The sequence below is a fragment of the Halomonas sp. HG01 genome (genome assembly GCF_000968715.2).
Lineage (GTDB): Bacteria > Pseudomonadota > Gammaproteobacteria > Pseudomonadales > Halomonadaceae > Halomonas > Halomonas halophila.
Window position 1 is genome coordinate 1,512,050 of the sequence record NZ_CP022134.1, and the last position, 57,130, is coordinate 1,569,179.

At 66.6% G+C, this 57,130-nt stretch carries 48 protein-coding genes and 4 tRNA genes (2 of these 52 cut by a window edge); 35 read left to right on the top strand and 17 right to left on the bottom strand.

Annotation, left to right across the window (positions count from 1 at the left end):
- The 5 genes from cysN to UN84_RS07185 all read left to right on the top strand — a co-directional run.
- On the top strand, window positions 1-453 hold the 3' end of the coding sequence (cysN, locus tag UN84_RS07165; RefSeq protein WP_046078577.1) for a sulfate adenylyltransferase subunit CysN. It extends 1,479 nt beyond the left edge of the window; only the last 453 of its 1,932 coding nucleotides appear in the window; the start codon falls outside the window, past its left edge; the stop codon is at window positions 451-453.
- Between the two features lie 103 nt (window positions 454-556).
- On the top strand, window positions 557-1,723 hold the full coding sequence (locus tag UN84_RS07170; protein WP_046078578.1) for a nucleotide sugar dehydrogenase: 1,167 nt from the start codon (window positions 557-559) through the stop codon (window positions 1,721-1,723).
- A 59-nt stretch (window positions 1,724-1,782) separates the two neighbouring features.
- Complete coding sequence (locus UN84_RS07175) at window positions 1,783-3,768, top strand: nucleoside-diphosphate sugar epimerase/dehydratase (protein WP_046078579.1); 1,986 nt, start codon at window positions 1,783-1,785, stop codon at window positions 3,766-3,768.
- Between the two features lie 2,052 nt (window positions 3,769-5,820).
- Window positions 5,821-6,786, top strand: a complete 966-nt coding sequence (locus UN84_RS07180) for an O-antigen ligase family protein (protein ID WP_237022379.1) — start codon at window positions 5,821-5,823, stop codon at window positions 6,784-6,786.
- Window positions 6,783-7,937 (top strand): glycosyltransferase, encoded by a 1,155-nt coding sequence (locus tag UN84_RS07185; protein WP_046078580.1) that lies wholly within the window; start codon window positions 6,783-6,785, stop codon window positions 7,935-7,937. Before UN84_RS07180 ends, UN84_RS07185 begins: the two co-directional genes overlap by 4 nt.
- Window positions 7,938-8,075: 138 nt before the next feature.
- On the opposite strand, the gene tnpC is transcribed toward UN84_RS07185, so the two are convergent.
- The 5 genes from tnpC to UN84_RS07210 all read right to left on the bottom strand — a co-directional run bounded on the left by tnpC (window position 8,076) and on the right by UN84_RS07210 (window position 13,023).
- Window positions 8,076-9,626, bottom strand: coding sequence for an IS66 family transposase (tnpC, locus tag UN84_RS07190; protein ID WP_107182554.1), 1,551 nt, complete (start codon window positions 9,624-9,626; stop codon window positions 8,076-8,078).
- 80 nt (window positions 9,627-9,706) lie between these two features.
- Window positions 9,707-10,042, bottom strand: a complete 336-nt coding sequence (tnpB, locus tag UN84_RS07195) for an IS66 family insertion sequence element accessory protein TnpB (RefSeq protein ID WP_046078581.1) — start codon at window positions 10,040-10,042, stop codon at window positions 9,707-9,709.
- Entirely contained in the window at window positions 10,039-10,407 is a 369-nt protein-coding gene (gene tnpA, locus UN84_RS07200; RefSeq protein ID WP_046078582.1) for an IS66-like element accessory protein TnpA, read from the bottom strand. The genes tnpB and tnpA overlap by 4 nt, the downstream gene beginning before the upstream one ends.
- A 167-nt stretch (window positions 10,408-10,574) precedes the next feature.
- Window positions 10,575-11,870: a PIG-L deacetylase family protein gene (locus UN84_RS07205; RefSeq protein WP_052719314.1), complete on the bottom strand. Its 1,296-nt coding sequence runs from the start codon at window positions 11,868-11,870 to the stop codon at window positions 10,575-10,577.
- Window positions 11,854-13,023, bottom strand: a complete 1,170-nt coding sequence (locus UN84_RS07210) for a glycosyltransferase (RefSeq protein ID WP_046078583.1) — start codon at window positions 13,021-13,023, stop codon at window positions 11,854-11,856. Before UN84_RS07210 ends, UN84_RS07205 begins: the two co-directional genes overlap by 17 nt.
- A 515-nt stretch (window positions 13,024-13,538) precedes the next feature.
- Here UN84_RS07210 and UN84_RS07215 point away from each other — a divergent pair.
- Complete coding sequence (locus UN84_RS07215) at window positions 13,539-14,360, top strand: hypothetical protein (protein ID WP_237022380.1); 822 nt, start codon at window positions 13,539-13,541, stop codon at window positions 14,358-14,360.
- A 29-nt stretch (window positions 14,361-14,389) separates the two neighbouring features.
- Here the strand turns inward: UN84_RS07215 and UN84_RS07220 are convergent, their stop codons facing one another.
- Window positions 14,390-15,100, bottom strand: a complete 711-nt coding sequence (locus UN84_RS07220; protein ID WP_046078585.1) for a lipopolysaccharide kinase InaA family protein — start codon at window positions 15,098-15,100, stop codon at window positions 14,390-14,392.
- Window positions 15,097-16,164, bottom strand: a complete 1,068-nt coding sequence (locus tag UN84_RS07225) for a glycosyltransferase (RefSeq protein WP_046078774.1) — start codon at window positions 16,162-16,164, stop codon at window positions 15,097-15,099. The genes UN84_RS07220 and UN84_RS07225 overlap by 4 nt, the downstream gene beginning before the upstream one ends.
- Before the next feature lie 213 nt (window positions 16,165-16,377).
- Here UN84_RS07225 and UN84_RS07230 point away from each other — a divergent pair, with 213 nt between their 5' ends.
- Window positions 16,378-17,379, top strand: coding sequence for an NAD-dependent epimerase (locus tag UN84_RS07230; protein ID WP_046078586.1), 1,002 nt, complete (start codon window positions 16,378-16,380; stop codon window positions 17,377-17,379).
- Between the two features lie 142 nt (window positions 17,380-17,521).
- Window positions 17,522-18,430 (top strand): hypothetical protein, encoded by a 909-nt coding sequence (locus UN84_RS07235; protein WP_152662844.1) that lies wholly within the window; start codon window positions 17,522-17,524, stop codon window positions 18,428-18,430.
- Window positions 18,431-18,478: 48 nt separating this feature from the next.
- On the opposite strand, the gene UN84_RS07240 is transcribed toward UN84_RS07235, so the two are convergent.
- Entirely contained in the window at window positions 18,479-18,940 is a 462-nt protein-coding gene (locus tag UN84_RS07240) for a DUF3592 domain-containing protein (protein ID WP_046078588.1), read from the bottom strand.
- Window positions 18,941-18,953: 13 nt separating this feature from the next.
- On the opposite strand from UN84_RS07240, the gene UN84_RS07245 reads away from it, so the two are divergent.
- Both UN84_RS07245 and UN84_RS07250 read left to right on the top strand, forming a co-directional pair.
- Window positions 18,954-19,409 carry a tellurite resistance TerB family protein gene (locus tag UN84_RS07245; protein ID WP_046078589.1) on the top strand — a complete coding sequence of 152 codons (456 nt, stop codon included), beginning with the start codon at window positions 18,954-18,956 and terminating at the stop codon, window positions 19,407-19,409.
- A 69-nt stretch (window positions 19,410-19,478) separates the two neighbouring features.
- Window positions 19,479-20,732, top strand: a complete 1,254-nt coding sequence (locus UN84_RS07250) for an NAD(P)/FAD-dependent oxidoreductase (RefSeq protein WP_046078590.1) — start codon at window positions 19,479-19,481, stop codon at window positions 20,730-20,732.
- 24 nt (window positions 20,733-20,756) lie between these two features.
- Here UN84_RS07250 and UN84_RS07255 read toward each other — a convergent pair whose 3' ends face one another.
- Window positions 20,757-21,179: a hypothetical protein gene (locus UN84_RS07255; RefSeq protein WP_035593445.1), complete on the bottom strand. Its 423-nt coding sequence runs from the start codon at window positions 21,177-21,179 to the stop codon at window positions 20,757-20,759.
- A gap of 350 nt (window positions 21,180-21,529) precedes the next feature.
- Here UN84_RS07255 and pyrC point away from each other — a divergent pair, with 350 nt between their 5' ends.
- On the top strand, window positions 21,530-22,567 hold the full coding sequence (pyrC, locus tag UN84_RS07260; RefSeq protein WP_046078591.1) for a dihydroorotase: 1,038 nt from the start codon (window positions 21,530-21,532) through the stop codon (window positions 22,565-22,567).
- Window positions 22,568-22,664: 97 nt separating this feature from the next.
- Here the strand turns inward: pyrC and UN84_RS07265 are convergent, their stop codons facing one another.
- The 4 genes from UN84_RS07265 to folD form a co-directional block, all read right to left on the bottom strand.
- Window positions 22,665-23,606 carry an alpha/beta hydrolase gene (locus tag UN84_RS07265; protein ID WP_046078592.1) on the bottom strand — a complete coding sequence of 314 codons (942 nt, stop codon included), beginning with the start codon at window positions 23,604-23,606 and terminating at the stop codon, window positions 22,665-22,667.
- 3 nt (window positions 23,607-23,609) lie between these two features.
- Window positions 23,610-24,344, bottom strand: a complete 735-nt coding sequence (gene mtnN, locus UN84_RS07270; RefSeq protein WP_046078593.1) for a 5'-methylthioadenosine/S-adenosylhomocysteine nucleosidase — start codon at window positions 24,342-24,344, stop codon at window positions 23,610-23,612.
- A 42-nt stretch (window positions 24,345-24,386) separates the two neighbouring features.
- A complete protein-coding gene (locus UN84_RS07275; protein WP_046078594.1) occupies window positions 24,387-24,860 on the bottom strand; it encodes an S-ribosylhomocysteine lyase in 474 nt (157 codons plus the stop codon).
- Window positions 24,861-25,004: 144 nt separating this feature from the next.
- Window positions 25,005-25,865, bottom strand: coding sequence for a bifunctional methylenetetrahydrofolate dehydrogenase/methenyltetrahydrofolate cyclohydrolase FolD (gene folD / locus UN84_RS07280; protein WP_035593433.1), 861 nt, complete (start codon window positions 25,863-25,865; stop codon window positions 25,005-25,007).
- Window positions 25,866-26,128: 263 nt separating this feature from the next.
- Between folD and UN84_RS07285 the strand changes: the two genes are divergently transcribed.
- The 11 genes from UN84_RS07285 (at window position 26,129) to UN84_RS07335 (ending at window position 36,742) form a co-directional block, all read left to right on the top strand.
- Window positions 26,129-26,205 (top strand) — tRNA-Pro (locus tag UN84_RS07285).
- A 68-nt stretch (window positions 26,206-26,273) separates the two neighbouring features.
- Window positions 26,274-26,350 (top strand) — tRNA-Arg (locus UN84_RS07290).
- 50 nt (window positions 26,351-26,400) lie between these two features.
- A tRNA-His gene (locus UN84_RS07295) sits at window positions 26,401-26,475 on the top strand.
- 23 nt (window positions 26,476-26,498) lie between these two features.
- Window positions 26,499-26,573, top strand: a tRNA-His gene (locus tag UN84_RS07300).
- 306 nt (window positions 26,574-26,879) lie between these two features.
- Entirely contained in the window at window positions 26,880-28,235 is a 1,356-nt protein-coding gene (tig, locus tag UN84_RS07305) for a trigger factor (protein WP_046078595.1), read from the top strand.
- A 235-nt stretch (window positions 28,236-28,470) separates the two neighbouring features.
- Complete coding sequence (gene clpP, locus UN84_RS07310; RefSeq protein ID WP_016855021.1) at window positions 28,471-29,091, top strand: ATP-dependent Clp endopeptidase proteolytic subunit ClpP; 621 nt, start codon at window positions 28,471-28,473, stop codon at window positions 29,089-29,091.
- Between the two features lie 76 nt (window positions 29,092-29,167).
- Complete coding sequence (gene clpX, locus UN84_RS07315; RefSeq protein ID WP_035593428.1) at window positions 29,168-30,445, top strand: ATP-dependent Clp protease ATP-binding subunit ClpX; 1,278 nt, start codon at window positions 29,168-29,170, stop codon at window positions 30,443-30,445.
- A gap of 164 nt (window positions 30,446-30,609) precedes the next feature.
- Entirely contained in the window at window positions 30,610-33,018 is a 2,409-nt protein-coding gene (gene lon / locus UN84_RS07320) for an endopeptidase La (RefSeq protein ID WP_035593426.1), read from the top strand.
- 177 nt (window positions 33,019-33,195) lie between these two features.
- Window positions 33,196-33,468, top strand: coding sequence for an HU family DNA-binding protein (locus UN84_RS07325; RefSeq protein ID WP_016855018.1), 273 nt, complete (start codon window positions 33,196-33,198; stop codon window positions 33,466-33,468).
- Between the two features lie 178 nt (window positions 33,469-33,646).
- Window positions 33,647-35,467: a SurA N-terminal domain-containing protein gene (locus tag UN84_RS07330; protein ID WP_046078596.1), complete on the top strand. Its 1,821-nt coding sequence runs from the start codon at window positions 33,647-33,649 to the stop codon at window positions 35,465-35,467.
- Between the two features lie 243 nt (window positions 35,468-35,710).
- Window positions 35,711-36,742, top strand: a complete 1,032-nt coding sequence (locus UN84_RS07335) for a CobW family GTP-binding protein (protein WP_046078597.1) — start codon at window positions 35,711-35,713, stop codon at window positions 36,740-36,742.
- A gap of 113 nt (window positions 36,743-36,855) precedes the next feature.
- Here the strand turns inward: UN84_RS07335 and UN84_RS07340 are convergent, their stop codons facing one another.
- Both UN84_RS07340 and UN84_RS07345 read right to left on the bottom strand, forming a co-directional pair.
- The gene (locus tag UN84_RS07340; protein WP_046078598.1) at window positions 36,856-37,620 is read right to left on the bottom strand and encodes a UDP-2,3-diacylglucosamine diphosphatase; all 765 of its coding nucleotides are present in this window, start codon (window positions 37,618-37,620) and stop codon (window positions 36,856-36,858) included.
- A 77-nt stretch (window positions 37,621-37,697) separates the two neighbouring features.
- Window positions 37,698-38,204, bottom strand: a complete 507-nt coding sequence (locus UN84_RS07345; RefSeq protein ID WP_046078599.1) for a peptidylprolyl isomerase — start codon at window positions 38,202-38,204, stop codon at window positions 37,698-37,700.
- 152 nt (window positions 38,205-38,356) lie between these two features.
- On the opposite strand from UN84_RS07345, the gene UN84_RS07350 reads away from it, so the two are divergent.
- The 4 genes from UN84_RS07350 (at window position 38,357) to hepT (ending at window position 42,333) form a co-directional block, all read left to right on the top strand.
- A complete protein-coding gene (locus UN84_RS07350) occupies window positions 38,357-40,036 on the top strand; it encodes a glutamine--tRNA ligase/YqeY domain fusion protein (protein ID WP_046078600.1) in 1,680 nt (559 codons plus the stop codon).
- 1 nt (window position 40,037) lies between these two features.
- Entirely contained in the window at window positions 40,038-41,447 is a 1,410-nt protein-coding gene (gene cysS / locus UN84_RS07355) for a cysteine--tRNA ligase (RefSeq protein ID WP_046078601.1), read from the top strand.
- A 75-nt stretch (window positions 41,448-41,522) separates the two neighbouring features.
- A complete protein-coding gene (mntA, locus tag UN84_RS07360; RefSeq protein ID WP_046078602.1) occupies window positions 41,523-41,933 on the top strand; it encodes a type VII toxin-antitoxin system MntA family adenylyltransferase antitoxin in 411 nt (136 codons plus the stop codon).
- Window positions 41,923-42,333: a type VII toxin-antitoxin system HepT family RNase toxin gene (gene hepT / locus UN84_RS07365; protein ID WP_046078603.1), complete on the top strand. Its 411-nt coding sequence runs from the start codon at window positions 41,923-41,925 to the stop codon at window positions 42,331-42,333. The genes mntA and hepT overlap by 11 nt, the downstream gene beginning before the upstream one ends.
- Window positions 42,334-42,399: 66 nt before the next feature.
- On the opposite strand, the gene UN84_RS07370 is transcribed toward hepT, so the two are convergent.
- Both UN84_RS07370 and UN84_RS07375 read right to left on the bottom strand, forming a co-directional pair.
- On the bottom strand, window positions 42,400-42,618 hold the full coding sequence (locus tag UN84_RS07370) for a hypothetical protein (RefSeq protein ID WP_046078604.1): 219 nt from the start codon (window positions 42,616-42,618) through the stop codon (window positions 42,400-42,402).
- 472 nt (window positions 42,619-43,090) lie between these two features.
- On the bottom strand, window positions 43,091-44,047 hold the full coding sequence (locus tag UN84_RS07375) for a DUF1853 family protein (RefSeq protein WP_046078605.1): 957 nt from the start codon (window positions 44,045-44,047) through the stop codon (window positions 43,091-43,093).
- Between the two features lie 96 nt (window positions 44,048-44,143).
- Here UN84_RS07375 and osmF point away from each other — a divergent pair, with 96 nt between their 5' ends.
- From osmF to UN84_RS07420, 9 genes are all read left to right on the top strand, one after another.
- Complete coding sequence (gene osmF, locus UN84_RS07380; protein WP_046078606.1) at window positions 44,144-45,070, top strand: glycine betaine ABC transporter substrate-binding protein OsmF; 927 nt, start codon at window positions 44,144-44,146, stop codon at window positions 45,068-45,070.
- Entirely contained in the window at window positions 45,067-46,260 is a 1,194-nt protein-coding gene (locus UN84_RS07385; RefSeq protein WP_173834979.1) for an ABC transporter permease, read from the top strand. The genes osmF and UN84_RS07385 overlap by 4 nt, the downstream gene beginning before the upstream one ends.
- Window positions 46,257-47,201, top strand: coding sequence for an ABC transporter ATP-binding protein (locus tag UN84_RS07390; protein ID WP_046078609.1), 945 nt, complete (start codon window positions 46,257-46,259; stop codon window positions 47,199-47,201). The genes UN84_RS07385 and UN84_RS07390 overlap by 4 nt, the downstream gene beginning before the upstream one ends.
- Window positions 47,194-47,946 (top strand): ABC transporter permease, encoded by a 753-nt coding sequence (locus UN84_RS07395; protein WP_046078610.1) that lies wholly within the window; start codon window positions 47,194-47,196, stop codon window positions 47,944-47,946. The genes UN84_RS07390 and UN84_RS07395 overlap by 8 nt, the downstream gene beginning before the upstream one ends.
- A 158-nt stretch (window positions 47,947-48,104) precedes the next feature.
- On the top strand, window positions 48,105-49,310 hold the full coding sequence (locus UN84_RS07400; protein ID WP_046078611.1) for a thiamine pyrophosphate-dependent dehydrogenase E1 component subunit alpha: 1,206 nt from the start codon (window positions 48,105-48,107) through the stop codon (window positions 49,308-49,310).
- 1 nt (window position 49,311) lies between these two features.
- The gene (locus tag UN84_RS07405) at window positions 49,312-50,289 is read left to right on the top strand and encodes an alpha-ketoacid dehydrogenase subunit beta (RefSeq protein WP_046078612.1); all 978 of its coding nucleotides are present in this window, start codon (window positions 49,312-49,314) and stop codon (window positions 50,287-50,289) included.
- Between the two features lie 22 nt (window positions 50,290-50,311).
- Window positions 50,312-51,631, top strand: a complete 1,320-nt coding sequence (locus UN84_RS07410; RefSeq protein WP_173834980.1) for a 2-oxo acid dehydrogenase subunit E2 — start codon at window positions 50,312-50,314, stop codon at window positions 51,629-51,631.
- A gap of 20 nt (window positions 51,632-51,651) precedes the next feature.
- On the top strand, window positions 51,652-53,493 hold the full coding sequence (locus UN84_RS07415; protein ID WP_046078613.1) for a protein kinase domain-containing protein: 1,842 nt from the start codon (window positions 51,652-51,654) through the stop codon (window positions 53,491-53,493).
- A 403-nt stretch (window positions 53,494-53,896) separates the two neighbouring features.
- On the top strand, window positions 53,897-57,130 hold the 5' portion of the coding sequence (locus UN84_RS07420; RefSeq protein WP_173834981.1) for an ATP-binding protein. The gene runs 447 nt beyond the window's last position; only the first 3,234 of its 3,681 coding nucleotides appear in the window; its start codon is at window positions 53,897-53,899; its stop codon lies beyond the right edge, outside the window.

Consider the following 57,130-nt stretch of genomic DNA (forward strand, 5'->3'; position numbering starts at 1 on the left):
AACGCCCTGGAAGTGGAGCTGAACCGTCGTGGCTACCACACCATGCTGCTGGACGGTGATAACATCCGCCATGGTCTGTGCAAGGACCTGGGAATGGGGGAAGCCGACCGCACCGAGAACATTCGCCGGGTGGGCGAGGTGGCGCGGTTGTTCGCCGAGGCGGGCATCATCGTGATCACCGCCTTCATCTCGCCGTTCCGCGCCGACCGCGATGCGGCCAGGGCGTTGTTCGACGAGGGCGACTTCATCGAAGTGCACGTGGACACGCCGCTGGACATCTGCGAACAGCGCGATCCCAAGGGGCTGTACCAGAAGGCCCGAGAGGGCAGAATCGCCGACTTCACGGGTATCAGCAGCCCCTACGAAGCGCCCCCCCAGGCCGAGGTGACGTTGAAGGGCGCGGAACACGGCCAGCAGGAACTGCTGGCCCAGCTGATCAAGCGGGTGATCTAAGACGCTCAGGCGGCGGCTGCGGAACGCCCGCGGCTGGTTCGACAAGGATCCCGCGGTGGCCGCTTGGGCGGCCCCCGCGGGTCAGTTTCTGACAGGTGAATGCATGAAGATTGCCATTGCCGGCACCGGCTATGTGGGCCTCTCCAATGCCATGCTGCTGGCCCAGCACAATCAGGTCGTGGCGCTGGACATCGTGGCCGAGAAGGTGGCGCAGCTCAACGACCGGGTCTCGCCCATCGAGGACGCCGAGATCAGCGACTTCCTGGCCAACCGGGCGCTCGACTTCACGGCCACCCTGGACAAGGAAGCCGCCTACCGCGACGCCGACTTCGTGGTGATCGCCACGCCCACCGATTACGACCCCGAGACGAACTATTTCAATACCTCGACCGTCGAGGCGGTGATCCAGGACGTGATGGCCATCAACCCCGCGGCGGTGATGGTCATCAAGTCCACTGTGCCGGTGGGCTACACCGCCGAGGCCTGCCAACACTTCGGTACCGAGAATCTGCTGTTCTCGCCGGAGTTCCTGCGAGAGGGCAAGGCGCTCTACGATAACCTCCACCCGTCGCGGATCATCGTCGGCGAGCGCTCCGAGCGCGCCGAGACCTTCGCCGGGCTGCTCGAACAGGGCGCAGTCAAGAGTGATGTGCCGGTGCTGTACACCAACAGCACCGAGGCCGAGGCCATCAAGCTGTTCGCCAATACCTATCTGGCCATGCGCGTGGCCTACTTCAACGAGCTTGACACCTACGCCGAGACCCATGGCCTGGACAGCCGCCAGATCATCGAGGGGGTAGGGCTGGACCCGCGCATCGGCAGCCATTACCACAACCCTTCCTTCGGCTACGGCGGCTACTGCCTGCCCAAGGACACCAAGCAGCTGCTGGCCAACTACCAGGATGTGCCCAACAACCTGATCCAGGCCATCGTCGATGCCAACACCACCCGCAAGGACTTCATCGCCGAGCAGGTGTTGGCACGCAGGCCGAAGGTGGTGGGGGTGTATCGCCTGATCATGAAGGCCGGGTCGGACAACTTCCGCGCCAGTGCCATGCAAGGCGTCATGAAGCGACTCAAGGCCAAGGGCATCGAGGTGGTGGTCTATGAGCCGGTGCTGGAGGAGGATACCTTCTACGGCTCGCGGGTGATGCGCGACCTGGACGCCTTCAAGCAGGAAGCGGAGCTGATCCTCAGCAATCGCATGGTCGCCGAGCTGGAGGACGTGGCCCAGAAGGTCTATACCCGCGACCTGTTCGGCAGTGATTGAGCCCGAGCCATGAGCGCTGCGTCATTGACCCCGGGGCCACGCAATACAAGGACGAGATGATGATTCATACACGCATGCACCGCTCGATCGCTGAACTCAGCCGTTCGCACAAGCGCCTGCTGATGGTGGCGGCCGACCTGGTGGCGCTGCCGCTGGCACTGTGGTCGGCCTATGCGCTGCGGCTGGCCGAGTGGTGGCCGGCGCAGTATATGGAGCCCTATTGGTGGATGTTCCTGGTCGTGCCGGTGCTGGGCGTGTTCGTGTTCGCCCGGCTGGGGCTGTACCGGGCGGTGGTGCGCTTCATGGGCCCCCAGGCGCTGTGGGCGGTGATCAAGGGTGCGGTGCTGCTGGCGCTGATGATGTGGGCGGCGGCCTACTTCTTCCAGTGGCAGGGCTTCCCGCGTTCGGTGCCGGTGAACTTCGCCCTGGTGACCCTGGTGTACGTGGGCGGTACCCGGCTGCTGGTGCGCAGCTACTATCACTGGCTGAACCGCCATTTCGCCGAGAAGGAGCCGGTGGCCATCTATGGTGCCGGCGGGGCGGGGGCGCAGCTGGCGCTGGCGCTCTCCAGCGGGCGTGAGTTCATCGTCACGGCCTTCCTGGACGATGCGCCCGCGCTGTGGGGCAGCACCATCAAGGGGGTCAAGGTGATGGACCCGGACGCCATCGCCGGGCTCGTCGAGCATCATGGCCTCAAGCGGGTGCTGCTGGCGATGCCCAACGCCACCAAGGCCGAGCGCAAGCAGGCCCTGGACAAGCTGACGGACCTGCCGGTGCACGTGCAGACGGTGCCCTCCATGCCCGAGATCGTCTCCGGCGAGGCCAGCCTGGACCAGCTGCGTGAGGTGGAGCTGGAGGACCTGCTGGGGCGCGACCCGGTGCCGCCCGACGAGGCCCTGGTGGACGCCAGCATCCGCGGCAAGGTGGTGATGGTGACCGGCGCCGGCGGCTCGATCGGCAGCGAGATGTGCCGCCAGGTGATGCGCGGCGGCCCCAAGGCCTTGGTGCTCTACGAGATCAGCGAGTACGGGCTCTATGCCATCGACCAGGAACTCGAGGCGCTGAAGCGTGACATGGGGGGGGACTTCCCCATCTACCCGCTGCTGGGGAACGTCTGCGATCGTGAGCGTATGGAGGCGACGCTGCGCCGCTACGAGGTCGATACCCTCTATCATGCGGCGGCCTACAAGCATGTGCCGATCGTCGAGCACAACGTGCTGGAGGGCGTGCGCAACAACGTGCGGGGCACCCGGGTAGTGGCGGAGAGCGCGGCCAGGCTCGGCGTGGAGCGCTGCGTGCTGATCTCCACCGACAAGGCGGTGCGCCCCACCAACGTGATGGGGGCCACCAAGCGAATGGCCGAGCTGGTGCTGCAGGACCTGGCCGCGCGGCACGGTGGTGAAGGGGAGCACCGCACGATCTTCTCGATGGTGCGCTTCGGCAACGTGCTGGGTTCCAGCGGCTCGGTGATCCCGCTGTTCCGGCGCCAGATCGAGCAGGGCGGCCCCTTGACCGTGACCCACCCCGAGATCACCCGCTACTTCATGACCATTCCCGAGGCGGCCTTGCTGGTCATCCAGGCGGGCTCCATGGCCAAGGGCGGGGATGTCTTCGTGCTGGACATGGGCGACCCGGTGAAGATCGTCGACCTGGCGCGGCGCATGATCCGCCTGACCGGGCTGGAGGTGCGCGATGATGATAGCCCTGGGGGCGATATCGAGATCGCCTTTACCGGCCTCAGGCCCGGGGAAAAGCTCTATGAGGAACTGCTGATCGGCGAGAACGTGGTCGGCACCTCGCACCCCAAGATCATGCGCGCCCGTGAAGCCGTGCTGCCCACCGAGACGCTGCGCGAGCTGCTCCAGGCGCTGCACGACGCCGAGCACCAGATGGATAGCCATCGGGCCTGCGAAACGCTCAAGCTCGGCGTGGACGGTTTTACCCACGGCAGCGGGCTGTGCGACCTTCTGGGGCATGAGCCACCGAGCGCCGAGGCGGCCCCCGTCGTGCAGCTGCGTCGGGAAAACGGAACGGCGAATCCTTGAGGGAGGGGCGCGGCTCGTGATGGTGGCTTCCATGGGTCTGACGCCCACGGCGGCACGGGCTGCTGGGTGCTGCGTCGGGACGGGTCAGACCCCGGGGCGGTGGCGCCGCGAGTGATCGGGCCATTGCGTATCACCGGGGCAACCGGGGTCTGACCCTGTGGCCTAGGATCGCTCTCCAGGCATCATCCTTCCCTATCGGAAGAGTGGGAAGGTCTTGCAGGCGGCGGCCCTTGGCGGCACGGGCTGCTGGGTGCCGCGTCGTGACGGGTCAGACCCCGGGTGCGGTGGCGCCGCGAGTGATCGGGCCATTGCGTATCACCGGGGGCAACCGGGGTCTGACCCTATGGCCTAGGATCGCTCTCCAGGCATCATCCTTCCCTATCGGAAGAGTGGGGAGGTCTTGAAGGCGGCGGCCCATGGCGGCATGAGCTGCTGTGACGGGGCAGACCCCGGGGCGGTGGCGCCGCGAGTGATCGGGCCATTGCGTATCGCCGGGGGCAGCCGGGGGCTGACCCTGTGGCTTAGGATCGCTCTCCAGGCATCATCCTTCCCTACCGGAAGGGCGAAGAGACCTTGCAGGCGGCGGCCCATGGCGGCACGGGCTGCTTGGGTGCCGCGTCGTGACGGGTCAGACCCCGGGGCGGTGGCGCCGCGAGTGATCGGGCCATTACGTATCGCCGGGGGCAGCCGGGGTCTGACCCTGTGGCCTAGGATTGCTCTCCAGGCATCATCCTTCCCTACCGGAAGGGCGAAGAGACCTTGCAGGCGGCGGCCCATGGCGGCATGAGCTGCTGTGACGGGGCAGACCCCGGGGCGGTGGCGCCGCGAGTGATCGGGCCATTGCGTATCACCGAGGGCAACCGGGGTCTGACCCTGTGGCCTAGGATCGCTCTTCAGGCATCATCCTTCCCTATCGGAAGAGTGGGGAGGTCTTGAAGGCGGCGGCCCATGGCGGCATGAGCTGCTTGGGTGCTGCGTCGGGACGGGTCAGACCCCAGGGCGGTGGCGCCGCGAGTGATCGGGCCATTGCGTATCGCCGGGGGCAGCCGGGGGCTGACCCTGTGGCTTAGGATCGCTCTTCAGGCATCATCCTTCCCTATCGGAAGAGTGGGGAGGTCTTGAAGGCGGCGGCCCATGGCGGCATGAGCTGCTTGGGTGCTGCGTCGGGACGGGTCAGACCCCAGGGCGGTGGCGCCGCGAGTGATCGGGCCATTGCGTATCGCCGGGGGCAGCCGGGGGCTGACCCTGTGGCTTAGGATCGCTCTCCAGGCATCATCCTTCCCTACCGGAAGGGCGAAGAGACCTTGCAGGCGGCGGCCCATGGCGGCATGAGCTGCTTGGGTGCCGCGTCGTGACGGGTCAGACCCCGGGTGCGGTGGCGCCGAGAGTGATCGGGCCATTGCGTATCGCCCGGGGCAACCGGGGTCTGACCCTGTGGCTTAGGATCGCTCTCCAGGCATCATCCTTCCCATGCCGGCAGGCGGATCACCATCGGCGGCGTCAACACCGCCAACGTCGATAGCATCTTGGGAAGCCACAGGGTCTGATCCTGTGGCTTCTCTGCCGTATTGGCGTTCCTCCCTTGTGGTCAAATTCTGGTAGCATGCTCCGCTATTTACTTCACGATGCAGGCGGCGAGATTCGTGTTACCTCTCTCATCTTCTAACGGCAGAGTATTGACCTGTCTCGTTTCTGATGCGCGTGTGCCGCGCGTTCTGACATGGCTCGGGCTGCTTGCCACCTTCTTGTATGCCGCAGGGCGTGTGGCGTGGCCGGATGCCGGCCAGAAAGCGGGCACGGCCATGGCGCTGCTGGGGCTATTCGCGGTGCTGTATTGGGGGCGGCGGCTCCGGTCGTCGGCGCCGCTCTGGCTGCTGCTGGCGATCGTGCTGGTTCAGCTGCTGAGCTGGGGGCTCGGCTATCTTCATCACCCGCAGTGGGTGCCGGACAATCCCGAGCTGGATCGCCTGGCCAAGTGGTTCCTGTTCATCGGCATGGCCTGGTGGCTGGGGGGGGAGCTCGCGGCTGACCTTATGGGCCTGGGCAGTCGCCGTGCCGGGTTTCCTGCTGGCGGTGTGGCTCGAGGGCCATGGTTGGCAGAGTTGGCAGCGTGGCTTGGCAGGAATTCGCGTCGATTTCGGCATCCACAATGCTCAGCATGTGGCGATGCTTTTTGGCGCGGCGGCCTTGGGGCTGGTGTCATTCACCTCGCGGATGTGGTCGGCAGGGCGGCTGGCCTTGGGTCGTCGCCTGGCCTGGTGCGCCATGCTGTTCGTGTGCCTCGTGGGGCTCGTCGTGACTCAGACGCGCGGCGTCTGGCTGGCGACCATCGCCGCGTCGCTAGTGATGCTGGGGGGCTGGGCCTGGAGAGCCTGGCAGAGCAAGCAGTCCTCCAAGGCGTCTCTTCACTGGTCATGGGCGGCCGTCATCGGCGTCTTGCTGGCCATCGTGGTGCTGACGTCGACCTTCCATGGCACCATCGAGCGCAGGCTGCTGGCCGAACAGCAGGTGATCACCAGCGTTATCGAGGGCGACTGGAGCGGGGTGCCCTATTCCAGCGTTGGCGTTCGGATCCACTCCTGGCGCGCCGCCACGGAGTGGATCGCCGAGCGCCCGTTCGTCGGTTGGGGCGGGGAAGGGCGCAGCCTGGTGATGGAGCAGACGGCGTGGCTGCCGGATACCATCCGCCAACGTTTCGGGCATCTGCACAATACCTTCCTGGAGGTACTGGTCGGCTATGGCCTGCTGGGGGCGAGCGTGGTGGCGCTGTTGGCCACTTGGGTAGCGCGCGGTACCTGGCTGGCCTGGCGAGGCGGTGTGATGCCGGGGGACATGGCGCTGTTCGGTTTCGGCTTCTTCGTGTTCTTCATGATCGCTAACCTGTTCGAGTCCTATCTGGCCTTCTGGTCCGGCGGTTATGTGTTCACCCTGGTCATGGGCGGACTGGTGACCCATATCTGGCGCTGGCAACGTTCGACCGGTTCGCCGGTCCTTGGTCTTCGCAAGGCGGTCCGATGAGAACCCTGGTGGTCGTTCGCTCCTTGAAGATGGGTGGCATGGAGCGCGTTGCGGTCAACCTCGCCGATGCCTTCGCGGAGGCGGGGCATGAGAGCCATCTGCTCAGCTTGCGCGAGGTGGCCGATCCTCTGCGTCCGGCACGCGACGAAGTACGAGTGCATCGGCTCAACCTGCGCTGGTGGAGCCGGCTGACCGGCATCGGCTTGCTGCTGGAGCTGTTCGCTCGCCTCGTCATCAACCCGCTCATGAAACGCTCGCTTTTCCTGGGCACCGGCGTGATGGGCGGCTGGGTCTTTCATCGCTGGCTACGTCGCGCCGAGCGTCGGTACGGGCGCTTCGATCGCATCGTCTTCCGGGGCGTTGGTACCTTCGAACTCGTCTGGACGTTCCGCGATGAGCGGGCGCGCTATGTGCTGGAAAACATCCTGCATGTTCGAAAGGTCGGTTGGCGGGGGCGGCTGCTGAGTCGTTGCCTGTATGACCGCCGCCACCTGGTGACGGTATCGCATGGGGTGGCCGAGAGCCTCGATGAGGCGGCGAAATGCTGGGGCTTCACGCCGGCCTCTGTGACGGTCATTCCCAATCCTTGCCCGATCGATGGTATTCGGCAGGCCATGACGGAGCCGGAGCCCGACCTGCCCGAGGTCCCCTATCTGGTCAACGTCGCCCGCCTGGTACCGGCCAAGGATCATGCCTTGTTGTTACGCGCCTATGCGGCGGCCGGTACGTCGATGCCGTTGGTGCTGGTGGGCGATGGGCAGGAGCGTGAGTGGCTGGAGGCACTGGCCGAGGCGCTGGGGATCGCCGAGCGCGTGATTTTCGCGGGGCAGCGCGCCAACCCTTATCCGTGGATGCATCATGCCCGGCTGTTCGTGCTCAGCTCGCGTTTCGAGGGCATGGGCATCGTGCTGTTCGAGGCGCTGGCCTGTGACACCCCGGTGCTCAGCGTCGACTGCCCAGGCGGCATTCGCGAGATCCTCAAGGGGGATCTCGAGGCCTGCATCACGCCGCACTCGGTCGAGGGTCTGGCGGAGGGCATTCGCCACGCGCTCGCTCGAGACAAGCCTGCCATCCAGGAAGCCTGGCTGGAGAATTTCCGGCCCGATGTCGTCGCTAAGGCATTTCTTGCATCCCCCTCCCGGGGCAACTGATTTTAGCGGATGTGAACGATACGTCTCCGGTGCCGGGCTTGCGGCGCCAATATCGCATTGCCAGGCCGAACGGTTCAGCGCCCACCAGTGTCGCCCCCTCCGATGGGTAAGCGAACGGGCATCACCGTTTGTCAGTGATCAGGCGATGTGCTGCCAGTGGTGAGGCATGAGCTCGTGGAGCTGGCTGGCTTTCTGTGTCGGTAGCCGTGCCAGTACGTCCTTCAGGTAGGCATGAGGCTCGTGGCCGTTCAGCTTGGCAGACTGGATCAAGCTCATGATGGTGGCGGCCCGCTGACCGCTGCGCAGTGACCCGGCGAACAGCCAGTTCGAGCGACCCAGTGCCCAGGGGCGAATCAGGTTCTCGACCCGGTTGTTGTCGATCGGCAGTCGGCCGTCATCCAGGTAGCGTGTTAGCGCGGCCCAGCGTTTGAGGCTGTAGTCCAGCGCCTTGGCCGTCGCCGAGCCGTTCGGCACCTTCTCGCGCTGAGCCAGCATCCAGCGGTGCAGCGCGTCGGCGATGGGCCTCGCCCGAGTATCGCGTCGCCGTTGGCGTTCTTCCGTAGTCAGCGACTGGGCCTCGCGCTCCACCTGGTAGAGTTGGCCGATCAGCTCGATGGCCTGCCCGGCAATCTGGCTCTTGTCGGCCACGTGCAGGTCGACGAACTTGCGCCGCGCGTGGGCCATGCAACCGATCTCGGTGACGCCGTTGGCAAAGCTCTGCTTGTAGCCGCTGTAGTCGTCGCAGATCAGCTTGCCCCGCCAGTCGCCGAGGAAGTCACGGGCATGCTGCCCGCCGCGACTCTCGCTGAAGTCGTAGACCACCGCCTTCAATCCGGCGTAGGGCGTGGTGGCGTAGGCCCAGAGGTAGGCTCGATGCGTCTTCTTCTTGCCCGGGGCCAGCATCGGCACCGGGGTCTCGTCGGCATGCAGCACAGGGGCATCGAGCAGCAGCTCACGCAGGGCATCGATCAACGGCTGGAGTCGCACCCCGCAGATGCCGACCCACTCGGCCAGGGTGGAACGCGGAATCGCTACGCCGGCACGGGCAAAGATCTGCTCTTGCCGATACAGCGGCAGGTGATCGGCGTATTTGGCGATCAACACCTGGGCCAGCAGGCCGGCGGTGGGGATGCCCTTGTCGATGATCTGCGCCGGCATCGGCGCCTGGGTCAGCGTCTCGCAGTGATCGCAAACCCACTTGCCGCGGATATGGCGCTCGACGTGGAACACGCCTGGCGTGTAGTCGAGCTTCTCGCTGACCTCCTCGCCGATCCGTCGCAGCTGGCAACCGCAGGCGCAGTGTTCACTCTCCGGGGCGTGACGGATCTCGGTGCGCGGCAGCTCGGGAGGCAAGGCAGCCCGCTTGGGCACTTTCTTGGGTGTTGGCGTCGCGGCAGTGAGCTTCAGGTCTTCCAACTCGGTCTCGATGGCGGCGATGTCGGCATCCACCACCTCGTCCAGCAGGCTGATCTGCAAGACATTGAGCTGCTCGCTGCGCTTGCCGAAGGCATGGCGCTTGAGTAACGCCAGCTCATACGTCAGCTTCTGGTTGACCTGCTCGGTATGTCGCAGCGTTTTCTGGCTCTGCGCCAGTGCCTGTTCCTGCTGCTCGACCTGCGACATCAGCGTGGCCGCCAGGTGGCGGAGCTGATCGGGAGAGAGCTGAGACAGATCGGTCGGCATGGTCATCCGCCGAGTATGCCAGTCCTCGGGCGGAAGCGGGATTAGCGCATCCGCGAATAGCCGGGCCGCCGCGTCTGTGCCGCGCATCACACGACCGAGATTACCCCGTCGGCACCGAGACGCTGCCAGGGCAGGCCTTGAACCAGCGCCGTCACTTGTTCTGGACAGAGCTCGACGCGATCGCCGTGCCAGTGACCGGCCCAGTGGAACTTGCCCTGGTTCAGGCGCCGGGCACATAGCCAGACGCCCAGACCGTCGTGGATCAGCACCTTCATGCGGTTGCCACGCCGGTTGGCGAACAGGTAAGCGCAGTGCGGCCTGGCCGCGCCGAACACCTTGACCACCCGAGCCAGCGCCGTATCCGGCCCGGCCCGCATATCCAGCGGCTCGGTGGCCAGCCAGATCTCGTCGATGCGGATCATCCCAGCAGCTCCTTCAGCCACTGCGCACACGGTGTTGCCTCGCTCGCCGGCCAACGCACAGTGATGGTGCCCCTCACCGAGGGCAGCTCGATGCAGATGTCGCCGACGGCGGCAGTCGACGCTGGCAGATCGGTCGCTGCTGGCGGCGCCGGTAGGGGCACGAAGTCCGGCACGGCCGGCAGCTGGCTCTGTCGCTTGGCCTTGCGGATCCAGGTCTGGACGAGGTTGGTATTCAGTCCGTGCTGGAGGGCGACTTGAGCGATCGAGGAATCGCCCTGCAGGCAGGCCGTCACGATCTTGGCTCTGAACTCAGGTGTATAGCGGCGACGTCGGCGGATCTCACGATCGGTGCTTGAGGTGGTCATGATAGGTGCCCATTTATTAATAGATGGGCACCTAATGTCACCGGCTCCAGGCCTCAGCGGAAGGTGTGTTCAGCGGCCGGTTACTCCGATGGCGCCATCGGAAGGGGCTGAACGGCCATCGCTGCGCGTGGTGTTTGCCATGTCGCTGGGGGGTGATGGCCTGATGTTCAGTGGGGTTCGAAATATTCCATGAGCGCCTCGGTGCCGACGAGCGCGAACATTTCCTGCGCCTTGATGTGAGTCTGGAAGAAGTCATGCTGGCCGTAGTCGGCCCAACGCTCGGGCTGAATGCCGCTCAGTCGGCGTTTCACTGCACGTTTCAGCCGACGCTCCCAGCCTGGTTTATCGCGCAGGTCGTGCATGCTGTCCATGGCCACGGCTTTTTCCTGCTGCGCTTCCAGGTCGAGCGGCTGGCTGTAGAGCGACCATGCCCCCAGGCCTGATGTCGAGCAAGCGACGGGCCAGACGCCGGATGCGGCATGGGCCGGCCCGCGGGGGAAGCCGCGTTGACTCTTGAGGTGATTGGCATAGAGCAGCACTCGCTCGGGTCGATGCGTCGTGGCATTTAGTGCCGTTGCCAGAGCCGCTGCGGCGGCTTGGTGGTCGGGGTGCGGATCGAGTTCTGGATGGGGCACCACCACGGTACTGGGGCGCACCTGATCGAGCAGCCCTATCAGATCGGCCAGCAGGTCGTCTCCCCGGTTGCTGGGCCCGCCCGGGAGCTCATCGGAGGCCAGTGGCCGCGCGTTCCAACGCCTGAAGTCGGCAGGTGATAGCGCGTCATCGGCCAGAGAGGGGGCGCAGACGTTCGGGGTGTCCAGCAGAGTGGCCAGGGTGTCGTTGAAATAACCGAGCATGTAGAGCCGATCCTGGGCGACGCCGGCGAGCTGGGGCGTCGTTGCGCTGTTCCAGCTCCGAATCCAGCCTTTGCGACGGCTGGCGCTCTTCAGGTCGTGATCGAGGAACGGCAGGTACTGTCGATCGAGCCGCTTGTGGCGTTCGCCCGCGGTCAGGGTCAGGATCCAGGTGCGTTCGGCATGCTGGCGGTACAGGCCGTAGGCGGCGAGCTCGGCGTCATCCGGGTGGGGAGCGATGATCATCAGTGGCCCGTCGTCGAGTGCCGGGCGCTGGAAGCCGAGCAGTCGCGCTTGGGGGGCCAGCCGGCATCTTTCGGCCGAGAGTGTCACCGCGCCGAGATCGTCGATACCGGCAAGATTGAGCAGACGCTTGCCGGCTTGCCCGGGCTCGAGGTACTGGATGAAGCGCTCATGTCCATTTTCTCGAACCGTGATGCCGGGTTGCCGCCAGCGGCCGCGAGCCTGATAGCGAACTTCCAGCATCCAGCTCCAGCCGCCGGTCGAGGACGTGGCTTCCGATAGGTGCAGCTTGCCCTTTTCATCGATGCTGCCGTCGACCTCGCGTTCGGGCGCCAGGGGCAGGGTGTGATCATGCGTGGTTGGCATCGGCGGGCTCCTGGCGGTCATCGATGAGATCGAGAAACTGGCTGACGATTCTGCGCTCGCTGAAGCGCTCTATCCAGGCCGGTTGAACCTCGATCGGTGATGCGACGGCCCGATGCATGCCGGCGGCCAGTGCCTCCGGGGTGGCGTCGGTGATCAATTGCTGTTGTTCGTCGACCAGCACCTCGTTGATGCCCCCTGGCGCCCGGGTGGCGACACAGGGCGTGCCGAGCGCCAGCGCTTCGATCAGTACGATACCGAGCCCCTCGAAGCGGGAACTGAGCACCAGTGCATCCGCGCGAGCCATCCAGGGATAGGGATTGGCCTGATGGCCGAGGAAATCGACGGCGTTGTCGATGCCCAGTGCTTGGGACAGGTTTTCCAGTCGGGCACGCTCGGAGCCGTCGCCGATGATCACCAGGCGATGCTTCAGCCCTTGTTGGCGTGCCAGGGCGAAGGCCTCGAGCAGCAGGCATTGCCTCTTGACCGGTACCAGTCGGGCGACATGGACGAGGAAAGGCCCGGGGATCTCGACCGGCGGGGGCGCTGATGCCGAGTGACGGATCGCTTCAAAGGGCACGGCATTATGGATGGCGTGACTCGTCTCGATGGAAACTCCCTGGGCGTCGAGGTAAGCCTGCAGGTTCGCTTTCACTCCCTCGGAGACGCTGATCACGCGGTGGTTCTTGAACAGGCAGCGCGTCAGCCAGCGCCCCAGTACATTTTCGGGAAAGCGCCCTGTCACGGCTTCCACGACGCGCCAGGTTCGCGGATCCTTGACACGCCACAGTAGCTCGAAGGCTCCCTGGCCGCGGATCAAGATCTGGTCCAGCTTGCCGTATTGCTGCTCGACGTCGGTCACGAAGGCATCGAAGGCTCGGCTGCAGCGCCATCCTTGCCATATGAACCCAGACTGAGGGATGAGGGGAGAAAGCATCAGCCGACTGAGAAGGTGCCACGCCATCCCGGCAGCGCTGCGGCGCTGTTCCCTGTCTATGTCACGGCAGTGAACGATGACGTCGGGGGAGGGCTGCTGGATCGGCTGGCCTTTCAGCACCAGCAGGTGAACCTCGTGCCCGGCCGCCGCCATGGCGTTGGCCAGTGTCATCGTGGCGGTCTCGATGCCACCGGTACCGAGGCGGCGCAAAACGATCATGATGCGTCTGGGAGGAAATGTCGAAGGTTGCAATGTTTCACTATCCGGGGAGGGCTTCGTGCTTTCGGCTTGCCGTGGCTCGATGTGTCGGAGACGCTTGTCAGGCCATCAAGCATATGCGTAGCATTCTAACTGTTTGCATTGGCGTAGGATATGGTTTTTACCGGTGAGTGCCACTGCTGCACACACGTCTGCCACGCGGTTGCCGGCTATGACCGCCGGTCTATGTACGAGACGAAGGGCCTTGGGTAAAGTGTCTCGGCTTCTTGCGCATTGGCCGAGTTCAATAGTGATGTGTGCAATATATACCGTGCACTCGGGCGTTTATTTCGAATAACAAGAGGCCTTGGTGGCCTACAAGAAGCGAGCAAGGCAGCCGGGAGACTGCCGACTCACCGCATCAGGGAACTGTTATCACATCCATGAAATCATTTTGCCACCAACCAGCGGCTTGCCACTCGATTCCATTGGCGCCTGCCGGCGATCCGGCGTTCTTTCCTCTTTACGATGATCGCATGCGCTGGCCCATTCGCCGTGCCCGCCTGCAGGTCTCGGTACGTGAAGCATTCCAGGAGGGAGTTGGCCTGCCACTGGAGAGACGGTTGTTGCGCCGGTGGCTCAGGGGCCGATACGGCAGTGCCACGATCGAACGAAAGGGGCTGCCGCGGCGAGCGATGGAAGAATCTCTCGGGGATCGGCTGACCCTTGAAGTCGACCCGCGTGAGCTGATCCAGAGCACCGACTGGCGTGGGTATGATCGTCGCCAGCGTCCTTCCTCATCGCGTTTCCTCTGGGATGGCGAATGGGATCTTCGGCGTGGCGATCTGCGCTTCAGTTCCCGTTACCGTTTTATCAGCGATCTCGATGAACATCGCGACGATCTGACACGGAGTGAAAGCTTCGCCAGGTATGCGGCTCGCTTGAAAGCCGGCAGACCGTGGTCTTCCCATCAGCAAGGGGTGTTGTTGGACTCCGAAGAGCGAATCCTGATGTACCTGCGCGTGTATCTGAGCTTTCTCGATGACATGGCCGTACGAGGGTTCGATGGTGCTCGCGGCAAGGACAAGCTGGGCGTGGCGGTAAGCCGAGAAGGGCGTTTGATCAAGATCAATCGTGGCCTGCATCGCCTGGCGATGGCGCAGCGGCTGGGTTTGGACAGCGTGCCGGTACGGGTCATGGCGGTACATCGTGAGTGGTGGCAGCATATTACTGGCGGTGCCACGGGGCAGGAAGCATTGGAGTGTGTCGCTGATGGATTACATGATTGCATGCCCGAGCAGCGCCCGGGCGAGCTGGATCCTGCCGAGTGGCCGAGCGAATTCGATTGGCCAGCGTGACAGGGAGGCTCTGATAACTTGAGTCCGCGTTAAAGCATGAGATGTTGACGAAGCCGCTCGCTGCATAATGCCCGGTACCTCTCTCCACGCAGCTTGTCTGAGGTAATAGAGTTGCTGATAGCCGGCCACTGGTCGGCTTTTTTTCTGGGCAGCCGCCGCACGTGGGCATCGATCCAGATCAGCGTGCCGTCATCGGCCACCAGCAGGTTGTTGTAGTGAAGATCGCGGTGAACGTAGCCGGCGCGAGCAAGACGGGCCACCTCTTCGCAGAAGCGTTCCAGGAAACGGTACCGGCCGGCGTCGTCCAGTGACTCGAAGACATCGCCCCCCGGCCTGGCATCCTGACGGTGTTCCATCAGCAACAGCGAGGCGTTGCGATTCGCCGGGTTCAGCGATAGCCCCCAGCCGTGGCAGCGAGGTGTGGCGAGGCCGGCCCGCTGGAGGATGCGCAGGCTGAGGAATTCCTTGCGGGCATCCGACTGCAGCAGCCAGCGCTTCTCCAGATAGTCGCGGCTGAACCAGCTGAATGGCGCTTTGCGCTTGGTGAACTTGTCGGGCACCACCTTGGCGAGGATCTTCCCGTCCTGTGAGAGATAGAAGCGGCTGCTGCCCGCCGCCTCGAAGGCGGCGGTGGTGCTGGTGCTGGCCAGGCGCAGTTGGGCTGGCAGGCCGGCGGCATGAAACACCAGATAGCGACGTCGGCGGTCGTCGAAGGGGATGTCGAGCAGCTTCACCGTCACAGCGCCTCGAACTGGGGCAGGACCGTTTCCTTGAGGAACTGCTGATAGTGGCGCGGCTCGATGGTGATTGGCGCACGGTCCATGTTCGCCAATGCCTGAGCCAGGCCTGTTTCGTCATCAGGGGCGACGAGAAAATCGGCCAGCTCCTGGGTAAGGATCTCTCGAGGGCCGCTGGGGCAGTCTACGCTGACCACGGGAGTGTGCAGCAGCAGGGCCTCGATCAGCACGCGCGGCAGCCCCTCGGCATCCGAGGTCAGCACCATCGCCTTGGCGTGGCGGATGAAGGGATACGGGTTGTGGTGATAGCCCAGCCACAGCACGCGGTCCTCGAGCCCGAGTGCCGTGATCTGCTCGTGAACGGCGGCTTCGTGTTCCGGCTTGCCCTTGCCCATGATCGCCAGCGGCGTTGTCACGGCGCTTTCGGCATAGGCCCGCAGCAGGCGGTCATGGCGCTTGCGTGGCTCGATGGCCGCCACGCACAGGAAATAGTCTCCCTCAGGAACCAGGGCGTCTTCCTCGGCCATGGCCACGAAGGGGTCGCGCTCATAGGGGTTGTAGATCGGCACGATGCGCTCGGCCTCTAGCCCGACCACGTTCTCCAGATTCTCCTTCACGCCCTGGGACACGGCGATGACCTGGCGGCCTTTATAGAAGCGCCGCACCTTGTCGAAGGCACGCTCGCGTTGCCTGGGATCGCTGAACTTGGCCGAGACGTCCGACTTGATCCAGAAGTAGAGGTTCGGGAAGTCGAGATGGCGGGTGATCTTGTCACAGGAGCAGGAGATCACCACGTCCGGTCGCCAGGGCGTCAGAGCACGCTTGATCCGTGAGGCCTGCCATTTCTCGGTCAGTACCGTGCTGGTGGCCTTGGTGAAGCGGGTGACCACGGCGAGGTTCTCGATCTCGAGCCCTTCGGGCAGTCGATGTTCGATGCGCTCGCGCAGCGTGAATACCTTGACCGCATGGCCGCGCTGGCGCAGCTGGTCGGCCGTATAGAGCAGCGATTTCTGGGCGCCGCCGCCGTAGAGGTCCTCGATGACGAAGGCGAATCTTTTGCGGGTCATGGTGTCGTCCTGCACGGCGGTTTCATCCTGTGACGCTCAGAGCCGAGCGATTGGCGCGGCGCGAGTGTCGGCGCAAAAGGCAAAATTCTAGCATGGTCGTCGCGTGGCGGCAGGGGCGGGGTGCTGCGGCCCGTTCTGGCACTGAGGTACAATGCGCGCCACCATAAGGGCCAGCAGTGCCCGTAGAACACGAGCCAGGAGGCGCAGGAGAGCATGAAGGTATTGATCACGGGCGTGGCAGGATTCATCGGTCATGCCGTCGCCCGGAGGCTCTCGGGTCAGGGGCATGAGATCGTCGGTGTCGATAACCTCAACCCCTACTACGACGTGGCGCTCAAGCAGGCTCGGCTGGATGACCTGCAGGACTGCCAGGACGTGCGCTTCGAACGTCTCGATCTTGCCGACCGCGAAGCCGTAGCCGCGCTGTTCGAGGCCGAGCATTTTGATCGCGTGATCCACCTGGCCGCTCAGCCGGGGGTTCGCTATTCGCTGGAGAATCCGCATGCCTATGCCGATGCCAACCTGATCGGGCACCTCAACGTGCTGGAGGGCTGTCGTCACGGGCGGGTGGGGCATCTCGTGTATGCTTCCTCCAGCTCGGTCTATGGCGCCAACGACAAGACGCCCTTCGCTACCTCCGACAACGTCGATCATCCCATCAGCCTCTATGCGGCCACCAAGAAGGCCAACGAGTTGATGGCGCACACCTACTCCCATCTCTACGACCTGCCAACCACCGGCCTGCGTTTCTTCACGGTCTACGGTCCCTGGGGGCGCCCGGACATGGCCATGTTCAAGTTCACGCGCGCTATTTTGGCCGGTGAGCCGATCCAGGTCTTCAACCACGGCGACATGTCACGCGACTTCACCTATATCGACGATATCGTCGAGGGGATCTCGCGCATTCTGGACGAGGTGCCTGCGCGACAGCCTGGCGGTACGACCGAGACGCCCGATATCAGCGACGCGCCCTATGCGCTGTACAATATCGGTCATGGTAGCCCGGTATCGCTGATGGACTTCGTGCATGCGGTGGAAGTTGCCACCGGCCGCGAAGCGATCTGCGATTTCCAGCCCATGCAGCCCGGTGACGTACCGCGTACCTGGGCGGACACCGAGGCCTTGTTCAACCTTACGGGTTATTGCCCTCGGGTCGGCGTCGAAGAGGGTGTGCGTCGCTTCGTGGCTTGGTACCGGGAGTATTACGGGGTGTGATCCACCTCTTTCGACTGACCTCCTCACGTCTCGCCTGATCACGCTGTCATGGGAAAAACCATCATTCTGACGGCATGTTAACAATGTAACCTTGTGTTAACGGCTGTGCCGGTCCAGCGGCATGGCGATACGCCGAGGCCGGGTGCTTCACGTCAAGAACGCTTCTGACGTTATCCAGCGCTCGGCAGGCGTGTGCCCGAAGAAAGAGGTGTTGTCGATGGCTCAGAGCGGTGCCACGTCGGCGGTCGTCACCGCGGCCCGGGAGCTCGATGGGGCTCAGGAAGGCCCCAGGCTGCTTGCCCTGACCCCCATGGAGGATGCCTGGAGCAGCGAGATGGTTCTTCCCGGGGTGGTGACCGAGAGGCAGGAGGTGTCGGTGTCGCCCGGCGGCTGGCAGTACCTGTTGCGTTGCCTGGACCCCGTGCCGCCTGGTTGGCCCCGCTCGAGGCCGCACAAGGCGCCGCTTGTGGTCAAACGGCTGGTCATGGCGGTCGGCATGCGGCCCCCCGCGCGCGTGGCGCAGAAGGGCTGGTTATTGCTCAGCTGCCCGCAGGAACGGGAGCGTATCGCCGAGCTTGTGCTGACGCCCGACGGCCGGCATTTCCTGAACCATGCGCTGCATACCCGGCGGGAGAAGCTTGCCCATGACTTCAGCGCAGAACTCCGTGGCCTGCTCTCTCAGGCCGGTGTGTCGTCGCCAGAGGTGCTGTTCGGCCCGGAAGCGCTGATGCAGGTGTACGGCCTGAGGAAGGCCCGCTATGTCGATGTGCTGACCAAGGCGACGGTCTCGCTGACGGGAGGACCGCTCCGGGTCATCGCCTCGGATGAGTTCGAACACTTCTGTGCCGATCGCACACGGCTCCTAGAGGATGCCCGGCATCGTGTCGTATTGGATGGCTTGAAGTTCGTGTCTTTCGGTACGGCTCGTGCGTTCAAGCGGCATCGCGGTAGCTGGCGTGATCGCAACGATCTGAGCATGATGCAGGCCCTGGAGCGGCGCCATCGCTGGCGACTGCGCCTGGCCAGCCTGGTCGGCCGGATGCTGCCGTGACGTTCGTCGCCAGCCTGGGCCTGTCTGCTCCAGGTGTCGATGCCGAGTTCACCACCATACCCACAGCGCCCCAATCGCCGCCACGCCCAGAAACGCTGCCAGCCCAAGCCGGGCCGTGGGCTGGCGATGTTCGCCATGCTGCGTCAGATGGGGCCCCATGGGGTCGTAGCGAACGGTCAACCGGCTGCCCGGTGGCGTTCGGGAGAGAAATGCTTCGGCGGCTTCCCGGCTCGTGAAGTCGGGAACGCCGTCGAACTGGCCGTTGTCAGAGCGATATTCGTTCCCCTCGACCTCGAAGCGGTAGTGGAGGCGGGCGAGGAAGCGCCTGGGATGCTCGTCGCGGTCGGCGCGGCGGTGATGGTCGTCGACGACCTGCACCTCGGTGCGTTCGACCGTCGCCAGTGCCGTGGGCCAGCGATTCACGTCGCGTCGTTGCCAGGCGCCGCGTGCGGCCAGGGCGGCGCCCAGCCCGCAGGCCAGGGCGACGATGAGGGGAATCATGTTCGGCATGTCGGGAGTTCCTATGATCCAGTCCTTGCAACGGCTCTTTCAGGACATGATGGCGCCGGCGGCGTCGTCTGAACAGGCCGAGCCCGGCCAGGCGCTGGCGGCGGCGGTGCTGCTGTGCGAGGTGATCCGCGCGGATTATCGCCTGGAAGAGGCCGAGCTCGAGCATCTTGCGGCGATTCTCGCCGCTCGCTTCGGGCTTCCCGGCGAGGAGGCGCAGGCGCTGGTGCGCCAGGCCTGCGACGAGACGGAGTCGGCGGTGGACCACCACCGCTTCCTGCGCGCGGTGCGCGATGGCTGCGACTACGACCAGCGGGTCGCGCTGGTTCGCGAGATGTGGTCGCTGGCGCTGGTCGACGGCGACAAGCATCCGCTCGAGGAGCACCGCATTCGTCGCCTGGCCGAGCTGCTGCACGTCGGCCACGGCGACTTCATCCGTGCCCGCATCGAGGCGGAAGGCGGCGACACATGAGGCCATGCTTGCGATGCTCCGGCGCTCTTGGGGATGATGGGGTCACAGCATCGACAAGGGAATGAACGGATGAGCAGCGGCACCATCGTACTGGGAGCGGGCATGGTCGGCGTGTCGGTGGCCTGGCACCTGGCCCGGCGGGGGCAGGACGTGACCCTGGTGGACCGGCGCGCCCCCGGGCGCGAGACCTCGTTCGGCAACGCCGGCATCATCCAGCGCGAGGCGGTGCGGCCCTATCCCTTCCCGCGGGATCTCGCCACCCTGTGGCGCGTGCTGCCCAATCGCCAGGTGGATATCCGCTATCGGCCCGGCGGCATGCTCGAGGCGGCCGGCCCCCTCTGGCAGTACTGGAAACACTCCGCCCCCGATCGATATCGGCGGATCGTGCCTGAATATGCGTCGCTGATCGAGCGTTGCCTGGATGCCCACGGGGCAATGATCGAGGCCGCCGGCGCCGAGTCGCTGGTGCGCCGCGAGGGCTGGCTCGAGGTATATCGTCATCGCTCCGCGCTCCAGGCGCGTCTCGCCGAAGCCGAAGAGAACGCGGAACGGTTCGGTGTCCGCTATCGGGCCCTCGATGCCGAGGCGCTGGCCGCCATGGAGCCGAGCCTGGGAAACGACGTGAACGACGGGCTGGCCGGGGCGATTCATTGGCTGGATCCCTGGACGGTAGCCGATCCCGGCGCGCTGGTCTCGGCCTATGCCGAGGCGTTCGAGCGCGAGGGCGGGCGTATCGTCCGGTCGGAGGTCGAGACGCTGTCGACGGGTGCCGGCGGCTGGCAGGTGGGCATCGGGAGCGAGACGCTGTCGGCGGAATCGGTGGTGCTGGCGCTCGGCCCCTGGTCGCGCCGGTGGCTGTCGCGCCTCGGGGTGTCGCTGCCGCTGTTTCCCAAGCGCGGCTATCACATGCATTACGCCAGTCGAGGCGAGGCGCGGCTGCATCACTGGGTGATGGACGCGGAGGTCGGCTATCTGCTGGCGCCGATGCGGGCCGGCATCCGCCTGACCACCGGTGCCGAGCTCGAGCGCCTGGAGGCGCCGCCGCATCTCGATCAGCTGGCCGCCGCTGAGGCCAGCGCACGTCGCCTGTATCCGCTCGGTGAGCGGCTCGACGCCGAGCCCTGGAAGGGCGCGAGGCCCTGCACGCCGGACATGAAGCCAGTGATCGGGCCGGTGGATGGGCAGGCGGGGCTGTGGTGCGCCTTCGGCCATGGCCACCAGGGCTTCACCCTGGGGCCGGCGACCGGCCAGCTGCTGGCGCAGATGATGGCGGGGGAGACGCCGGCGATCGACATGCGGCCCTTCCGGGTCGACCGCTTCTGAACCGGCCGGGGAGGGAGCGCTTGGCTAGCGGGCCTTGCGCTTCTCCTTGATCATGTGAATCAGCAGCTTGACCGCCAGGGTGAAGATGAACACCAGCCAGCCGGCGGTCGCCAGCACGTTGAACAGCAGCATCTTCTGAATGCCGTCGATGGGCGTGATGAGATGCTCGATCAGGATGGCGATCAAGAACGCCAGGCCCAGGGGCAGGGCGAGGATGTGCATCCACATCTCGGTGCGTCGCTTGCGCACGTGGTAGCGGCTCAGCAGCACGCGAATCGGGCGGTGCACGAAGCTGATCATGATGAGACTGCCCGCGATCAGCAGCGCCGCCATGGTGGGCTCGATGTTGTCGATGTACACCGAGTAGCTCACCGACCAGTAGACCAGCAGCCACATCAGGCCGGCCAGAATGGCGACGAGGTCGGCGTAGTGACGAACCTTCGGCATGTTCTCTCCCAGGAAACTGTCGGACGTGTCGCGGATCCGCCATGAGCCCGGCCTCTTGGCCAAGGCCGCCCGACGTGACGCGGGCAGTCGCGCGACTCACGTCCGCGGGTCGCGGCGAAGGCTCGACAGGCCTGGCAGGATCGGCGGCCATGATACGGCATCGCGGCGGGCCGGCGCACCCGCGTTCGTCAGCGGGGCCGGCCGTCGGGCAGGGCGATGGCGCATTGCCTTTCACATCCTGCGCCTCTCACATCTCGCATCCCGCCTTGGAGGCCGCTTCCTGTATACTGCCGCCAGCGCCGGGCCTTGCGGCCCCTTTCATCCCCGGAATCGCCGAGACAGGATAGATCGTGACCTCTTTGACCCTGACCCGCCCCGACGATTGGCATCTTCACCTGCGCGATGGCGCAGTGCTGGATGCTGTGGTCCCTGCCAGTGCCCGGCAGATGGGCCGTGCCATCATCATGCCCAACCTCAAGCCGCCGGTGACCACCACCGAGCAAGCGCTGGCCTATCGCGAGCGCATCCTCGCGGCGGTGCCGGCGGGGCTCGACTTCGAGCCGCTGATGACGCTCTACCTCACCGATCGGACCGCGGCCGAGGAGATCGAGCGTGCCCATGCCTCCGGGCGGGTGCAGGCGGTCAAGCTGTATCCGGCGGGGGCCACCACCAACTCCGATTCCGGCGTGACCGACCTGGCGAACTGCGATGCGGCCATCGCGGCCATGGCGCGGCTGGGTATGCCGCTGCTGGTGCACGGCGAGGTGACCGACGCCGAGATCGACATCTTCGATCGCGAGGCGACGTTCATCGAGCGGGTGATGAAGCCGCTGCTGGCGCGTCACCCGTCGCTCAAGGTGGTCTTCGAGCACATCACCACCGCCGACGCGGCGGCCTTCGTGGCCGAGTCACCGGCCAACGTGGCGGCCACCATTACTGCCCATCACCTGTTGTTCAACCGCAACCAGATGCTGGTCGGCGGCATCAAGCCCCACTACTACTGCCTGCCGATCCTCAAGCGCGAGCGCCATCGCCAGGCGCTGATCGAGGCGGCCACCTCGGGCAGCGGCAAGTTCTTCCTCGGCACCGACAGCGCGCCCCATGCCAAGGGCGACAAGGAAAGTGCCTGCGGCTGTGCCGGCGCCTACACCGCGCCGCACGCCCTGGAACTCTACGCCACGGCCTTCGAGCAGGCCGGTGCGCTGGATCGTCTGGAAGGCTTCGCCAGCCACCATGGGCCCGACTTCTACGGCCTGCCGCGCAACACCGGCACCGTGACCCTGGTGCGCGAGGACTGGACGCTGCCGGAGAGCCTGCCCTATCCCGACGGCCAGGTCATCGTGCCGCTGCAGGCCGGCGAGACGCTGGGCTGGAAGCTGAGCGGCTAACGGGCGGATCCGAATGGGGCCAGACCCTTAAGTGGCATTAGGATCAGAATGGGGTCAGACCCTTAAGTGGCCTTAGGGGCGGAACCCCTAAGGCCACTTAAGGGTCTGACCCCGTACCAGCCTCCGGAACCGAGAGCTGCTCATCGAGGAAGGCCAGGGCGGCGTCCATGGCGTCGTCGCGGGTCAGGAAGGCGGTGATATGGCCGCGCCATGTCTGCAGGTAAAGCTCGGCGGGAACGCCGGCGGCGTCGAGGCGACGATACATGTCGGTGGCGTGATCCACGGGGACCAGGCTGTCCCAATCGCCGTGGAACAGGAAGTGGGGCGGCGTCAGCGGGCCGACCTGGCGGGCGGGGGAGGCCAGGCGATAGGCGCGGGGCTTCTCGGCACGGGTGCCGCCGATGAATTCCCTGACCAGGCGGCCGTCGTCGAACTTCATCAGGTCGCTGGGCAGGCCGCCGGCCACCACGGCGGCCAGGCGTGTCCTCTCTCCGCCATGAGGGCGGTCGAGTGGGGAACCGGGTTGCTGTACCGCGAGCAGGCTGACGAGGTGGGCGCCGCTGGAATAGCCCACGCCGACGATACGGTCGGTGTCGATGCGCCAGGCGTCGGCATTGTCATGCAGCCAGGTCATGGCGATCTGCAGGTCGTGCAGCTGGGCGGGAAAGCGGTGGTCGGGGGCGAAGCGATAGCCGATGTTGGCGACCACGTAGCCGCGGGCGGCCAGTCGCTCGGCGATCGGCGTCATGTCGTCGGGGGAGCGCCGCTGCCAGCCGCCGCCGTGGACGACCAGCGCCGCCGGGCGACGGGCGTCGCCCGGCGTGTCCGGCAGATAGACCCGGGCGGTCAGCGGGGCAGGCCAGTCCGGCGGTGTGTAGACGCGGTCGGGAAGCCGCCGGAAGCTGGTCTCGGCTTTGGCGGGGTTGTCCTGGGCCTCGATGGCGGGGATGCCATCGGTGCTGCGCTGGCTGGCGCAGCCGCCAAGCAGCAGGGGCAGGCACAGGGCCAGCCCCAGCAGGCGGAGGCGGCAGCGTGGCATGCGTCAGTCCTCGACGGTGACGCTCGCGGTCGCCGGTTCGGCGAGCCTGGCCACCATGGCGGTGACCATGCGCGTCGAGTGGTCGGCGGCCTTGTCGAGGAACTCCTCGAAGGAAAGATGGTTGTCGCCGCCGCCGGCGATGTCGGACAGCGCGCGGATCACCACGAAGGGGCAGCCGTAGAGATGGCAGGTCTGGGCGATGGCCGCAGCCTCCATCTCGGCGGCGAGCATGGTGGGGAAGCGTGAGCGCGTGGTCGCCACCAGCTCGGGGCAGGCCATGAAGACGTCGCCGGTGGCGATCAGCCCCTCGACCACGTTGACCTCGTTCATCGCCTCGATGCATTCCCGGGCCACTGTCACCAGCCGCGTGTCGGGCAGATAGGCGGCCGGCATCTGCGGCACCTGGCCATGTTCATAGCCGAACACCACGGCGTCGACGTCGTGGTGGCGCACCTCGCTGGAGACCACCACGTCACCGATCTCGAGCCCTTCGCCGAAGCCGCCGGCGGAGCCGGTATTGATGATCGCTTCCGGCTGATACATGTCCATCAGCAGGGTGGTGCCGATGGCGGCGTTCACCTTGCCGATTCCGGACTGCAGGATCACCACCTCGACGCCGTGCAGGCGGCCGTGATGGAAGGTGGAGCCGACGTGGGTGCGGGTCTCGCGATCCTCGAGCATGTCCGCCAGTCGAGCGACTTCCTGGGCCATGGCGCCGATGATGCCGATGCGTTTCATCTATCCGGTGTCTCCGCGAAGTGAGGTGTCAGAAGGAGGGAGTCAGGCGTCTTCGCCGAAGACCTGAGCCCACTCGTCACGCTTGGCGAGAAAGCCGCGGGCGATGTCCTTGGCGCCCTCGAGGCTGTGACTGGCGGCCCAGCCGCACTGCATCTCGTTGCAGGCGGGGACTTCGCTGGCCTCGAGCACGTCCTCGAGGGTCTTCTCGATCAGCGTCAGGATGCCCTCGTAGTCGTCATGGTTGATCATCGCCCAGTAGAAGCCGGTCTGGCAGCCCATGGGGCTGATGTCGACGACCTTGTCGGTATGGTTGCGCGACATCTCGGCCATCAGGTGCTCGAGGGAGTGCAGGCCGGGCATGGCCATGTGGTCCTGATTGGGCTGACAGATGCGCATGTCGTACTTGGTGATCTCGTCGCCGTGCTGGCCAACGGTGACGCCGGCCAGACGGACGTAGGGCGCCTTGACCTTGGTGTGGTCGAGATTGAAGCTTTCGACGTTCATCTTGTCGCTCATCGGGCGGACCTCGCGAGTCGGTGGAAATCAGCGGCACATGTTAACGAAATCGGGCCACGGGTGCACGGCAGGCGCCGGTCTCCGTGGCCCTGTTGCCGGGGTCTGACCCCAAGGGGGACTGAAGGGGCTGACCCCAAGAGGGAGTTAGGCTTGAGCGTCGTGCATCTCGGCGGCGAGCAGGGTGTTCTCGAGCAGCGAGGCCACGGTCATCGGCCCCACGCCGCCGGGGACCGGCGTGATGTAGCTGGCACGGGCGGCGGCGGGCTCGAACTCCACGTCGCCGATCAGGCGGCCATCGTCCTGGCGGTTGATGCCCACGTCGATGACGATGGCGTCGTCACGGACCCATTCGCCCTTGACCAGCCCCGGCACGCCGACGGCGACCACCAGCAACTCGGCACGACGCACGTGCTCCTCGAGGTTGCGGGTGAAGCGGTGGCAGACGGTCGTGGTGCAGCCGGCCAACATCAGTTCCATGGCCATGGGGCGGCCCACGATGTTGGAGGCGCCGACCACGGTGGCGTCCAGGCCGCGCACGTCCACGCCGGTGTCCTGCAGCAGGGTAATGATGCCCTTGGGCGTGCAGGGACGCAGCAGCGGCAGGCGCTGGGCGAGTCGGCCCAGGTTATAGGGGTGGAAGCCGTCGACGTCCTTGTGGGGGAGGATGCGCTCGAGGATCGGGCGCGAATCGAGGTGGTCGGGCAGCGGCAGCTGGACCAGAATGCCATCGACGCTCGTGTCGGCGTTGAGGCGATCGACCAGATCCTCGAGCTCGGCCTGGGAGGTCTCGGCGGGCAGCTCGTACTTGATCGACTGGATGCCGGCTTCCTCGCAGGCGCGCTGCTTGTTGCGCACGTAGACGGCGGATGCCGGGTCTTGCCCCACCAGCACGACGGCAAGCCCGGGGACCCGTGCTCCGGCCTCGCGGCGTGCCTGCACCTGGCGTGCGACCTGCTGGCGGACTCGGGCGGCAATGGACTTGCCATCGATCAGTTGGGCGGACATCGAGTTTCCCTCTGGGTGAAAAGAAGACGGTGAGAAAAAGAGCGGCGATTTTCGCATGAGCCGGCGTTCAGGCAAAGCGATCTCGGGGACCGGCCGCGGGGCAGGGCGGTCATGGGGAGCAGGCGGGCGGTGATGAAGACAAAGGAGGATCGGCTAACATCCTGATCAAAGGGCATTGTGGCTTGACGAGCGCGGAGAGATCCGTAAAATACGCAGCGCTCGATGAGGCCCCTGCGGCGGCGTCGAGGCCGTGCAAGAGCCGGCGGGGTGTAGCGCAGTCTGGTAGCGCGCCTGCTTTGGGAGCAGGATGTCGGGGGTTCAAATCCCTCCACCCCGACCACAAGCTGTTGATTGAATAGAAGAAAGTTCAATTTTCTGCTTGCGGTAAGATGCTCGGGAACGTAGAATGCGCCCATAGCTCAACCGGATAGAGCAACGGCCTTCTAAGCCGTAGGTTGCAGGTTCGAGTCCTGCTGGGCGTGCCAGTCCAGATGGCGTCTAAGCGGTCTCGTGTCGGTCGAGCGAAATCGAAATGGTGGATGTAGCTCAGTGGTAGAGCCCCGGATTGTGGCTCCGGTGGTCGTGGGTTCGATCCCCATCATCCACCCCATTTCGATATCACCCCAGGCAGTGGTGGATGTAGCTCAGTGGTAGAGCCCCGGATTGTGGCTCCGGTGGTCGTGGGTTCGATCCCCATCATCCACCCCATTGCCTCCCTTCTTCTTTGTTTTTCAGTGATCTCCCGTCGTTATCGCTTCGTGACGCTGCCATCCATTTCGAGGTGGGCGGCGATTTTGTCGTTTCCGGCAGCTGCGATTGCCGCGTCCGGTCGGACCAGGGCACGGAGAATCGACGATATCCCCTTGTCTAATCGGGTGATCGCCCCCATAACTTCGTGCATGGCGCTTGCCACTGCTGGGCGGGATTCATAGAATCCTTGCCCTTGAATGTTTCAACGCTCTTCACGCAGCGCTTTTTTACACACTGAACGCCCCAGTCGGCAGAGGACAATTCATGCAAGTTTCCGTCGATACGACCTCCCAGATTGAACGCCGCATCACGGTGCAGGTGCCGGCCGCCGAAATCGACGATGCCGTTGCCGCTCGCCTCAAGGACGCCGCCAAGAACGTGCGCCTGGATGGTTTCCGTCAGGGCAAGGTGCCGATGTCCGTGATCCGCCAGCGCTACGGCCGTGGCGTGCGCGACGAGGTGGTCGGTGAGGTGATGCGCGAGCGTTACGTCAAGGCCATCACCGACGAGAGCCTCAACCCGGCCGGTAACCCGCAGATCGAAGCCCACGTCAATGAGGCGGGCAAGGACCTCGAGTTCACCGCGACCCTGGAGATCTACCCGGAAATCGAACTGGCCTCCATCGAGGGCACCGAGGTCGAGCGTCCGGTGGTCCAGGTCACCGACGCCGACGTCGACGAGATGATCGAGACCCTGCGCAAGCAGAACGCCGCCTGGGAAGAGGTGGAGCGTGCTGCCGAGGACGGCGATCAGGTCAACATCGACTTCCAGGGCTATCTGGGCGATGAGCCGTTCGAAGGCGGCAGCGCCGAGGGTCACGACCTGGTGATCGGTTCCGGCAGCTTCATCCCCGGCTTCGAAGAGCAGCTGATCGGCGCCAAGGCCGGTGAGGAAAAGGAGCTCAAGGTCACTTTCCCCGAGGATTACCAGGCCGAGCAGCTGGCCGGTCAGGAAGCGACCTTCAAGGTCAAGGTCAACGGCGTCAAAGCCCAGGCCCTGCCCGAGATCGATGCGGCCTTCGTCGAGAAGTTCGGCGTCGAGGATGGCGATCTGGCCAAGTTCCGTGACGAGATCACCAAGAACATGACCCGCGAGGCCAGCCAGGCCGTCGACAATCGCGTCAAGCAGCAGGTGCTCGAGGCGCTGAAGCAGGCCAACGACATCCCGGTGCCGCAGGCCCTGATCCAGCAGGAGACCGACGGTCTCAAGCGTCAGGCCGCCCAGCAGTTCGGCCTCGGCGAGGACTTCGACGTCAGCCAGCTGCCGGACGAGCTGTTCGCCGAGCAGGCCAAGAGCCGCGTGCAGATCGGCCTGCTGCTGGCCGAAGTGATCAAGGTCAACGAGCTCGACGTCTCCGACGACGAGATCAAGGCCAAGGTCGAGGAGCTGGCTCAGCAGTACCAGGAGCCGCAGCAGGTCGTCGAGTACTACATGGGCAACGACCAGATGAAGGATCAGGTCAAGTCCGCGGTCCTCGAGGAGAAGGCCGTCGACGTGCTGCTCGGCCAGGCCAGCGTCAAGGACGTCGAGATGAGCTACCAGGATGCGCTGGCCGCCGCTCAGCAGCAGGGTGGCCAGGCCGACGACGAAGAGGCCGACGAGGCCGAAGCCCAGGCCTGATGGCCGCTTTCACCCTTCCGCCCGCCGTGGGCGGAAGGGTGGACGTCCTGCCGGGATGTCGCTGATCGGCGGTGACGCATGGCGTTTTTCGCCATCGGCGAGGCGCGGCGTTGAATAGTGCGCTATTCACCCCCACCTTTCCCTGAGGTATGAAAACTCCGTGACCCCTGCGAGATCAGCCCAGCCCGGCGGGCTACTGGTGTCGCCCCCACACATCGGACGCAAGGACATCACCATGAGCAACGAGTTCGATACCCAATCCGCCGGCGGCCTGGTGCCGATGGTGGTCGAACAGAGCGCACGCGGCGAGCGGGCCTACGACATCTACTCCCGCCTGCTCAAGGAGCGCGTGATCTTCCTGGTGGGGCCGGTCGAGGACTACACGGCCAACCTGCTGGTGGCACAGATGCTGTTCCTGGAGTCCGAGAACCCGGACAAGGACATCCATCTGTACATCAATTCGCCGGGTGGCTCCGTCACCGCGGGGATGTCGATCTACGACACCATGCAGTTCATCAAGCCCGACGTCTCCACCGTGTGCATCGGTCAGGCGGCGAGCATGGGTGCGCTGCTGCTGGCCGGCGGCGCGGCGGGCAAGCGCTACTGCCTGCCCAACTCGCGGATGATGATCCACCAGCCGCTGGGCGGCTACCAGGGTCAGGCCTCGGACATCGAGATCCACACCCGCGAGATCCTCGGTATTCGCGAGAAGCTCAACCAGATCCTGGCCGATCATACCGGTCAGGACTTCGAGACGATCGCCCGGGATACCGACCGCGACAACTTCATGAGCGGCCCTCAGGCGGCGGAATATGGCCTGATCGACGCCGTGCTGGATAAGCGGCCGACATCCTGATAGCGTGAAATCAACCACGCTGTGATTACGTGATTCCCGGCGGCCCACGGGCCGCCGCTGCGAGAGAGGTACGCGAATGGCCGACGGCAAAGGCAAGGACGAAGGCGGCAAGCTGCTGTACTGCTCGTTCTGCGGCAAGAACCAGAACGAAGTGCGCAAGCTGATTGCCGGCCCGTCCGTCTATATCTGCGATGAGTGTGTCGATCTGTGCAACGACATCATTCGCGAGGAGGTGCTCGATGCCGATGCCGAGAGCGACGAGGAGCGTCTGCCTGCCCCCCGCGAGATTCGTCACACCCTCGACGACTACGTGATCGGCCAGGACCGCGCCAAGATGGTGCTGTCGGTGGCGGTCTACAACCACTACAAGCGGCTGCGCTATGCGTCCAAGGACGAAGTGGAGCTCGGCAAGTCGAACATCCTGCTGATCGGCCCGACCGGTAGTGGCAAGACGCTGCTGGCCGAGACGCTGGCGCGGCTGCTCAACGTGCCGTTCACCATCGCCGATGCCACCACGCTCACCGAGGCGGGCTACGTCGGCGAGGATGTCGAGAACATCATCCAGAAGCTGCTGCAGAAGTGCGACTACGATGTGGACAAGGCCCAGCGCGGCATCGTCTACATCGACGAGATCGACAAGATCTCGCGCAAGTCGGACAACCCGTCCATCACCCGGGACGTCTCCGGTGAGGGCGTGCAGCAGGCGCTGCTCAAGCTGATCGAGGGCACTACCGCCTCGGTGCCGCCCCAGGGGGGTCGCAAGCATCCGCAGCAGGAGTTCGTCCAGGTCGACACCACCAACATGCTGTTCATCGTCGGCGGTGCCTTCGCCGGCCTCGACAAGGTCATCCGTGACCGCGCCGAGAAGGGCGGCATCGGCTTCAACGCCGAGGTGAAGAGCAAGGACGAGACCAAGGGTGTCGGCGACCTGCTGATGGACGTGGAGCCCGAGGATCTGGTCAAGTTCGGCCTGATTCCCGAGTTCGTCGGCCGTCTGCCGGTGATCGCGACCCTGACCGAGCTCACCGAGGATGCGCTGATCCAGATCCTCACCGAGCCGAAGAACTCGCTGATCAAGCAGTACGCCCGGCTGTTCGAGATGGAGAACGTCGAGCTCGACTTCCGCGAGGACGCGCTGCGTGCGGTGGCTCACAAGGCCATGGAGCGCAAGACCGGGGCGCGCGGCCTGCGCTCCATCCTCGAGTCGGTGCTGCTCGACACCATGTACGAGATTCCTTCCCTGGAAGGCGTCTCCAAGGTGGTGATCGATGCTTCCGTCATCGCCGGCGAAAGCGAGCCGCTGCTGATCTACTCCCAGCAGGAATCGCAGAAGGTCGACGGCACCGACGGCTGAGACGCCCGTCTCGCGCCGGTGCGCTGCCCGTGATCGGGCCGCGTCGACCCAAGGGCCGCCTCGGCGGCCCTTTTCTTTGCGCCGTCATTGCCTTGGCCTTGCAATGCCGCGTCATCGCCCCCATTCCTTGGGTATCTCCACTGATCGTTTGAGGAAGGTCTGCGATGCAGCAGAACGCCGAACAGACCCTGAGTCTGCCCCTTTTGCCGCTGCGGGACGTGGTCGTCTACCCGCAGATGGTCATCCCGCTGTTCGTCGGCCGTGAAAAGTCCATCCAGGCCCTGGAAGCCGCCATGGAGGCCGACAAGCGCGTGCTGCTGGTGGCGCAGCGTGAGGCCAGCAAGGACGATCCGGATAACGAGGACCTGTTCGCCATCGGCACCGTGGCCGAGATCATGCAGCTGCTCAAGCTGCCCGACGGTACCGTCAAGGTGCTGATCGAGGGCGAGTCCCGGGCCGACATCCAGGACATCCTGTCCGTCGACGACGGCTACAGCCGCGCCGAGGTGGTGCTGCGCGACAGCGAACCGCTGTCCGAGCGCGAGCAGGATGCCCTGGTGCGCGTGCTGCTCAACCAGTTCGAGCAGTACGTCAAGATGTCCAAGAAGGTGCCCAACGAGGTGCTCAACTCGCTGTCGGGCATCGAGGATCCGAGCCGGTTGGTGGACACCATCTGCGCCCACCTGTCGCTGAAGATCGACGACAAGCAGCAGCTGCTCGAGATGGATCGCGTGCGCGACCGCATCGAGCATCTGATGGCGCTGATCGAGTCCGAGATCGACCTGCTGCAGGTGGAGAAGCGGATTCGCTCGCGGGTCAAGGACCAGATGGAGAAGTCCCAGCGCGAGTATTACCTGAACGAGCAGATGAAGGCCATCCAGAAGGAGATGGGCGAGCTCGAGAATGCGCCCAACGAGGCCGACAAGTACGAGCAGGCCATCGAGGCGTCCGGGATGCCCAAGGACGCCGCCGAGAAGGCGCGTCAGGAGCTCGGCAAGCTGCGGATGATGACGCCGTCCTCCGCCGAGGCCACGGTGGTGCGCTCCTATCTGGACTGGCTGATCGCGGTGCCGTGGAAGAAGCGCACCCGGGTACGCCATGACCTGGCCCACGCCCAGAAGGTGCTGGACGAGGATCACTACGGCCTCGAGGAGGTCAAGGAGCGCATTCTCGAGTACCTGGCCGTGCACAAGCGGGTCAAGAAGCTCAAGGGCCCGGTGCTGTGCCTGGTGGGCCCGCCCGGCGTCGGCAAGACCTCGCTGGGGCGCTCCATCGCCCGCGCCACCAACCGCAAGTACGTGCGCCTGGCCCTCGGCGGGGTGCGTGACGAGTCCGAGATTCGTGGCCACCGCCGCACCTACATCGGCTCGCTGCCCGGCAAGCCGATCCAGCGCATGAGCAAGGCCGGGGTCAAGAACCCGCTGTTCCTGCTCGACGAGGTCGACAAGGTGGGCATGGACCACCGCGGCGACCCGTCCTCGGCGCTGCTCGAGGTACTCGACCCGGAGCAGAACGACAAGTTCAGCGACCATTACCTGGAGCTGGACTACGACCTGTCCGAGACCCTGTTCATCTGTACCGCCAACTCGATGAACATCCCCGGCCCGCTGCTCGACCGCATGGAAGTGATTCGTCTGCCCGGCTACACCGAGGACGAGAAACTCGCCATCGCCAAGCGCTATCTGGTGCCCAAGCAGCTCAAGGCCAACGGCTTCAAGGACGACGAGCTTGGCTTTGCCGATGAGGCCCTGCTGGAGCTGATTCGCTACTACAGCCGCGAGGCCGGCGTGCGCGAGCTCGAGCGCCAGATCGCCAAGGTCTGCCGCAAGGTGCTGCGCGAGCGCATCGAGAAGGAAGGCAAGGAAGGCGCCCAGGCGCCGGCCATCCTCGCTGCCGCCGACATCGAGGCCTATGCCGGCGTGCGTCGCTACAGCTACGGCCTGGCCGACCAGGAGGACCAGGTGGGTCGCGTCACCGGCCTGGCCTGGACCTCGGTGGGCGGCGAGCTGCTCAACATCGAGTCGGTGGTGACGCCCGGCAAGGGGCGCATCAACAAGACCGGCTCGCTGGGCGACGTGATGAAGGAGTCCGTGAGCGCCGCCCAGACCGTGGTGCGGGCGCGGGCGGAAAGCTTCGGCATCGATCCCGAACGGTTCGAGAAGGAAGACCTGCACATCCACGTGCCGGAGGGCGCCACGCCGAAGGACGGTCCGAGCGCCGGCGTCGCCATGGTCACGGCGATGATCTCTGCCTACACCGGCCGCCCGGTACGCTGCGACGTGGCCATGACCGGCGAGGTCAACCTGCGCGGCGAGGTGATGCCGATCGGCGGGCTCAAGGAGAAATTGCTGGCCGCCAGGCGCGGTGGTATAAAGACCGTGCTTATTCCTGAAGAGAACCGCCGCGACCTGAAAGAGGTCCCGGACAACATCAAGCAGGCACTCGACATCCGGCCCGTGCGTTGGATCGACGAAGTTCTCGAGACCGCCCTGGGTGAAAAAACCGGTGGCCAGGATGAAGAATCTCGAGCGGAAGACAAGGCCTCTTCTCACTCGATGATCAGTACACACTGACGACATTTTTTCCTGCTTGCCGGGGTGAAAACCCCGGCATGACGGGGATTGTCAGGGAAGGTTGCTTGACACGTCTTTCATCGCATTGCTATAAACTATCGCCATGCTGTGATCGCGTCAGTCAGCCGTAAGTCTCGCCGATTAGAGCCAATTTACGTAACAGTCAAGGGGTGAAGTGTGAACAAGTCCGAGCTGATCGAAGCCATTGCTGCGTCTGCCGATATTCCCAAGGCAGCCGCTTCCCGTGCGCTGGACGCCATGGTCGACGCCGTGGCTGACAGCCTGAAGAAGGGCGACAGCGTCTCCCTGGTGGGTTTCGGCACCTTCACCGTCAAGGAGCGGGCCGCGCGTACCGGCCGTAACCCGCAGACCGGTGAGCCGATCGAGATCAGCGCCGCCAAGGTGCCGAGCTTCAAGGCCGGCAAGGCGCTCAAGGATTCCGTCAACTAAGGACACGGCCTTGCCGTCTTCCTGACCGACGTTTCCCTACAGGCGCACCGCTGTCGCGGTGCGCCTGTTTCGTTTTCGGAGCCCCGCAGGCGCCGAGCGTGCTGTGCTCGCCGTCGCGTGGCCAAGGTGGACGCCTGTAAGATGGGCGTCCCGAACCACTTGATCCGCAGAGGCCTGCATGCTGCAAAGTATTCGTGACCGCTCCACCAGTTGGGGTGCCAAGATCCTGGTCGGCGCCGTGGTGGTGACCATGGCCCTGTTCGGCGTGGAGTCCCTGGTGGGGCTGCTGAACAGCGACGGTGAGGAGGTCGCCACGGTCAATGGCGAGCCGATCACGCGTCAGCAGCTCGAGCTGCAGGTGCAGCGGGCGATCCGCAGCGGCCAGGTGCCGCCGGAGCAGGAGCGTCAGCTGCGGGCCGAGACGCTCGACAGCCTGATCACCAACCAGCTGCTGACCCAGTATGCCGAGGAGGGCGGCCTGCATCTCTCCGATGCCCAGATCGACCAGCTGATCGTCACCCTGCCGGAGTTCCAGGACGCCAACGGCCGTTTCGACAGCGAGCTGTTCAAGAATCGTCTCGCCAGCGCCGGCTTCACGCCCATTTCCTTCCGCGCCCAGCTGCGCGAGGACATGAAGCGTCGCCAGCTCCAGCAGGGCCTGGTCATCAGCGAGTTCAGCCTGCCGAGCGAGCAGGAGCGCCTCGCCGAGCTGCAGCGTCAGGCGCGCACCTTCCGTCACTATGCCCTGACCCCGGCCGACCTGGAGGCGGCGCCCGATATCGACGACGCCGACCTCCAGGCCTACTATGAGGCTCATGCCGACGCCTACCAGCGCCCCGAGCAGGTCAAGCTGGCCTACGTGGTGCTCGACAAGCAGGCCATGGCCGAGGACGTCGAGGTCAGCGACGAGGACCTCCGCCAGGCCTGGCAGGATGAAGCGGCCAGCGCCGACCGCCGTGTCTCCCACATCATGGTCAGCTTCGGTGACGAGCGCAGCCGCGAGGACGCGGTGGCCCGCCTGGAGGAGGTCAAGTCCCGGCTGGCCGACGGCGAGGCCTTCGCCGATCTGGCCGCCGACTATTCCGACGATACCTCGACCAGCGATGCCGGCGGTGACCTGGGCGTGATCGGCCGCGGCTTCTTCGGCGAGGCCTTCGAGGACGCGGCCTTCGCGCTCGACGAGGGGCAGGTGTCGGATATCGTCGAGACCGACAACGGCCTGCACCTGATCCAGGTCACCGAGCTCGATCGCCCGCCGTTCGAAGAGGCCCGCGACCGCCTGCGCCAGGACGTGGCGCTGGCGCAGGTCGAAGACGCCTTCAACGACAAGGCCCAGCGGCTGATCGACGAGAGCTTCGCCGCCGAGGACCTGGCCAGCGTGGCCGAGGATCTCGGTCTCGAGCGTCGCCAGAGCGACTGGGTGAGCCGTGATGATGTCGACGGCGTGCTGTCGGAGCCGGGCGTGATGCGCCAGGCCTTCAGCGATGACGTCCTGGAAGAGGGCTTCAACAGCGAGGTCATCGAGCTGGACGAGGATCGCCGCATGGTGCTGCGCGTGGTCGAGCATCGCGATGCCACCACGCTGCCGCTGGACGAGGTGCGCGACCGTGTCGTGGCGGCCGTCGAGGCCGAGAAGACCCGCGAGGCCCTCGAGGCGCGCGCCGACGAGATGCTCGCGTCGCTGCGTGGCGGCGAGACCCTGGGACTCGACTGGCAGCGGGCCGAATCGCTGAGCCGCCAGGCCGAGAGTGGTCTGGCTCAACCGGTGATCGAGGCCGCCTTCCGTCTGCCGCATCCATCGGAGGGCGAGACCGTCTACGGCCGTGCCAACGACGGTCAGCGGGTGGTGCTGATCGGGCTGGAGTCCGTCACCGAGGGCGAGGCCAATGCGCAGATCGAGTCCTTCGTGGCGCGCATGGCCCAGCAGCTGCGCTCCCAGGCGGCGGTCAACGGCCTGCTCGACCATCTGCGTGAGCAGGCCGAGATCGAGCGTCCCTGACGGTCGACTCGACTCGCGCCACGGTAGAGGCAAGAGGAAGAAGGGGGCTTCGGCCCCCTTTTGCGTGTCTGTCGTTCGCGTCTGTCGTTCGTGTTGTCGCAGCGAATCTGACCGAGCCAGTCGGCTCGCTATTTATACCGTTATCTTGCATGCTTTACCCTCGTTGAGGCGTCGTCCTGGGGCGCGGAGCGGTGAGCATGCGATGATGACCACCGATCTTCCTTCCGCCGATGAGAGTTGCCCATGACCCGGCCGCCGCTTCGCGATATTCCCGCCCATCTGATCACCGGCTTCCTGGGGGGTGGCAAGAGTACGCTCATCCACCACCTGATCGCGCACAAGCCACCCGGCGAGCGCTGGGCGGTGCTGATCAACGAGTTCGGCCAGGTCGGCGTCGACCAGACGATGTTCGCCGAACGCGACGATGTCGTGGTTCAGGCCCTGCCGGGCGGCTGCCTGTGCTGTCAGCTGGCCACGGTGCTGCAGACGAGCCTGGTGCAGCTGCTGCGACGCGAGCGGCCCGACCGGCTGATCATCGAGCCCTCCGGGCTCGGCCACCCGTCGGGGCTGATCGAGCTGCTGCGGGGAGAGGCCTTCGCCGGTGTGCTCTCGCTTCGGGACGTGGTGACGGTGCTGGATCCGCGGCGCCTGGACGATCCGCGCGCGCGAGGCCACGAGACCTTCCTCGATCAGCTGCGGCTGGCCGACGGCGTGGCCCTGACCATGGTCGATCGGCTCGACGCGGCGCGGGTGATGGCGGCGCGGGACTGGCTGGCCGAGACGCTGCCGGGTGAACGCTGGGTCGTCGAGGCGCCTCACGGTCGCCTGCCGGTCGCGCGGTTGCTCGAGGGTGGCGCTCACCGGGAGGGAGCCGAGCCTGCCTCTCCGGCGTCGCATCGTGCTCAGGCCCAGATCCAGACCCAGACGCCGGGGCTCTTGCTCGATCTCGACGCCCGGGCGCCGCGCGTCGGGGCGCCGGTGCGCGAGAGCGGCGCGTCACTGGGCCATGAAAGCCTCGGCTGGCGCTGGCATGCCGATGAGGTCTTCGCCACCGCGGCCATCACGGCCTGGCTGGACGCCCTGCCGGCGGCGCTGCGGGTCAAGGGCGTGCTGCACACGGACACGGGATGGGTCACGGTCAATCGCGCGAGGAACGACGCGCCGCTCTCGCCCAGCGAGTGGCGCCGCGACTCGCGCCTGGAGCTGATCGCCGAGGCCGGAGAGATGCCGGACGCCGAGGCGCTCGAGGCCGGGCTTGTCGGCTGTCGTCGCTGACAGGAAGAGGATCAAGTCCGAGCAGAGACGGGGCCAGACCCTTCAGCGGCCTTAGGATTTGCAATCCTAAGGCCGCTGAAGGGTCTGGCCCCAAGGTAAAATGAGAGTGTGCCTCAGTCCTGCAGCGGGAAGTCGCGCAGCACCGGCGCCTGTCCCGGGACGCTCTCGATTTCCCAGCCCTGGTCCGGCTGCCAGTCGCCCAGCACGAAGCGACGCGCCGGCGTGCCGTCGATGTCGACGTCATGGATGGCGGGGCGGTGGGTATGGCCGTGAATCATCGTGGTCACGCCGTGCTCGCGCAGGGCCTCGACCACTTCGGCCGGCGTCACGTCCATGATGTCCTCGGCCTTGTTCGAGTTGGCCTCCCCGGACTGGTCGCGCAGCTGCCTGGCGAGCGCGATGCGCTCGGGAATCGGCATGGCCAGGATCTGCGCCTGCCACTGCGGGTCGCGGGCCTTGGCGCGGAAGGTCATGTAGGCCTCGTCCCGGGTGCACAGGCTGTCGCCGTGCATCAGCAGCACCCGCTCGTCGCCGAGGTTGACCACGCTGGGATCGGGAAGCAGGGTGGCGCCGGCGGCTTCGGCGAAGCGTTGCCCGAGCAGGAAGTCGCGGTTGCCGTGCATCAGGTAGATCGTGGTGCCGGCCTCGGCGCGCCGCTTCAGGGCCTCGGCGATGCGCGCGGCGAGCGCGGCGGTGCCGGTGGGGTCGGCGGCGCCGAGGTCCAGCAGGTCATCGCCGATCCAGGCCTCGAAGAAGTCGCCGAGGATATAGAGCGCCTCGGCGCCGGCGGCGCGGGTCTCCAGCCAGTTCAGGAAGCCCTCGGTGATGGCCGGGGCGCCGGGATGCAGGTGAAGATCGGAGATCAGCAGGGTCGACATGGCATCTCTCGCGGGCAGAGGATGAAGGAAAACGCCCCCGCCGGAAGGCGAGGGCGCGGGACTCACGGGGCGAGGACTCAGGCCTCGGCGTCGTCCTGGACGTAGGCGCGCTGGATGATCACGTCCTCGGCCGGCACGTCGGCGTGCATGCCGCGGCGGGTGGTGGCCACGCCCTTGATGCGCTCGACCACGTCCATGCCCTCGACGACCTCGCCGAACACGCAGTAGCCCCAGCCTTGCAGGTTCTTGCCGCGATGGTTGAGGAAGTCGTTGTCGGCCACGTTGATGAAGAACTGGGCGCTGGCGGAGTGCGGGTCCTGGGTGCGGGCCATGGCCAGGGTGCCGCGGGTGTTGGCCAGGCCGTTGTCGGCCTCGTTCTCGATCGGGCCGCGGGTCTGCTTCTGGTTGAAGTCCAGGTCGAAGCCGCCGCCCTGGACCATGAAACCGTCGATCACGCGATGGAACAGGGTGTTGTCGTAGTAGCCGTCGCGCACGTACTGCTCGAAATTGGCGGCGGTCTTCGGCGCCTTGTCGTGGTTCAGGGCGACATGAATATCGCCGAAATTGGTCTGCAAGATGATCATCATGATGTCCTGTCTTCTCGAAGCGGGATGCCTTGGCGCCCTATGGGCAGGTGGCGCTATAATAGCCGTTTTGCGTCGATGCGCGAAGCCGTGGTCAGGCCCGCGGCGTCGCGACGACAGGCCCGCGTTCAACCAGAGGTTGCCCAATCAACATGACCAGCGAGACCACCAGCGCGCCGAACTTCATTCGCAACCAGATCAGCGAAGAGATCGAGGCCGGCCGACAGGGGAAGATCGTCACCCGCTTCCCGCCGGAGCCCAACGGCTTCCTGCACATCGGCCATGCCAAGTCGATCTGTCTGAATTTCGGGCTCGCCGAGCAGTTCGGTGGCGACTGTCATCTGCGCTTCGACGACACCAATCCGGCGAAGGAAGAGCAGGCCTATATCGACGCCATCAAGGAAGACGTCAGCTGGCTGGGCTATGAGTGGGCCGGCGATGTGCGCTTCGCCTCGGACTACTTCGAGACCCTCTACGAGTGGGCCCAGCACCTGATCCGCGAGGGCAAGGCCTACGTCGACGATCTCTCTCCGGAAGAGATGCGCGAATATCGCGGCACCCTGACCGAGGCCGGCACGCCGAGCCCCTACCGCGAGCGCAGCGTCGAGGAGAACCTCAACCTGCTGGAGCGCATGCGCGTCGGCGAGTTCGCCGAGGGCGAGAAGGTGCTGCGCGCCAAGATCGACATGGCCGCGCCGAACATCAACCTGCGCGACCCGATCCTCTATCGCATCCGCCACGCCTCGCACCATCAGACCGGCGACACGTGGAAGATCTACCCGTCCTACGACTTCACCCACGGCCAGTCCGATGCCCTGGAAGGGGTGACGCACTCCGTCTGCACCCTGGAGTTCGAGGATCACCGCCCGCTGTACGAGTGGTTCCTGGACAACCTTCCGGTGCCGGCCAAGCCGCGCCAGATCGAGTTCGCGCGGCTGAACCTGAACTACACCCTGACCTCCAAGCGTAAGCTCAAGCTGCTGGTGGACGAGAACATCGTCGACGGCTGGGACGACCCGCGCCTGCCGACGCTGTCCGGCATGCGTCGCCGCGGCTATACCCCGGCCTCGATCCGCAAGTTCTGCGAGATGATCGGCGTGACCCGCGCCGACGGCGGCCTGGTCGATATCGCCATGCTCTACCACGCGATCCGTTCTGACCTCGAGGACAACGCGCCGCGCGCCATGTGCGTGCTCAAGCCGCTCAAGGTGGTGCTGACCAACGTCGCCGAGGACTTCGCGGAGACCTACCGGGTCGCCGGGCATCCGGCCCGCGAGGACATGGGCGTGCGCGAGATTCCCTTCGGCCGGGAAATCTACATCGATCGCGACGACTTCATGGAGGAGCCGCCGAAGAAGTTCTTCCGCCTGGCGCCGGGCAAGGAAGTGCGGCTGCGCAACTCCTACGTCATCCGCTGCGACGAGGTGATCAAGGACGAGGCCGGCGAGGTCAGCGAGCTGCGCTGCTCGGTCGATTTCGATACCCTCGGCAAGAACCCCGAGGGCCGCAAGGTCAAGGGCGTGATCCACTGGGTCAGCGCCGCCCAGGCGGTGCCGATGGAGGTGCGTCTCTACGACAACCTGTTCACCGTCGAGCAGCCGGACAAGGACAAGGACGCCGACTTCCTCGAGCACCTCAACCCCGAGTCGCTGACCGTGGTGCAGGCCATGGGCGAGCCGAGCCTGGCCGATGCCGCGCCCGAGAGTCGCTTCCAGTTCGAGCGGGTCGGCTACTTCTGCGCCGACCGCCACGCCTGCCGCGACGGCAAGCTGGTGTTCAACCGCACCGTGGGACTCAAGGATGGCTGGGCCAAGGCCCAGAAGAAGGGCTGACATGCAGATCTACAACACCCTGACGCGTCGCAAGGAAACCTTCACGCCCATCGAGCCGGGCAAGGTGCGCATGTACGTCTGCGGCATGACCGTCTATGACTTCTGTCACCTGGGCCACGCCCGGGTGATGGTGGCCTTCGACGTCATCACCCGCTACCTGCGGGCCCGCGGTTACGACGTCAGCTACGTGCGCAACATCACCGACATCGACGACAAGATCCTCAAGCGGGCGGACGAGAACGGCGAGACCATCGAGGCGCTCACCGACCGCATGATCGATGCCATGCACGAGGACGAGGGCCGCCTGGGCGTGCTGCGTCCGGACGCCGAGCCGCGTGCGACCCAGCACCTGGACGAGATTGTCTCGATGATTCAGACGCTGATCGACAAGGGCTATGCCTACGCGGCGGACAACGGCGACGTCTACTACCGGGTGCGCAGGTTCGACGGCTACGGCAAGCTCAACAACCGTGACCTGGACGACATGCGCTCCGGCGCCCGGATCGACGTCGACGAGCACAAGGAAGACCCGCTCGACTTCGTGCTGTGGAAGGCCGCCAAGCCCGGCGAGGTCAACTGGCTCTCGCCCTGGGGCGAGGGGCGTCCGGGCTGGCACATCGAGTGCTCGGCGATGTCCACCTGCTGCCTGGGCGAGACCTTCGACATCCACGGCGGCGGGCCGGACCTGACCTTCCCGCACCACGAGAACGAGATCGCCCAGAGCGAGGCCGCCACCGGCAAGCCCTACGTCAACACCTGGATGCACGCCGGCGCGGTGCGGGTGAACCAGGAGAAGATGTCCAAGTCGCTGGGCAACTTCTTCACCATCCGCGACGTGCTCGAGCATCACGACGCCGAGGTGGTGCGCTACCTGCTGGTATCGAGCCACTACCGCAGCCCGATCAACTACGCGCCGGAGTCGCTGGCCGACGCCCGCAAGTCGCTGGAGCGTTTCTACAATGCTCTGGACGGGCTGGCCCTGGACGGGGTCGAGGTACGGGAAGGCGAGGTCGATGCGCGCTTCGACGAGCGCTTCACCGCGGCCATGGACGACGACTTCAACACCGCCGAGGCGGTGTCGGTGCTGTTCGACCTGGCCCGCGAGCTCAACCGCGCCAAGAAGGAAAGCCCCGAGCAGGCGCCGGCCCTGGCCGCCGAGCTCAAGCGCCTGGGCGGCGTGCTCGGCCTGCTGCAACAGGCGCCGGCGGCCTTCCTGAAGGGCGCCGGTGCCGGCGAGCTGCCGATGACCGAGGCCGAGATCGAGGCCAGGATCGCCCAGCGCGCCGAGGCCAAGAAGGCCCGCGACTTTGCCACCGCCGACGGCATCCGCGACGAGCTGGCCGCACTGGGCATCGTGCTCAAGGACAGCCGCGAGGGCACCGGCTGGGTGTTCGAGGCGCCGGGCGAGTAACGGCGGATTGCGTCAAGCCGCGTGGGCGGCGCGTGCTTCGCGAGTCGCCCCTCGTTTGCTGTCGGGAGGCATGCCATGCCGCTGAGACCGGAGGACTGCCAGCGCTGCGTCGAATCGCTGCGCCAGGCGTTGCCAGCGCTGCAGGCCGTCTATCTGTTCGGCAGCCAGGCGACCGAGATGTCGCGACACGACAGCGACGTCGACCTGGCCGTTCTCCTGCCTTCGGCCATGGCATCCGACCAGCGCTGGGCGCTGGCGGGAACTCTCGCCAGCCTGCTGGATCGGGACGTCGATCTCGTGGATCTGCGAGACGCCTCGACCGTCATGCAGTATCAGGTGGTCTCGGAAGGTGTGCCGCTGTGGCGTGCCGGCACCGAGGCCGACGAGTTCGAGCTGGCCATATTCAGTGAGTACTGGGACCTCGGCATTCAGCGGCGTGCCCTGATCGAGGACATCAAGCAACGGGGAAGCATTCATGGCCGATGACGTGCTGCTGAACAAGGCCGCCACGATCGAGCGATGCATCGGGCGTGCCAGGGAAGAGTACGACAAGGATCCCGACACCTTCGAGTCCGATCAGACGCGTCAGGATGCCGCCATCCTCAATCTGCAGCGTGCCTGCGAGGCGGCCATCGATGCGGGCAATCGCCTGGTGCGTCTGCAGCAGCTGGGATTGCCGCAGAGTGCGCGAGATGTCTTTTCGCTGCTGGTGCAGGCGGACCTGCTCGATGAGGCGCTGGGTGAGACCATGAAGCGCATGACCGGCTTTCGGAACATCGCCGTGCATGACTATCAGGCCGTCCAGGTGCCGATCGTGATGTCGATCATCCGCCATCAGGCCGATGACCTGATCGGCTACGCAAAGCGCATGATTCAGCTGGCGTGATCGCCAATGCAAGATGTCGAAACGCCCGGCTCTGTGCCGGGCGTTTTGCGTCTGGGGGCAGAAGACTCAGTGCGTTTCCTCGCCCAGCGTCTCGTCGACCAGTGCCATGGCTTCGTCGAGGCTGACGGCGACCGCGTCCCAGGGCAGGGTCGATCCGACGAGATGGCAGTGGTAGAGGGCATCGTCATCGATGTCGACACGGTGGATGTCGTTGCCCCGGTCGTCCTGCCACCAGTCGGCGTGGACATGATGCCAGCGCGGGGCGATCCGAGCGTTCATGTTCATGCGTCACCTTCCTTCGTGAGCCGCCCGCTCGGGCGATTGCTCAGCAAGCCTTCCAGATCTTCAGACGGGGTTCCGTCAGCCCGTGCCAGCGTGAATAGAAATCGATTCGACGCTGGGCGTTGGCGAGGTCTACCGGGCCAAGGTCTTCATGAGGGGCGTGGGCGAGACAGCCGACGTCGACCCGTTCATGGGGCCGGGAGCGCGTTCGGAGGCGTGACTCCTGGCGTTGGCCGCGGCCCATTGGCCGCGCTCGAGGGAGTGAGTGTTGCTCAACGGGCATGTGGGGCAACCGCAGTACCTGGTTCATGTGGCATTCCTCCGAACGGCATATAACCCAGGGAGCGACTCACTGTCGCCGGTCTGTCGGACCGCCGGGGGCGGCCTTATGGTCAGCATAGTTGAGAAACGCTGTTTGTAAATTCAGGTTACAAAATATGTCGCTCAAGTCCGGCGCGAGAAGGCCGTTAGTGCATCATGCCGGTGGCAGCGGGAGGCGATGGGGCCAGGCATCGTCGACGACGAAGACGCGCTGCCAGCTCGGGGACGAGGGGGTGTCGAGAAGGATGGCGAGCTGAACCGGCGCGCCGCCGCGGAGAAAGTGCAGGCGCAGCCGGTGCTCGAGGACCGACAGCGGGCTCATCTGCGGGAGGGGAGGAAACGCCAGCCAGTGAGGCTTGCACAGCCAGGCGCCGAGCGCGTTTTCCGGCAGGCGCTCGCACCAGGCTGGCCAGTCGTGCCAGTGCAGCCACTGGCCGCGCAGGTGGTCGGGCGTGGCCTGGCGCGGGGAGGGCAGAGGCGTCTGCCAGGGGTGGAACAGCACCCCGGGCATGGCCAGGCGCTGACGCAGCCCCGGCACCGGCGCTCCCAGCCGTTCGGCCAGCGCCTGGCGCGCCAGCGGGCGCTGGGCCAGCGGCAGCTGGTGGTGCTCCAGGTGATGGCGCTTGAGGGCCAGGCTGTCGAGCCCGCCGGGGCCGACCCAGCGAGCCTGATCGTCGTCGGCGCCCGGGCCCTCGGTGAGACCCAGGTAGTACTTGATCGCCACCTCGAGATGGACGGGCACAGGATCCGGCGACTCGGCGTAGATCAGGTCGAGCTCGCCCAGGGTGCGACGCTCCTGAAGCACCGGCAGGTTGTGGGCGAGCAGGCGGGTATTCGGTGCGGTATCGAGCAGGAACTGCCACAGGCGCTCGTGATAGTGGCCCATGCGGCCCTCCAGGGCCGCGCCGACGTAGCGCTCCAGATCGCTCGGGGCCTCGTCCAGGTGGCTCAGATAGTCGCTCAGGGCGGCGTCGCTCTCGAGACCCAGGCTGCGGCGATCGGGGCGGCCGGGGGTCTCGAGGGTGATCAGGTCAGGTGCTTGCAACAGCCAGGCCAGGTCGCGTACCAGCGGGTGGCGCCAGGGGCGGATGTCATCGCGGAATGGCGGCATGCGGTCTCGCTCCGGGCGTTGAGATGGCGCTCTGACAGCGAAGCTATACAGGTCTTATACTCCAGCATACATTCATTCGGGAAGCGGGTGGTATCCATGCAGCCAGCACTGACACGTCTCGCCGCCATCGCGGCCGGCACCCTGATGACCCTGGGCGCGGCGCAGGCCCAGGACGCCGCCGGAGAGCCGGTGGTGATCGCCTCCAAGATCGACACCGAGGGCTCGGTGCTCGGGCAGCTGATCCTGCAACGCCTGGAGGCCGGCGGCATCGCGGTGGAGGATCGCCTGCAGCTGGGCGCCACCAGCATCGTGCGCACGGCCCTGACCGCCGGGGAGATCGATCTCTACCCGGAATACACCGGCAACGGCGCTTTCTTCTTCGACATGGCCGACAGCCCGGTGTGGAAGGACCCCGAGCAGGCCTATGAGACGGTCCGTCAGAAGGATCGCGAAGCCAACGATCTGGTGTGGCTGACGCCCGCCGAGGCCAACAACACCTGGGCGATCAGCGTGCGCGGCGATCTGGCCCGCGCGCACGAGCTGGCGAGCCTCGAGGACCTGGCCGGCTATCTCGACGACGGCGGCGAGTTCAAGCTGGCGGCGAGCGCCGAGTTCGTCGAGTCGCCCCAGGCGCTGCCGGCCTTCCAGGACGCCTATGGCTTCGAGCTCTCCGAGGACGAGCTGCTGGTGCTCTCCGGCGGCAATACCGCCGCCACCATGCGCGCCGCCGCCCAGCAGACCAGCGGCGTCAACGCCGCCATGACCTACGGCACCGACGGCGGCCTCAAGGCCCTCGATCTGCACGTGCTGGACGACACCCTCGGCGTGCAGCCGGTCTATCAGCCGGCGCCGGTGGTACGCGCCGAGGTGCTCGAGGCGCATCCCGAGATCGAGACCCTGCTGGCGCCGGTGTTCGAGGCGCTGGACCGCGACACCCTGCAGCGGCTCAACGGCGATGTGGCCGTCAACGGCCGTGATCCGGCCAAGGTGGCCGGCGACTTCCTCGACACCCTGGACGAATGAGCCGCGGGGTGAACGAGGAGACAGGGAACAGGGACGTGCCTCGCCCCAACGTCGTGCTGCTGAGCCTGCTGCTGGCGACCCTGGTCGCCTGGAGCGGGCTCGATGCCGTCAGCGTCGCCCCCAATCGTATCGTACCCGGCCAGGGCCATGCCGCCTGGGAGGTGGCCGGCTGGCCGGGATTCCTGATCAGCCTGGTGCCGATGCTCGCCGTGCTGGCATTGGCCTGGCGCCCGCAACGATGCCGCCTGCGCTGGGCCCTGGGGCTGGTGGTGGCGATGCTCGCCGCACTGCCGGCCTGGCTGGCGCTGGCCGCGGCCAGGCTGGTCGAGGCCGATCTGCCCCAGGCGCGCATGGGCGTGGGCGCCGGGGTCTGGGTGGCGCTGTTCCTGCTGCTGCTGGCGCTGATCGAGCTGCGCACGCGCCTGGCGCTGTCGCGGACGCTGGGTTGGTCGCTGTTGCTGGTGCCGCTGGCGAGCTTCGCCGCCTGGCTGACGTTCGACCTCGCCCCGCTGGCGCTGCGCCAGGAGTTCCTGGCGCGCCGCGACGGCTTCATCGCCGCCATCGTCGAGCATCTGCTGCTGGTCGGCGCCGCCGTCGGCGTCAGTTTAGTGCTCGGCGTGGCCCTGGCGCTGGCCATGCGCCGCTGGGCGCGCTGCCGCATGCTCGGCTTCGCGGTGCTCAACTTCCTGCAGACCATTCCCAGCCTGGCGCTGTTCGGCCTGCTGCTGGCGCCGCTGGCCTGGCTGGGCGCCCACGTCGAGTGGCTGGCGGCGCTGGGCGTGAGCGGCATCGGCGCCGCCCCGGCGCTGCTGGCGCTGGTCGGCTACAGCCTGCTGCCGATGGTGCGCAACACCTTCGTGGCCCTCGATGAGGTCGACCCCGGCGTGATCGACGCGGCCCGGGGCATGGGCATGAGTCGCGGCCAGGTGTTCCGTCAGGTGCGCCTGCCGCTGGCCGCGCCGGTGATCCTCGAGGGTATTCGCATCACCACCGTGCAGGCCATCGGCCTGACCGCCGTGGCCGCGCTGATCGGCGCCGGCGGCCTCGGCACCTTCATCTTTCAGGGGCTGGGGCAGGCGGCCATGGACATGGTGCTGCTCGGCGCCCTGCCGATCCTGGTCATGGCGCTGCTCGCCGATGCCTTGCTGGGCGCCCTGGCCGACCTTACACGCCAGGGAGAGGCCACATGATCGAACTCATCGGCGTGTCCAAGCGCTTCGGCGACACCGCCGCGGTGGACGACATCTCGCTGCGCGTCGAACGCGGCGAGCTGTGCGTGCTGGTGGGCACCTCCGGCTGCGGCAAGTCGACGACGCTGCGCATGATCAACCGCCTGATCGAGCACAGCGACGGCGAGATCCACATCGACGGCCAGCAGATCCGCGACTTCCGCGAGGAGACTCTGCGCCGGCGCATGGGCTATGCGATCCAGAGCACCGGGCTGTTTCCGCACTGGACGGTGGCGCGCAACATCGGCCTGGTGCCGCGGCTGCTGAAATGGCCTCCGGCACGGATCCGCGAGCGGGTCGAGGAGCTGATGGCGATGCTCGGCCTGTCGATGCAGGAATTCGCCGGCAAGTATCCGCGCCAGCTCTCCGGCGGTCAGGCCCAGCGGGTCGGCGTGGCCCGGGCGCTGGCCGCCGATCCCGATATTCTGCTGATGGACGAGCCCTTCGGGGCGCTGGATCCGATCACCCGCGAGACGCTCCAGCATGAACTGCGCGAGCTTCAGTCGCGGCTGCAGAAGACCATCGTCTTCGTCACCCACGATATGGACGAGGCGCTGCGGCTGGCCGATCGGCTGGTGGTCATGGACGGCGGACGCATCCGCCAGCAGGGCCATCCGCTTGAGCTGCTGCGCGAGCCCGCCGACGCTTTCGTCGAATCGCTGCTCGGCGGCGAGGACCGCGGCCTCAAGGAGGCGGCGCTGCTGACCGTCGGCGAGCGGATGATGCCGCTGAGCCCGCGGCTGCTGCCGCGGGAGAGGATCTCCCGCCACGCCACCCTGCGCGAGGCGCTGTCGATGATGCTGTGGCGCCACGCCGAGCGCCTGGCCGTGGTCGATGACGAGGACATGCCGGTCGGCGAGCTGTCGCTGCGCCAGCTGGTGGGGGCGAAGCATCATGAGTGAGGCGGTGAGTCGCCTGGTCTCGCGGGGAGGGACGCGCTGGCTGGTGCCGCTGGCCTGGGCCGTGCTGCTGCTCGCCGCCTGCGTGGGCATGCCCTGGCTCGAGGGGCTGTTCCGGCTGGTCGAGCCGGACAGCCGCAGCGTCGTCTATGCCCGGGCCGATTTCCTGACCCTGCTGGGCCGCCATCTGCTGGTGGTGGCCGTCGCGGCGCTGGCCGCGGTGGCGATCGGCGTCGGCGCCGCGGTGGCGGTGACGCGGCGCACCGGCCGCGACTTCCTGCCGCTGGTCGCCCAGCTGGCCTCGATCGGGCAGACCTTCCCGCCGGTGGCGGTGCTGGCGCTGGCGGTGCCGGTGCTGGGTTTCGGCACCCTGCCGATCATCGTCGCATTGCTGCTCTACGGGCTGCTGCCGATCGTGCGCAACACCCTGACCGGGCTCGAGGGCGTCGACTCCGGCGTGCGCGAGGCCGCCCGCGGCATGGGCATGACCAGCGGCCAGCTGCTGCGCCAGGTGGAGCTGCCGCTGGCCTGGCCGGTGATCCTGGCCGGCATCCGCACCTCGGTGACCATCAATATCGCCACCGCGGCGATCGGCGCCACCGTGGGGGCGAGCAATCTGGGCGACCCGATCATCTCCGGCATCGTCAACGGCAATACTGCCTACGTGCTGCAGGGCGCACTGCTGATCGGGCTGCTGGCGCTGACCGTGGACAGCGTCTTCGCCCGGCTGCAGCCGGCCGCCGCTTAAGAACGCGGCCTCGCCGGCGTGTGACTTTCGTCGTGCTATCGAAGGTTTTCAGTTTACGTTAACGTCAGAGTCGTGCGTTGATCGACGCCCGGGCGATCCCCTGGCGGTCCGACACAAGAGCGACAACACTGCCCCCAAAAGGGGTAAGGATCACGACGATGACCACGACGCGAGATATTCACGTGCCGGAGTTTCTGGCCGGTGACGAGTTCAGCATTCCCACCTATCGGGTGCTGACCCAGGAGGGCACCCTCTGCGAGGGCGCCGAGGCTCCGACCCTCGAGCGCGACGAGGCTCGGGCCATCTACCGGGCGATGATCGCCACCCGGGTGCTCGACGAGCGCATGATGGCCGCCCAGCGCCAGGGCCGGCTCAGCTTCTACATGCAGTGCACCGGCGAGGAGGCCGCGGTGATCGGCGCCACCGCGGCGCTCGACGAGGCCGACATGATCATGGCCCAGTACCGCGAGCAGGGCGCGCTGGTCTATCGCGGCTTCACCTTCGACGAGTTCATGAACCAGCTGTTCGGCAACGAGCTCGACTACGGCAAGGGGCGCCAGATGCCGATCCACTACGGGTCGCGCAAGCTCCATTACATGACCATTTCCTCGCCGCTGGCCACCCAGATTCCCCAGGCCACCGGCTATGCCTACGGCCAGAAGCTGGCCGGCGAGGGCCAGTGCACCGCGGTATTCTTCGGTGAGGGCGCCGCCTCCGAGGGCGACTTCCACGCCGCCCTGAACATGGCGGCGGTGCACGAGGTGCCGGTGATCTTCTTCTGCCGCAACAACGGTTACGCCATCTCCACCCCGGCCATCGAGCAGTTCGCCGCCGACGGCGTGGCGCCGCGAGCCTTCGGCTATCGCATGCACGTGATCCGCGTCGACGGCAACGACATCCTGGCGGTCCATCGCGCCACCCAGGAGGCACGGCGCATCGCCGTCGAGCACAACAAGCCGGTGCTGATCGAGGCCATGACCTATCGTCTGGCCGCGCATTCGTCCTCGGACGACCCCTCCGGCTATCGCTCGCGCAAGGAGGAGGAAGCCTGGCGCGAGAAGGACCCGATCCTGCGCATGCAGCGCTGGATGTACGACCAGGGCTGGTGGAGCGACGATGAGGAGAAGGAACTGCAGGAGCGGCTGCGCCGCGAGGTGCTGGAGGCCATGAAGCGCGCCGAGAAGCGCCCGCCGCCGCCCCTCGATACCCTGGTCACCGACGTCTACGCCGAGGTCACGCCGGCCCTGCAGCAGCAGCTCGATGCGCTCAAGTCCCATATCCGCCGCCATCCGGAGGCCTATCCGAAGGGGGCGCGCTTCCTCGATCCCGAGCTGAGCCGCACCGACGACGAGGGAGAGTCCTGATATGCCGACCATGAATCTGCTGCAGGCGATCAACCACGCCCTGGACATCGCCATGGCCGAGGACGAGAAGGTGCTGTGCTTCGGCGAGGACGTGGGTGGCTTCGGTGGGGTCTTCCGCGCTACCAGCCATCTGCAGGAACGCTACGGCCGGGCGCGCTGCTTCAATACGCCGCTGGTGGAGCAGGGCATCGTCGGCTTCGCCAACGGCCTGGCCGCTCAGGGCTCGGTGCCGGTAGCGGAGATCCAGTTCGCCGACTACATCTTTCCGGCCTTCGACCAGATCGTCAACGAGACCGCCAAGTTCCGCTATCGCTCCGGCGACCTGTTCAACGTCGGCGGCCTGACCATCCGCGCGCCCTACGGCGGCGGCATCTCCGGCGGCCACTATCACTCCCAGTCGCCGGAGGCCTACTTCACCCATACGCCGGGGCTGAAGATCGTGGTGCCGCGCAATCCCTACGAGGCCAAGGGCCTGCTGCTGGCGTCCATTCGCGATCCGGACCCGGTGATCTTCTTCGAGCCCAAGCGGCTCTACCGTGCGTCCACCGGCGAGGTGCCGGAGGAGGACTATCAGCTGCCGCTGGGCGAGGCCGAGATCACCAAGGAGGGCAGCGACGTCACCCTGGTGGGCTGGGGCGCCCAGATGGAAGTCATCGATCGCGCGGTCGAGCTGGCCGAGAAGGAGGGCATCTCCTGCGAGGTGATCGACCTGCGCACGCTCTTGCCCTGGGACGCCGACACCGTGGCGGAATCGCTGCTCAAGACCGGCCGGCTGGTGGTGACCCACGAGGCGCCGCAGACCGGCGGCTTCGCTGGCGAGATCGCCGCCACCCTGCAGCAGCGCTGCTTCCTGTACCTGGAATCGCCGATCCTGCGCGTGACCGGCCTGGATACGCCCTTCCCGCTGACGCTGGAGAAGGAGTATCTGCCGGATCACCTCAAGGTCTTCGAGGCCATCCGCGAGAGCGTCAACTACTGAGTCCAGGACAGGAGCAAGCACGATGACCGAGTTCAAGCTGCCCGATATCGGCGAGGGTATCGTGGAGTGTGAAGTCGTCGAGTGGCGGGTCGCCGAGGGCGACGCCATCGAGGAGGATCAGCCGGTGGTCGAGGTGATGACCGACAAGGCCCTGGTCGAGATCACTGCCCCCGAGGGCGGGCGGGTCACCAAGCTGCACGTGGCCAAGGGCGAGATTGCCAAGGTCCACGCCCCGCTGTTCGCCTACGAGATGGCGGACGGTGAATCGGCCGCCGAGCCGGAGGATGCCGAGGCACCGGCGCCGGCGAAGGAGGTCGACGACGACGCTGACACCGACACAGGAGCGCCCCGCCTCGAGACGCCGGCGCCGCAGGCGAGCACCGTGTGCTCCGCCGAGCAGGAGCGCCCCGACCGGGCCGCCTCGGGCCAGGGCCCCCATGGCCGGATTCCGGCCAGCCCCGCGGTGCGCCGCCTGGTGCGCGAGCATGACCTGCGCCTCGAGGACGTACCCGGCTCCGGCAAGGATGGGCGGGTGCTCAAGGAGGACGTGCTGGCGCTGGTCGAAGGCGACGGGGCAGCCGCCGAGCCGACGGCGCCCTCTGCCGCATCGGGTAGGGGGCAGGATCAGGCTCAGGGTGAGATACGCGTCGAGCCGCTGCGCGGCGTGCGCGCGGCCATGGCCCGCCAGATGGTGGCCGCGGCCTCGACCATCCCGCACTTCCAGTACGGCGAGGAGATCGACGTCACCGAGCTGCTGGCGCTGCGCGAGCGGCTGAAGCCCCGGGCCGAGGCGCGGGAGGTCAGGCTGACCCTGATGCCGTTCTTCATGAAGGCCATGGCGCTGGCGATACGGGACTACCCGCTGCTCAACAGCCGGCTCAACGAGGCCGGCGACGAGATCCACTACCTGCCGTCCTGCAACATCGGCATGGCGGTGGACGGCAGGGCCGGCCTGATGGTGCCCAACGTCAAGGGCGTGGAAGGCCTGAGCCTGCTGGACGTGGCCGGCGAGATCCAGCGGCTGACCGGGGCGGCCCGGGAAGGGCGCGTGGCCCAGGCGGATCTGCAGGGCGGCACCATCAGCATCTCCAACATCGGTGCCCTGGGCGGCACCTATGCCGCGCCGATCATCAACGCCCCGGAGGCGGCGATCGTCGCCATCGGCAAGAGCCAGTGGCTGCCACGCTTCGACGAGGCCGGCGAGGTGACTCGCCGGGCGATCATGACCGTGACCTGGGCCGGCGATCACCGCCTGCTCGACGGCGGCACCATCGCGCGCTTCTGCAACGCCTGGAAGGGCTACCTGGAAGACCCGGAAACCATGCTGCTCGAGCTGAGCTGAGGATCGCCACGGGGAGGACGATGACCCAGCCGCTGCAGCAGTTCTATATTCCGGAAGACCAGTCGGTCTATCTGCTGAGCCATCACGACGCCCGCAAGCTGCGGGAGTGGGTGGCACTGTGCCAGGCCCAGCTCGAGCAGCTGGGCTACCGGCACATCGAGCTAATCGGCAAGGGCGCCTACGGCTTCGTGTTCGCCGGCCTCACCGCCGGCGGCGAGCAGTACGTATTCAAGTTCACCCGGGTCAACCTGCCCCAGTCGCTGCAGGACCGCCTCGAGGAAGAGGCCTTCATGCTCGAGCAGGTGGCCCATCCCCGGGTGCCGCGGCTGATCGCTTTCCAGCGGGTGCGCCACCAGTCGATCCTGGTGATGCAGCGCGCGCCCGGTGAGAACCTGGAGGAGGTCTCGCTGCGCGAGGGACGGCTGTCGCCGCGGCGGGTGGTGCACATCGCCGCCCAGCTGGCCGATATCCTGCGCGCCCTGCGCCGCGAGTCCGGCCCCTCCGGCCGGCCCATCGTCCACGGCGACATCAAGCCCTCCAACCTGGTGTTCGACGAACGCGACGAGAGCGTGGCGCTGATCGACTGGGGCTCCTCGGTGTTCGCCCAGCTCGACGCCGAGCTGCAGTTCGTCGCGGCCAACGTCATGGAGCTGATGTCGGACAACCTGCAGCAGACCAACGCCCGCCTGGGCGACGTCTATTTCATCGGCGACGACCAGCTCAACGGCGCGCTGTCGTCGCCGCGCTTCGACGAGCAGGGCGCCGCCGGCACGCTCTATGCGCTGGCCTCGGCCCAGTCGTGCCGTTTCGGTCACCGCGCGATTCCGGCCACCTCGCTGGGCCTGCCCATGGAGTTCGCGCGCATGCTCGACGGCATGCTCGACCCCGACCCGCGCACCCGCATGAAGGCCGGCGATCACTTCCTGCGCGAGATGCCGCGCCTGTCGCGGCTGGTGATGCTCGACCTGCCGAGCCCGCCCGAGGCGCCATTGGTGCCGGTATGGGCCCGGGCCGCCGACCGCGAGATCGACACCGTGGTCTACAGCTCGCGCAAGGCCTTCCTGCGCGAGGAGGACGGCAGGGAGACCCTCAGCGACGTCAACGACGTGCAGCTCGACCGCTACTACAAGAACTTCATGCAGGGCATGGGCGAGACCGAGAAGGCCTTTCTCGCTGCGGTCAGCCGGCTCGGCAAGTACCCGGTGGTGGGCGGGCTGGCGGTGCGCTGGGAGGCCGACGGCGTCTACATCGACTCCTCGCTGAACCTGCATGATCCCGAGCTCAAGCCGGCCTTCATCGCCGCGGTCAACAACATGGTCGACCTGGCCCGGGGCATCCACCGCCGGGGCATCTTCAAGAGCTGCCTGTTCAATGCCCGCGATACTCTGCACCTGGACCGCGAGGGCCCGGAGCGTCCCTTCGTGATCCCGCCGGACCTGCGGCTGGCCTACGAGGTCAGCGCGGTGCCGGAGCTCGAGGATCGCTCGCGGCTGCACAGCTATTTCGAGGACGGCCCGGACCCGGAGGAGTTTCTGGTGCTGCCCGAGGCCATCATCGCCTCGCTGGAGGCGCTCAACGAGATCCACCACACCGGCATGATCATCTTCGAGGCGCTGCCCGAGCACCTGAAGATCCATAGCCACTACCGGCTGCTCGACCCGTCCCGGGAGGCCGAATTCCGCCGCCGGCTGGACGACATCCTCGCCGCGGTGGGGCGCATCGAGGGGCTCGGCGTCTCGGGCTTCATGAAGATGCCCTACAAGGACACTCGCGTCTTCGCCCACGTGGCCCGCCAGCCGGAGCGCTTTTATCCCCGCGACCCGCGCGCCGCCCTGGCCGCGATGAAAGAGCAGGGCGAGTAAGAAAGGTAACGCCCGAGACGGCGAACCGAACCATGCACAAGCCACGGGGACAGGTCGCAGAGGGGGTTATTGCCAGGGATGGCAAAAGTTAGCGCCCAGGGATGGGTTCACAGCGCCCCTCGAAGACCTGTCGACGTGGCGGCCTGGCGTCGAGGCCAGGACCAACGCCTGTTCATGCCATGAGCTTGTCGCGGCGATCTGGCAAGATAGGCGGCCTTGGAGCGTCTGACCTCCACGCCGGGCACGCGATGCCCGGGGCAAGCCTGCGCGAGGACGCGGTAAACCCGTCCCTGGGCGCTTCTTTTGACGTCCATGTCAAAAGAACCTCGCTACGCCTTGCCCCGGGCGCGTGCTCGAGCCGCAACAGACGCTCGCGACTGTCAGCAAAGATCAAGGACGCCGCATGGCTCAGCTGTTACGCATCGTGATGATCCACGGTCATCTCGAGGGGGTGGTCGAACTGGACGTCGATGGCCACACCAACATCTGCGGCACCAACGCTTCGGGCAAGACGACCCTGCAGCGCCTGGTGCCGGTCTTCTACGGGGAGCTGCCCAACCGGGTGGTGCCCAAGACCCGACGCAAGTTCGATGCCTTCTACCTGCCGCATCGCAACAGCTACCTGGTCTACGAATATCGCCGAGAGGAAGGCGACGTCTGCCAGGCGGTGCTCACCCGCAAGGGCGAGGGCGGCGTCGAGTATCGCTTCGTCGGCGCGCCCTATCGCCCCGAGGACTACCTGGTCGAGACCGAGGGCGGCGTGGTCGCCCTCGACTACGCCCAGTGGAACCAGGGGCTGCGCCGCCAGGGCACCCCGGTGTCGCACAAGCTCGGCGCCACCTCGGAATACCGCGCGGTGATTCAGAACGACTTCACCCAGCACGGCGGCGGTGGCGGCCGCCGCGAGGGCCTGAAGCTGCGCCAGGTGGCCGCCCGCTTCAGCCTGGTGCGCGCCGGCCGTCGCATCCGCCACATGGAGAAGCTGGTCTCGGCGGTGCACGCCAAGGAGGGCAAGATGGACACCCTCAAGACCATGCTGGCGGCGATCTTCGAGGAGGACGGCGTCGAGCTGCCGATGACCCGCATCCGCAACACCAAGGCGCGGGAGTGGATCGCCCGCATGCGCCAGTCGATGCGCCTCGAGCCGCTGCAGCAGGCCCTTTCGGACCTGCAGCGCCAGGACCGCGAGATCGCCGACCTGGAGGCCGGCCTGTGGCAGCTGGGTCCCCAGCTCGAGGCCGACCGCGCCCGGGCCGAGCGCGGCCGGGCCGATCTCGAAGCGCAGATCGGCGAGCGCCAGCGCGATTTCCAGGCCCGCGAGCAGGCCTACGAGCAGGCGCGCCAGGACGTCAACGACCGCCTCAGCGAGATGGGCAGCGAGCTCGAGCAGACCCGCACCGAGCTCGACGATCTCCAGCGCCGCTTCGAGGCCTTCGAGGAGGCCGACATGCCCGGCCTGGAGCAGGACCTCAAGGCACTGCCCCAGTGGCGTGAGCAGCAGCAGGGCCTGCGCGACCATCTCGAGTTCATGCAGCAGGCGGTGCAGGAGAGCAAGGCCCGCCTCGAGGCCCGGCTGGTCGAGCTCGGCGATCAGCTCGAGCGCCGTCGCGACGAGCTCCAAGCCCGGATCGACGCCCTCGGCGAGGAGAAGGAAGCCCGCCGCGAGAGCCAGCGCGAGGCCGAGAGCCGCCTCGACGCCGACTACCAGACCCGCCGCCAGGCGCTGGACGGCGACTACCGCGGGCGACTCGAGCGGCTCACCGCGCGCCTCTCCGAGCTCAAGGCCGAGCTCGCCCACGGCACCCAGACCGAGGAGGAAGCCCGCGAGGCCGAGCGGGCCCAGCTGCGCGTCGACGAGGCGCGCAGCGCCCAGGACGCCATCGCCGCCACCCTCGACGCCCTGCGCGGCGAGCTCGACGGCCACAAGCGCGCCCGCGACGACGCCGAACGCGAGCTCGACTGGGTCCGCCAGCAGCGGGCCCGGGCCGAGGCCCGTCTCGAGGCCCTGGAGGTGCAGCGCGATCCGGCCCAGGGCAGCCTGCGGCACTTCCTGCGCCATCACCGGCCCGGCTGGGAGCAGACCCTGGGCAAGGTGCTGGCGCCGGCGCTGCTCGAACGGCGCGATCTCGCCCCGCAGCTCAACGACGACGCCAGCGACGACCTCCACGGCCTGGCCCTCGACCTGGCCGCCATCGCGCTGCCCGACCACGCCCAGGACGAGGCCGGCCTGCAGGCCGAAATCGGCGCCGCCGAGCAGGCGCTGGACGACGCTCGGGGGGCGGAGCAGGACGCCGAGAAGGCGCTCAAGGCCGGTCATGACAGGGTGCAGGAGGCCGACGCGCGTCTCGAACGGGCGGGCGGCGAGAAGCGTCGCGCCGCCGAGGAAGTGGACTACGCCTTGCAGGCCCGTAGCCAGTGTCAGCTGCGTCATCAGCAGGCGCAGCAGGAACGCCAGGCGAGCCGCCGCCAAGCCCTCGAGGAGCAGGAGGCGGTGCAGCAGGCGCTGCGCGAGGAGCGCGACCAGGCGCTGGCGACGCTGGACGAGACCCACCGCGCCCAGCGCATGGAGCTCACCGCCGATCACCAGGGCCAGCTGGCCGGCGTCGATCGCCAGATCGAGCAGTATCGCCGCCAGCTCGGCGAGCTCCGGGAAGACAACCGACGCCAGCGCGAGGAGCTCGAGGCCGCCTTCGATCGCGAGCTGGCCGATCGCGGCGTCGACCCGGTCAAGGTGCGGGAGACCCGGGCGAAGATCGAGGACCTGGGCCAGCGCATCCACGACACCGAGGCGCGGCGGGACGAGCTCGACGCCTACGCCCGCTTCATGCGCCTCGACTGGGGCGAGCGCAAGCCGCGGCTGGTGGCGCGGGAAGCGGAGCTGAGCCAGGCCCAGCAGGCCGCCGAACGCGAGCGCAAGACGCTCAAGGACGCCTTCGACGCCGACCGGGCCGAGCATCGGTCGGCGGTGGGTGAACTCAAGACCCGCCGCGAGGCCGAGCAGGCGCTGATCGAGACCCTGGCGCCGCTGCTCGATACCCTGGAGGGGCTGTCGCTGGCGCCGGCCAGCGAGCCGCTCGGCGAGGCACCGGGTGACGTCGACGAGCGCATCGAGCGCGTCCGCCAGGCGCTCACCGACCACGCCCGCGCGCTCGACGCGCTGCGCCGCGGCTGCGAGAAGATCGAGGCCAACCTGGTCAAGGGCGCCAGCGCCGACTTCCAGGACACCCTGGAGGCCGAACGCGCCAAGCTCGAGGACACCGGTCCGCGCCGCCTGCTGGCGGTGCTGGCCGACATGCTGCAGCTGCTCGAGGGGCAACAGCAGCAGCTGCTGCAGGAAGGGCGCAATCTCGGCGACGATCTCGACAAGTTCTTCACCGTGTTTCGCGACCTCAACCGGCGCATCAACGCCCAGAGCCGGCGGCTTTCCGACGAAGTGGCCGACGACCTGAGGCTCGAGGGCATCGGCAAGGCCGAGGTGAAGATCCAGTCGACCATCGACGAGCTCGGCTTCTGGGAGCCGCTCAAGCGCTTCGCCCAGCGCTACCGCGAGTGGCGCGACGGCGGCCGCACGCTGCCGGACGACGACTACCTCGACGCCCTGGCCGACGTGGTGGAGCTGTTGCGCAGCGACCAGCAG

Bases quoted from the DNA above. Each gene is read 5' to 3' on its own strand.
- UN84_RS07170 (WP_046078578.1), top strand. From the start codon at position 557: ATGAAGATTGCCATTGCCGGCACCGGCTATGTGGGCCTCTCCAATGCC.
- UN84_RS07175 (WP_046078579.1), top strand. From the start codon at position 1,783: ATGATTCATACACGCATGCACCGCTCGATCGCTGAACTCAGCCGTTCG.
- UN84_RS07185 (WP_046078580.1), top strand. From the start codon at position 6,783: ATGAGAACCCTGGTGGTCGTTCGCTCCTTGAAGATGGGTGGCATGGAG.
- tnpC (WP_107182554.1), bottom strand. From the start codon at position 9,626: ATGACCATGCCGACCGATCTGTCTCAGCTCTCTCCCGATCAGCTCCGC.
- tnpB (WP_046078581.1), bottom strand. From the start codon at position 10,042: ATGATCCGCATCGACGAGATCTGGCTGGCCACCGAGCCGCTGGATATG.
- tnpA (WP_046078582.1), bottom strand. From the start codon at position 10,407: ATGACCACCTCAAGCACCGATCGTGAGATCCGCCGACGTCGCCGCTAT.
- UN84_RS07205 (WP_052719314.1), bottom strand. From the start codon at position 11,870: ATGCCAACCACGCATGATCACACCCTGCCCCTGGCGCCCGAACGCGAG.
- UN84_RS07210 (WP_046078583.1), bottom strand. From the start codon at position 13,023: ATGATCGTTTTGCGCCGCCTCGGTACCGGTGGCATCGAGACCGCCACG.
- UN84_RS07215 (WP_237022380.1), top strand. From the start codon at position 13,539: ATGCGCTGGCCCATTCGCCGTGCCCGCCTGCAGGTCTCGGTACGTGAA.
- UN84_RS07225 (WP_046078774.1), bottom strand. From the start codon at position 16,164: ATGACCCGCAAAAGATTCGCCTTCGTCATCGAGGACCTCTACGGCGGC.
- UN84_RS07230 (WP_046078586.1), top strand. From the start codon at position 16,378: ATGAAGGTATTGATCACGGGCGTGGCAGGATTCATCGGTCATGCCGTC.
- UN84_RS07240 (WP_046078588.1), bottom strand. From the start codon at position 18,940: ATGCCGAACATGATTCCCCTCATCGTCGCCCTGGCCTGCGGGCTGGGC.
- UN84_RS07245 (WP_046078589.1), top strand. From the start codon at position 18,954: ATGATCCAGTCCTTGCAACGGCTCTTTCAGGACATGATGGCGCCGGCG.
- UN84_RS07250 (WP_046078590.1), top strand. From the start codon at position 19,479: ATGAGCAGCGGCACCATCGTACTGGGAGCGGGCATGGTCGGCGTGTCG.
- UN84_RS07255 (WP_035593445.1), bottom strand. From the start codon at position 21,179: ATGCCGAAGGTTCGTCACTACGCCGACCTCGTCGCCATTCTGGCCGGC.
- UN84_RS07265 (WP_046078592.1), bottom strand. From the start codon at position 23,606: ATGCCACGCTGCCGCCTCCGCCTGCTGGGGCTGGCCCTGTGCCTGCCC.
- mtnN (WP_046078593.1), bottom strand. From the start codon at position 24,344: ATGAAACGCATCGGCATCATCGGCGCCATGGCCCAGGAAGTCGCTCGA.
- UN84_RS07275 (WP_046078594.1), bottom strand. From the start codon at position 24,860: ATGAGCGACAAGATGAACGTCGAAAGCTTCAATCTCGACCACACCAAG.
- folD (WP_035593433.1), bottom strand. From the start codon at position 25,865: ATGTCCGCCCAACTGATCGATGGCAAGTCCATTGCCGCCCGAGTCCGC.
- tig (WP_046078595.1), top strand. From the start codon at position 26,880: ATGCAAGTTTCCGTCGATACGACCTCCCAGATTGAACGCCGCATCACG.
- clpP (WP_016855021.1), top strand. From the start codon at position 28,471: ATGAGCAACGAGTTCGATACCCAATCCGCCGGCGGCCTGGTGCCGATG.
- clpX (WP_035593428.1), top strand. From the start codon at position 29,168: ATGGCCGACGGCAAAGGCAAGGACGAAGGCGGCAAGCTGCTGTACTGC.
- lon (WP_035593426.1), top strand. From the start codon at position 30,610: ATGCAGCAGAACGCCGAACAGACCCTGAGTCTGCCCCTTTTGCCGCTG.
- UN84_RS07330 (WP_046078596.1), top strand. From the start codon at position 33,647: ATGCTGCAAAGTATTCGTGACCGCTCCACCAGTTGGGGTGCCAAGATC.
- UN84_RS07335 (WP_046078597.1), top strand. From the start codon at position 35,711: ATGACCCGGCCGCCGCTTCGCGATATTCCCGCCCATCTGATCACCGGC.
- UN84_RS07340 (WP_046078598.1), bottom strand. From the start codon at position 37,620: ATGTCGACCCTGCTGATCTCCGATCTTCACCTGCATCCCGGCGCCCCG.
- UN84_RS07345 (WP_046078599.1), bottom strand. From the start codon at position 38,204: ATGATCATCTTGCAGACCAATTTCGGCGATATTCATGTCGCCCTGAAC.
- UN84_RS07350 (WP_046078600.1), top strand. From the start codon at position 38,357: ATGACCAGCGAGACCACCAGCGCGCCGAACTTCATTCGCAACCAGATC.
- cysS (WP_046078601.1), top strand. From the start codon at position 40,038: ATGCAGATCTACAACACCCTGACGCGTCGCAAGGAAACCTTCACGCCC.
- mntA (WP_046078602.1), top strand. From the start codon at position 41,523: ATGCCGCTGAGACCGGAGGACTGCCAGCGCTGCGTCGAATCGCTGCGC.
- hepT (WP_046078603.1), top strand. From the start codon at position 41,923: ATGGCCGATGACGTGCTGCTGAACAAGGCCGCCACGATCGAGCGATGC.
- UN84_RS07370 (WP_046078604.1), bottom strand. From the start codon at position 42,618: ATGAACATGAACGCTCGGATCGCCCCGCGCTGGCATCATGTCCACGCC.
- UN84_RS07375 (WP_046078605.1), bottom strand. From the start codon at position 44,047: ATGCCGCCATTCCGCGATGACATCCGCCCCTGGCGCCACCCGCTGGTA.
- osmF (WP_046078606.1), top strand. From the start codon at position 44,144: ATGCAGCCAGCACTGACACGTCTCGCCGCCATCGCGGCCGGCACCCTG.
- UN84_RS07385 (WP_173834979.1), top strand. From the start codon at position 45,067: ATGAGCCGCGGGGTGAACGAGGAGACAGGGAACAGGGACGTGCCTCGC.
- UN84_RS07390 (WP_046078609.1), top strand. From the start codon at position 46,257: ATGATCGAACTCATCGGCGTGTCCAAGCGCTTCGGCGACACCGCCGCG.
- UN84_RS07395 (WP_046078610.1), top strand. From the start codon at position 47,194: ATGAGTGAGGCGGTGAGTCGCCTGGTCTCGCGGGGAGGGACGCGCTGG.
- UN84_RS07400 (WP_046078611.1), top strand. From the start codon at position 48,105: ATGACCACGACGCGAGATATTCACGTGCCGGAGTTTCTGGCCGGTGAC.
- UN84_RS07405 (WP_046078612.1), top strand. From the start codon at position 49,312: ATGCCGACCATGAATCTGCTGCAGGCGATCAACCACGCCCTGGACATC.
- UN84_RS07410 (WP_173834980.1), top strand. From the start codon at position 50,312: ATGACCGAGTTCAAGCTGCCCGATATCGGCGAGGGTATCGTGGAGTGT.
- UN84_RS07415 (WP_046078613.1), top strand. From the start codon at position 51,652: ATGACCCAGCCGCTGCAGCAGTTCTATATTCCGGAAGACCAGTCGGTC.